This window comes from Fusobacterium sp. FSA-380-WT-3A (assembly GCF_012843705.1).
In the GTDB taxonomy this organism is placed as follows: Bacteria; Fusobacteriota; Fusobacteriia; order Fusobacteriales; family Fusobacteriaceae; genus Fusobacterium_B.
Map to the genome: position 1 here is coordinate 115,343 of NZ_JABAFQ010000002.1, position 57,671 is coordinate 173,013.

Below are 57,671 nucleotides of genomic sequence, written 5' to 3' on the forward strand. Positions count from 1 at the left end.
GCTGTTCTTGTTCCTCCATCAGCTTGAATGACATCACAATCTATTGTTATTGTTCTTTCTCCAATTTTATCTAAATCAACACAAGCTCTTAAAGCTCTTCCTATTAATCTTTGAATTTCCATAGTTCTTCCACTAAGCTTACCTTTAGAAGATTCTCTTTGAGTTCTTTCTTCAGTTGCTCTAGGTAACATTGAATATTCAGCAGTTATCCAACCTTTTCCTGTATTTCTTAAAAATGGAGGTACTTTATCAGATATTGAAGCAGTACAAATAACCTTTGTATTTCCAAATGAAATAAGGACAGAGCCCTCTGCATGCATTGTATAATTTCTTACTACTTCTACCTTTCTAATACTATCTACTTCTCTTCCATCTTCTCTTAAAACTTTACTCATTTTTCTCTCCTCTTATAATGTCGCTAGTTCCTTTTCTCTATTATATTGAATATTGTACAATTTTGAGTACAACCCTTTTTTGGCCAATAACTCTTCATGTTTTCCAACTTCTTTTATAACTCCTTTATCCATAACAATTATTTTATCAGCTGATATTATTGTTGATAATCTATGTGCAATAACAAAAGTTGTTCTTCCTTCCATTAATTTATCTAAAGCTTCTTGTACAAGTTTTTCTGATTCTGTATCTAAAGCTGAAGTAGCTTCATCTAATATCATTATAGCTGGGTCTTGAATTAAAGCTCTAGCTATAGCTATTCTTTGTTTTTGTCCTCCTGAAAGAAGAACTCCTCTTTCTCCTACTTCTGTTTCAAATCCTTTTTCTAATTCTACAATAAAATTATAAGCATTGGCCATCTTTGCTGCTTCCTCAATTTTTTCTCTTGAAATATTAGGTTTTCCAAAAGCTATATTTTCAGCTATTGTTCCACTAAATAAAAAAGTATCTTGTGGAACCATCCCTATATGTGCTCTATATTGCTTTAAAGAATATTCTCTTATATCTATATTATTTATTTTGATACTTCCACTATCTATATCATAAAATCTAGGAAGCAAATTAACTATTGTAGTCTTTCCACTTCCACTACTTCCTACAAAAGCTACTACTTCTCCTTTTTTCACTTGGAAACTTACATCCTTTAAAACTTTTGTTTCAGTATTTGGATATGTAAATTCAACATTTTCAAAAGTAATATTTTCAACATCACCACTAAATACTTTTGGTTCTTCTATAAAACAATCTCTTTCAGGTTTTATCTTAAATATTTCCATTACTCTATCACCTGAAGGAACTATTTCATAAAGCTCACTATTTCTTCTTATAAATCTTTTAAGTGGTTGTTGCATAAGTCCAGCAGCTGTTAAGAAAGAGATTAAATCTCCTGGAGTAAATGTTTTTAAATATATAATTGAATATCCTCCATAAGCAGCTACTAACACCAACATAAGAGCTGTTAAAACTTCATTTAATGGAGATATTTTAGCCTTTATTTTTGCTGCTTTATATATTTTTTTCATTTCTCCATCAGTTACAATTTCATATTTTGCTATAATGTCATCTATTTTATTAAAACCTTTTATAACCTGAACTCCTGCTAGTGATTCTTGCATAAAAGCTGTAGCATCTCCAATAGTATCTTGTCTTTCTTTACCTGTATTTCTAAGTTTTTTAGTATATTTCTTTACCATAATAAAGATAGCTGGAGCTACTACTAAAGCTATTAAAGAAAGTATTATATCTACTTGAAACATTCTAACTAAAAAAGCTGAAACTGTTATTATTTCTCTTAACATATCAAATAAAAGAAATCCTATTCTTCCTAAATTTGAAGAATCTCCAGACAACCTAGCCATTATATCCCCTAACTTATTTTGATTAAAATAAGATATTGGTAAATGTTCTAAATGTCTAAATATATCTATTTTTATCTCTCTTCTTATTTTCTCACTCAAATAAACAGAGGTTGTTTCAGCATAGTAAGCTGTTAATGATTTTATCAAAGTTGTTAAAAAAATTCCTCCACCTACTAATATCATCATCTTTCCATTTTTAGAAATTAAAACATCATCTACTAAATATTTAGACAACCAGGCTGGTACAGCTCCCATAGCTGATGATATTATAGATAAAGTAACAGTTCCTATAAGCCATATTTTATATTTAAAACTGTACTTTATGAAGCCCCCCAAAGCATCACTTTTATAAATTTTCGCCAATTTTTCTTTTAACATTTATTTTTTCCTTCCAAAATATATTTAGAATAACTTCTAATTATATCTTTCCCATAAAGTTTTTTTCTAATATTTTCTATATCACTCTGATATTTCTTTCTATTAGACATTATAAATTGAAGTTTGTCTAAAATATTCTTTTCATTATACTGATTTCCTATAAGTTCTGGATAAACTTCTTTATTTTCAGTTAAATTAGGAAGAGAGATATATTTTATTTTTAATAAATATCTTCCTATCAAAAGATTTAATAAACTAGGTTTATATACTACTATTGCTGGTAATCCCATAATAGCCAATTCTAAAGTTACTGTCCCAGAGGCAGCAATAGCCACTTGAGATTTTTTTACAGCATCTTCTAAACTTCCTTGAAAAATTTCTAAATTTTTATAAATATTTAAATCTCTATCTATCCATTTAAAAGTTTTTTTATCAGGAAGTTTTAAAATAAATTCTTTATCTTTATTTTTTTCAACTAAATTAAGCATTTCAGGTAATAAAGATGTAATTTCTTGTTTTCTACTTCCTGGAAGTAATAAAATTTTATTTCCTATTTCATCACTTAATAAAGGATATTTCTCAATAAAAGGATTCCCATAATAAACAACATCTATTCCATATTGTTTATAAAAATTAACTTCCCAAGGAAATATTACCATTATATGGTCAGCTAATCTTAAAGTTTTTATTCTTTTTTTACCCCAAATCCATAATTTTGGAGGAATATAATAAAAAACCTCCACTTGAGGCATTCTTTCTTTTAAAAGTTTTAAAAAAGCTAAATTAAATCCTCCATAATCAACTAAAATAACTTTTTCTATATTATTTTTTTCAATAAATTCCAAATATTCATAAGCTTTTTTCTTTAAAAATTTATATTTTTTTAAAGCTTCTAAAAAACCTATAATAGCTAATTCTTTTATATCTAATAGTGATTTTACTCCTAAAGATTTACAATTTTCCCCAACTATTCCGTAAAATTCAACTGTATTATCTTCTTCTAAAATATTTTTTATTAAATAAGAAAGATGTAAATCTCCAGAAACTTCTCCAGTTGAAACAAATATTTTCATAAAAACTACCTCTTATTATTTTATTCCAACAATAAAAATACCATTTTCATCAGCTAATTTTATTGCCTCATCTTGCTCTGTAAAAATCATCTTTCCAGCCTCCCCAACTACTCCTCTAGCTTTTATTTTTACTAAAGTTTTTATTGTTTCTATTCCTATTGTGGGAATATCCACTCTCATATCTTGTTGAGGTCTTGCCATTTTTACCATTATACAATTTTCTCCACCTAATTCTCCGCCTCTTAGTATAGTTTTGTCTGTTCCTTCTATACCTTCTAAAGCTATTACTGAAGAATTTTTACAAATTACTGTTTGTCCTGCGTCTACTTCACTTAATGCTTTCGCTGCTTCTTTTCCTAATTTTATAGTATATAAATCTTCTGAATTAGGTTTTATCATCGTATAACATTTATTTTCAAACATTACTTTCTTTAAAAAAAAGTTTTGGGGAATAACTTTTATTCCATTTAATTTTAAAAATGCTATGACTCCAAAAAGGAGAGTCTCATCTTTCCTATCAGGAAGATTATCAAGAAGTTCCTCTCCAAATTTATCAAATTTTACATTTTTAAAAATTAACTCTTTTTCTACTTTTCCTAACATAATAACTTTAAATATTTTATTTTTTATAAGATATTTAGTTATATTTCCTACTTCTCCTATATTAAAATTTTTAAAATTAATATGTTTTTTTACATTTTCATCTACTGTATCAAAAAGTCCAATAGGGAACATTTCTATATTATTATGATGTTCTATCTCTCTCATAATTGAAAAAGGAAGTTTTCCATTTCCAACTATTACCCCTATTCTCTCCATTATTTTGATATCCCCCGACTACTTTGTTTTATAAAATTGACCATTGTCATTACATTTTTACTTTCACTATATGTTTCTTCTAACTGACTTAGTGCTTCTTTTAAAGGTAAACCTTTTCTAAATAATATTTTATAAGCTCTTTTTAAATCCAATAGTTCCTCATCACTAAATCCTCTTCTTCTAAGACCTACTGTATTAAGACCTACTGGAATAGCTTTATTCCCATCAGCTAATATAAATGGACAAATATCTTGAGTTACAGCTGAAGCTCCTCCTACCATTGCATGATCCCCTATTTTACAAAATTGATGAACTCCTGTAAGACCTCCTACTATTGCCCAATTTCCTATTTCTACATGTCCTGCTAAAGTAGCATTATTAGAAAATATACAATTATCTCCTATTATTACATCATGAGCTACATGGACATAGGCCATTAATAAATTATTATTTCCTATTCTTGTTTCCCATTTATCATCTGTTCCTCTATGAATAGTAACAAATTCTCTAATAGTATTATTATTTCCTATTATAGTTTTTGTTGGTTCTCCCTTATATTTTAAATCTTGTGAAGCTTTTCCTATTGAAGCAAAAGAATAAATAGTATTATTTTCTCCAATTTCAGTTATTCCTTCTATTACTACATGAGATTGTATAGTTGTTCCATTTCCTATTTTTACATCTTTTCCAATTATACAAAATGGTCCTATCTTTACATTATCTCCTATAATTGCTCCATCTTCTATTATTGAAGTACTGTGTATTTCTACCACATTAATTCCCCCATTCACAATTATTTATCCATTATACTAAAAGTAAATTTAACTTCAGTTACAACTTTACCATCTACTTTTGCTACACCTTCGGCTTTTATTATATTTCTTTTTTGTTTTAATATTTTTGCCTCATATATTAATTGGTCACCAGGTCTCACTGGAGCTTTGAATTTTACCTCTTCTAAAGCTGCAAAATATGGAACTTTATTTTTTCCATCTTCTCCTGCTAACTCAAATACTAAAACTCCTAGAGCTTGAGCTATTCCCTCTACTGTTAATACTCCTGGTAATATTGGGTGTCCTGGAAAATGCCCTTGAAAACAAGCTTCATTTATTGTAACATTTTTAAGTCCTATTACTGTACTATTTTCTCTATCAATATCTATAATTCTATCCACTAATAAAAATGGATATCTATGTGGTATTCTTTCCATTATTTCTGTTACTGTTAACATCAATTTACCTCCAACTTTTTTCTTAGCTTTATTATACTATATATACTGTTTTTTTTGTATATTTTTTATTTTTTTATTTTAAATTTTTTAAAATATTAGCAAATTCAATATCTAAAGCATGACCAGCTTTTATTGCTATTATATGAGCTTTTATTGGTTTATTTAATATTTTTAAATCTCCAATAATATCTAACATTTTATGTCTTACAAATTCATCCTCATATCTTAAGCCACTTGGATTCATAACTCCATCTTTTTGAATAACAATAGCATTGTCTAAAGTTCCACCTAAAGCTAAATTATTCTTTTTCAAATATTCTATTTCATAATCAAAGCCAAAAGTTCTTGCATTTCCTATTTCTTTTTTATAATTTTCTAAATTTATTTCAGTTTCTAACATTTGAGTTTTTAAATAAGTATGATTAAATTTTATTGTATAAGTTAATTTATATCCATCATAGGGTAAAGCTACTATATGTTTATCCTCTTTTGATAAATATATAGGTTCTTTTACAATAATTTCTTCTATATCTTCTTCTAATTCTTTTATTCCGATTTTTTCAATTTCCTCAATGAAAACTCTAGCACTTCCATCACAAATTGGTAATTCATTATCACCTAACTCTACTATTAAATCTGTTATTCCTAAGACATATAGAGCTGATAAAAAATGTTCTATAGTATAAACAGCTGCTCCGTATTCATTTTTTAAATTAGTTCCTCTTGTTAAATCAAAAGTATTTTCTATATCAAGACTTATAAGATTTTTTCCCTCTTCTAAATCTGTTCTTTTAAAAACAATTCCTCCATTTTCACTAGGAATTAAATGAAGTTTTATATTTTTTCCTTTATGAAGTCCTATTCCCTCATAAAACATTTCATTTTTAAGAGTTTTTCTTTTCATTTTTCCTCCTATTTCTTTAAAAATTTACTAGCTAATATTAAAGCTATATCTTTTTCTCCATCTACAAATTGTACTGTTATTTTTTTCTCTGTAATTCTTGTTACTTTTCCTAATCCAAATTTTATATGAGTAACTTTATCACCTATATTATACGGACTATTTTTAATATTTTCTATAGATTTTTTTAATTCTTTTGTATTTTCAAAAGTATTAATTGATTTTTTACCTATTTTTTCATAAATTTTTTCATCAACACTTTTTTCCATTTTACTATGTATTTCTACTGCCCTTTCTATTAAATCTTCTGGTATTTCTTTTATAAATCTAGAAGGAGTCATAAATTGTTCTTTTCCATAATTATATCTTTGGGAAGCAAAAGATAAAAATAGTCTTTCTTCTGCTCTTGTTATTGCTACATAACAAATTCTTCTTTCTTCTTCTAATTGTTCATTATCTATTATAACTTTTGTTGTATTAGGAAATACTTCATCTTCTAATCCAACTAAAAATACCACAGGGAACTCCAATCCTTTTGAATTATGGATTGTCATTAATTTAACATACTCTTTCTCTTCATCTAAGTCATCAGTAGCACTTACAAGAGATACATTTTCTAAATATTCTCTCAGTGTTAAGTTATCAATAATTTTTTCTAATTCAAATATTGAATTTCTTAATTCTTCTATATTTTCAATTCTTGTATCATAGTCCTCGTAATTTGTTTCTAAATATTTTTTATACTCTGTTAATTGAATTAACTCATTAAATAATTCTGATACAGGAAGTTCCATACTATCTTCTATTAAAACATCTAATATCTTAGTAAACTCTTTTATTTTTTCTACAGTAGTTTTTCCTATTCCTTCTATTTTTTCTATTTCTTTTAAACTTTCAAAATAAGTTAAACTATTTTCTAAAGCATAAGTTTTTATTTTTTCTACAGTTTTATCTCCAATTTTTCTTTTAGGTACATTGATTATTCTATCTAAATTTATCCCATCCATTTGATTGTTTATTACAGATAAATATCCTAGTATGTCTTTTATCTCTGCTCTTTGATAGAATTGAATTCCTCCAAAAATTTTATAAGGTATTCCTTCTCTCAAAAATCCCTCTTCAAATAATCTTGATTGAGCATTTGTTCTATATAGAACTGTAAAATCATTATATCTTTTTCCAGATGATTTTAATTTTTTAATTTCATCCATTACAAAATTAACTTCTTGTCTACCATTTTCACAAGCTTTTAATAAAATTCTATTTCCAGTAGCTCTTTTTGTCCATAAATTTTTATTTTTAGAACTTTTATTATTTCTTATGATTGTATTTGCTGCTTCTAATATTACTTTTGTTGAACGATAATTTTCTTCTAACTTTATAACAGTAGCATCTTTATAATCTTTTTCAAAATCTAATATATTTTGAATATTTGCCCCTCTAAATCCATATATACTTTGATTTTCATCACCAACAACACAAATATTTCTATATTTTTTAGCAATTTTGTTCACTATTTGATATTGAATATTATTTGTATCTTGATATTCATCTACCATTATATACTTAAATTTATCTTGAACTTTATCTAATATCTCTGAGTTGTCTAAAAGTTTATTTGTATTTACTAATATATCTGAAAAATCCATTCCATTATTATTTTTTAATTCTTTATCATATCTATTATAAACTTCATAAATAACTTTGTAATTACTATCATAAGTATTTTCTTTTAAATATTCATCTGGATTTTTCCCATCTTCTTTTAATCTTGAAATTATTGAAGCTATTTTTCCTTCTGTCAAATCTTTATCTTCTACTACTAAAGTTTTTAATATTGATTTTATAACTCTTTTTTGGTCATCAACATCATAAATAGTAAAATTAGAATTATATCCTATTTTATTTCCATATATTCTCAAAAGTTTTAATCCAAAAGAATGAAATGTAGAAAGCATTACTTTTTTCCCATCTTCACCTATTAAACTTTCAACCCTTTCTTTCATTTCTTTAGCTGCTTTATTTGTAAATGTTACTGCTAAAATAGAATATGGAGATACTCCTTTCTCTAATATCATATAAGCTATTCTATAGGTAATTGTTCTAGTTTTTCCTGAACCTGCCCCTGCTAATATTAGCACAGGTCCATCTATTTTTTCTCCAGCTTTTTTCTGTTGTTCATTTAATGCATCTAATATACTCATTATTAACTCCTTACTCAATGAAATAATCTATATGTATCATCACTTCTTTTATTTCTTTAAAATCAGTCATCAAAGATTCCTCTAAATCATCAGAAAGATTATGTGCTTCATATACTGTCATGTTTTTATCAACTCTTATATGAAAACTTAGAAAGATTTTATCTCCTGACCTTCTCATATATATCTCATGAACATTTTTTACTTGAGTATTTGTGGAAAGATAATCTTCAATTTCTTTTATAAATTCATTTTCTTGTTTGTCTAAAATAACATCTGAAACTTCTAATATTGTACTAATTCCCTCTTTTAATATAAGAAGAGCTACTATTATACTAACTATAATATCAAATATTGGAGAAATATATATAGATAATAATATTCCTATAATTACTCCTGTTGAAGAAAATACATCACTTCTACTGTCTCTAGCATCTGCTATTAAAGCAGAATTTTTAGTTGCTTTTCCTATTTTCATTTTATAAAAATACATTCCATATTTTACAATTATTGAAATAATAGCTAAATAAATTGTAGAAAATTCAGGAATATAAGAATAATCTTTTGAAATAATTTTAAAAATAGAATCCTTTCCTATCTCTATTCCTGTTATTACTACAAATAATCCTACCATTATTCCAATTACACTTTCTATTTTTTCATGTCCATAAGGATGTTTTTCATCTTTTGGCATATTACTAAAATGTATCCCCAAAAGAATTGCCATAGAACTTATTACATCTGATAATGAATTAAATCCATCAGCTACTAAGGCATTTGATTTCCCTTTTAATCCTCCAAATATTTTAATTATCGCTAGAAAAATATTGAAAATAATAGAACCTAAAACAACTACTATTCCATCTTTTTTTCTTGAATCTTTTTTTAAATTGTAAAATAATTTTTCTCCATCATATTTAAAACCATATTTTTTTAAAAAAGATTTTATTTTAGGCTCTTCTCCTGTATATTCTATAACTTCTTTATTATTTTTTTTACTATGATTTATAAAAAAATCTATCAATTTAGTTCCACTTGATTTATATCTATCTTCTTCTCTTATAAAAATATTTTCTATTAAGTAACTTTTTTCTTTTTTCCAAGCTGATATATATCCTATTTTTTCAGATTTATCCTCTAATACAATACACTCAGCATCATTTAAATTACTTTTAAATTTTTCTAACCTTTTAAAAGTATCACTATATTTTACTATATCTTCCCCACTTAAAATTTTATACATTTTCACACCTCTAAACTTATAAAAAAAAGGAGAAGTTTCCCTCTCCTAAATATATTTCTTTAATACCGCGAAATTAACTTTGAATCCACACCCACAAAAATACCTTAGTGCTGCTTCCTTCCAGACCTGACACGATTCGATATCTTTATGCTATGAACCTCCATTAATTTTCACGGCTTAATAATTATATCATAGTTATTCTCTTCAGTCAATAAAATTTCTTTATTTTTTATTTGAGTGTTTGTTTTCATTAGCTGTTTGCAATCTTTGAATAGCTATTTCCCTAGCTTTTAAATATTGCTCTTGAGTTATACATTGTTGGGCTTCATATTGAGCTCTTATTTTATCTTTTAAAATTTCTGCTTCAATATCTCCTATTTCATCTATTAGTTTATAAACTTTATCCCAATTTTTTTCTATTCCTGTTATAAGATATTTGTTTATCTCTAACTCTTTACTTTTTTTATCTAAAATAAGATAATTATACTTGTTTCTAGAATTATTTATTATTTCTTTTGCTTTTATTATATTTTCTCTTTTTACTCCCACTTTAGCAAAGTCCTTTTCAGTAATCATTCCTAAACTTTCAAGATTATCTTCTGAAAAAACTAAAGTTCCAATTATAAAAAATAATGTCAATACACTTCTTTTTAACATTTTTTGCCTCCACTAAGATTGCATATTCACAGCAAAATACTCATCTGTTTTTAATTCTGCTCTATCTTGAATATTATTAACATTAAAATAATTATCTATAATATCATTAGTATTTCTATTTCTTATATCTAAATTTTTATATGTAGATATATTTGCATATTCTCCAATAGTATTAACACTTGTTTCTTTAGAAGGAATAAAATTATAAATAGAACCTGCAAATATTCCTATTATAAAAACTGACATAGTTAAATATGATTTTCTTTTATTTTTTTGTTGTTCTTCCTTTAATAGTGTTTTATATATATTTACTCTTACTCTCTCTTTAGGTGACATTTTATTCCTCCTCTAAATTTTTTAAAGCTTTATAATATATAGATTTTATTGTTGATATATTTCTCCCTTTAAGCTCAGATATTTCTCTTAATTTATATCCATAAACATCTTTCAATAATAATATTTCTCTCTCTTCTTTACTTAGTTTTTTTAAATTTTCTTGAATAATCATAGGGCTATTTAAATCTGTTCCATCTTCTATATTCAGTATCTCTTCATTCAACTCTAAATCTATTTTTTTCTTTCTAAAGAAATCATAAGTTTTATTAATAGCTATCCTATATATCCAAGTATAAATTTTACTGTCTGCTCTAAACTTAGATAAATTTTTATATACACTCACAAATACTTCTTGAGTTATATCTTCTGCATCTTCTGCATTTTTTACTGAGCTTAGGATTTTATAATAAATACGATCGAAATATTCATCATATATTTGATCAAAATCCATCTCTCTCCCCCTATATTCAGTTTTATTTATTTCCATCCTTTTCCTACTTGAAATTCTACTCTGCAGTTATTACCTTTAATATCTATAACTTTATCCTCTGTCATATTGATTCTTCTTACTGTCTCATAATCATTATAATATCCACCACTTCCACCATCATCATCATCTAAAGAATCTCTTGAAAATAGAAGTGATATTCTGTATTTTTCTTCTTCTGTATATCTGAACCAATATTTTCCTTCTTTTACATAATATTTTACTCCTGGTTTTATTTGAACATTATCTAAATATACATGTCTTGTATATTGTGGGTCATAATTTACTTGAAATAAATATCTATCCTCTTGCTTTTCTAATCCAATTTCTTGATTATACTCTTTTGGCAAAAATGGGTCTAGCGCCTTACAACCAGATATACTCAAACTTAATAACATAGCTGTTAATAAAATCCCTGATTTTATTTTCATTTTTTTCTCCTAAAATCAATTTTTTTTATGAATTTAATCTTTTGACTAATTTTTTTTTAATTTTGTTTAATAATTATAAAATTTCATTTAACATATTTCTTAATTCAGGAATAATATCTTCTTCTTTTACTTTTTTTATAATTTCTCCTTTTTTAAATAAAAGAGCCTCTCCTTTTCCACCAGCAACTCCTATATCTGCTTCTTTTGATTCCCCTGGTCCATTAACAATACAACCCATTACAGCAATTTTTATATTTTTTTGTATATTTCCAAATTCTTTTTCTACTTGTTTAGCAAGCCCTATTAAATCAATTTGAGTTCTTCCACATGTAGGACATGAAATTATTTCTACTCCTTTTCTCAATCCTAATACTTTTAATATTTCTTTTGCCACTTTTATTTCTTCAACAGGATTTTCTGTTAAAGATACTCTTATAGTATTTCCTATCCCATCAACTAAGAGACTTCCTATTCCAATAGCTGATTTTATACTTCCCTGAAATTCTGTTCCAGCTTCAGTAACTCCTAAATGTAATGGATAATCTACTAAATTAGAAATTTTTCTATATGCCTCTACCATCATTCCAACATTACTTGCTTTTAAAGAAATTATTATATTATGATAATCATATTTTTCTATAAGTTTTATATGATACATAGCACTTTCAACCATTCCATCAGCAGTAACTTTTCCATATTTTTCTAAAATTTTCTTTTCAATAGAGCCACTATTAACTCCTATTCTAATAGGAATATTTAGTTTTTTTGCTTTTTCTACAACTAATTTTACCTTTTCATCATCACCAATATTTCCAGGATTTATTCTTAATTTATCAATTCCATTTTCCATAGCTTTCAATGCTAATTTATAATCAAAATGTATATCTGCCACTAAAGGAATATTTATTTTTTCTTTTATAGATTTTATAGCTTCTGCTGCTTTTTCTGTATTTACAGTTATTCTTACTAATTCACATCCAGCTTTTTCTAACTCCTTTATCTGATTAATAGTTCTTTCTATATCCTCTGTCGGAGTATTAGTCATTGATTGAATTACAATAGAATTCTCTCCTCCTATATATATATTTCCTACTTTTATTTCTCTTGTTTTTTTCATTAAATATTCACCTCAAAATATTAATTAACACAAAAGTATTTTATCATATATAATTCAATATTTAAAGTTTATACTATAAATTTACCTTGACATATTTCTGACACTACATACATATATAATCAATTTATCATAATATTTTCCCAATTAATTATCATAAAAAAGAAGTTATTTTCAAAAAATGAAAACAACTTCTTTTTTATTTTAATTTTTATATTTTTTGTTTGCCATTTTTGTGACACATTGTTCTTTTATAATTAATTCATCATAATATTTTCCCCATTAGTTATAATAAAAAAGGAGCTATCCCCCAATAATAGCTTCTTTTTTTATTTATTTTTTTATTATTGACATATTTCTGACATATTACTCCTTTATAATTAATCTATCATAATATTTTCCCATTAATTTTTATGATTTGGAACCGTTTTCCCAGACGGTTCCTTTTCATTTTTTGTTATAAATTTAGTTTTAAATCTCCTTTTTTTATTAATCCTTTTTTTCTCATTACTACGGATATCATTATAGTTAAAATCGCTGGTAAAATAAAATGTAATAAAAGTATAGTCAAATATAATTTTACTCCTCCTCTTCCTATTTCTTCCATAGTACCTATTGTTGCTATTTGTCCTACAAAACCACAACTTCCCATTCCAGAACCTATAGGGCTATTCTCCATTTTAAATATTATTGTCGAAACTGGTCCTAAAATTGCTGAAGCCATTGTTGGTGGTATCCAAATTTTCCAATTTTTTATAATATTACTCATTTGTAACATTGAAGTTCCTAATCCTTGAGCTGCTAATCCACCCCAACTATTTTCTCTAAAACTCATTACAGCAAAACCAACCATTTGACAACAACATCCAATTGTTGCTGCTCCTCCAGCTAATCCACTAAGTTGTAACATCATACATATAGCAGCACTACTTATTGGTAATGTTAAAGCTATTCCAACTAAGACTGATATAAATATTCCCATATAAAATGGTTGTAATTCTGTTGCAATCATTATTAAATTTCCAAAATAAGCCATAAATTTAGAGATACTTGGCCCTATAATTTCTCCTACTAACATTCCTGATATTATTGTTATTGAGGGAGTTAATATAATATCTATTTTTGTTTCTTTTGATATTAATTTTCCTATCTCAACACCTACTATTGTTCCTATAAAAGCTCCTACTGGTCCTCCAACTTTATTTCCAAATGCCCCTACTATTGTTGAAGCAAATAATACTAAGCTAGGAGCTTTTAATCCATAAGCTATAGCTACTCCTATAGCCGCTCCTGTCATACTCATAGCTAAAGGAGCTACCTCATTAACTAGATATGATATATTAAATTTACTTCCTATTGTTTTTAAAATAGTTCCTACTAATAAAGAAGAAAAAAGCCCCATAGCCATATTACTCATAGCGCTTATTAAATATCTTTCTGTACTAAATATAACATCTTTCTTTTTGCAAAATTCCTTTAATCTCATTTCTTTCTCCTGTTTACATAATTTTATTTATATGTCTTGTCATATAAAATACAGATAATATTATATATTTTTTTTAAAATTTTTGCAAACATTTATTTAATTTTTTATGTTAATAGAAAAATATAATTTCTCAAATAAAAAAGAGGCACCTATATTCTTTGATACCTCTCTTTTATAAAATTATTTTCTTAAAAATTCCATAGGATTTAAAGTTTTTCCATTTTTTCTAACTTCAAAATGAAGATGTGGTCCTGTAACTCTTCCTGTCATTCCACTTTCCCCTATTATTTGTCCTTGCTGTATTTTTTGTCCTTTTTTTACATTTATTTTATTTAAATGAGCATATCTTGTCTCATATCCATCTGAATGCTTTATTTTTACTAAATTTCCATATCCTCCTGCTACACCAGCAAAAGTAACTTCTCCCCTTTTTGCTGCATAAACAGGAACATATCTTGCTACTAAATCTACTCCTGAATGAAGTATATATCTTTTAAGAACAGGATGAAACCTATTTCCATAAGGACTTGTAATTCCTTTATATTTTACAGGCATCACAAATTTTTCTCCTAAATTTTTTAAAGAATTTATATCTGGATTTTTTAAAAATAATTCATCCCCTATTACTAAAATATCATTTTTTAAATTATTATACTTCCTTATTGTTTCAACATTAACTTTATATTTACTAGCTAAATCATACAAAGTATCACCTGATTTAATTTTATAAAATATTCCATTTACAGTAGATAAAATTATTTTTTGTCCAACATATATTGTCGAACCAAGTTTAGGATTATTTTCTCTTATAATTGAAATACTTTGTGAAAACATTTCTGCTATTTCACTTAAATTATCTCCAGATTTAACTGTATATTCCATTTTTCCAACTATATCATTTTCTCTTTTAGTATAAAATTCATCTTTAAAACTTTTAAAAGAATCTTTTGGAATATCTTTTTTTTCTTCAATATTTTCATTTTTATCTTCTATTTGTATTTCCTCTACTTCTTTAGTTTTTAAATTATAGTTTCTTTTTATTGTAAAATAATTTCTTCCTAAAACAGAAAATACATCCTCTATATTATTATTAGATTCTTTTTGATAATATTCTGTAAATTCTGAAGTATTTACTACTTCTTTACTAAATGGCTTTAAAAATAAATTAATAATAAAAAGATTCATTAAAATAAAAAATCCTGTAACAATTAAGGCATCTTTATTTCTTAAAGTTTTTTTTGTTTTTGCTGAAGTTACTGTCTGATAAAAATTGTTATTTCTTTTAGTTCTCATTAAACCTTATTCTCCTTTTCATCAAAACTTTTTTTATACCTTTCTATCATTTCCTCATTACTTTTTGTTTTTTTTAATTCATTTATAAGGTATTTTGTTGATGATGCCTTATCTAAACTTGATAAATATCTTCTAAAATTCCAAATAACTGGTAATTTTTCTTTTTCTATTAAAAGCTCTTCTTTTCTAGTTCCTGATTTTTGTATATCAATAGCTGGATATATCCTAAGTTCTGATAAGCTTCTATCTAAATGAATTTCCATGTTTCCAGTTCCTTTAAATTCCTCATAAATTATATCATCCATTTTACTACCTGTATCAATTAAAGCAGTCGCAATTATAGTTAAACTTCCTCCATTTTTTATATTTCTAGCTGTACCAAAAAAATTTTTTGGATAATATAAAGCACTTGGGTCAATTCCTCCTGAAATTAATTTTCCGCTAGAAGGAATAACTATATTATATGCTCTTGCTAATCTAGTAAGAGAATCCATTAAAATTACAACATCCTCTCCATTTTCTACTTTTATTTTGGCTCTTTCTATAATTTCTTCAGTAACTTTTATATGATTCTTAGGATCTTCATCAAAAGTAGAATAAAATACTTCAGCCCCTTTTACATTTTCTCTTATATCAGTAACTTCTTCTGGTCTTTCATCTATCAATAAAATCCATACATCTATATCTTTATAATTTTCAATTATAGAATTTGCTATTGTACTTATAAGAATTGTTTTTCCTGCTTTTGGAGGGGCTACTATAAGTCCTCTTTGTCCCTTCCCTATTGGAGCAATTAAATCTATTATTCTTCCTGAAATATTAGAAGAGTTCGTTTCTAAAGTCAATTTTTCTGTAGGATAGTATGGTACTAATTCTTCAAAAGGAACTCTTGCTTCTGCTTTATCTGTAGATTCGTTATTAACAAATAAAACTTTTCTCAAAGCATAATTTTTTTCATCATCTTTAGGTTTTCTCACTACACCTATAATAATATCTTGTGGTCTTAATTTAAACTTTTTTATTTGTGATAACGAAATATAAATATCTTTTTTCCCTTCTACTGTTGTATCTCTTAAAAATCCATATCCATCAGCCATTATATCTAATTTTCCACTAGCTATTGTAAAATCATCTGAATTTTTAAAATACTCTTCTATTAAAGTGATTAATTCACTTTTTTTCTTTCCAGATACATTTTCTATATCTAATTGTTTACAAATTTCAAGAAGCTCTCTCAATAGAAATTTATCAAATTCCATTTTTTTCTCCTTTATTCTTGAACTAGTTCTCCATATAAAGTCCATGTTTTACATTCATTTATTTTTACATCTACAAAATGACCCTCTAAAGATTTATCTCCTTCAAATAAAACTATTTTATTTGTAGAAGTTCTACTACTTAAAACATTTTTATTTTTCTTACTTGGTCCCTCTACTAATACTCTTTCTATCTTTCCAGCATAAGTTTCACTTATCTCTTTAGAAATTTCAGTCTGAAGAGCTATTAATCTCTGAAGTCTTTCATGTTTTATATCATCACTTAAATGTCCATCCATTTCAGCTGCTTTTGTTCCTTGTCTTATAGAATACATAAACATAAAAGCTGTATCATACTTTGATTTTCTTACTACATCTAAAGTATCTAAAAAGTCTTCTTCTGTTTCTTGTGGGAATCCAACTATAATATCTGTTGTTATAGCTATATCTGGTATTCTTGTTTTTATCTTATCTATAAGTGCTAAGTATTGTTCTTTTGTATATCCTCTATTCATTAATTTTAATATTCTAGTAGAACCAGATTGTAAAGGTATATGTAAACATCTAGCTATTTTAGGATTTTTGGCAATAACGTCTATTACATCATCTGTAAAATCTCTTGGATGTGGAGAAACAAATCTTACAATAAAATCCCCCTCTATATCACAAATATTTTGTAATAAGTTTGCAAAAGTTTCCTCTTTCGATAATCCTCTTCCATAAGAATTAACATTTTGAGCCAACAACATAATCTCTTTATAACCTTTTTTTACAAACTCTTTAGTTTGCTCTACAATTTCTGCCATTGGAACATATCTTTCTCTTCCTCTTACATAAGGCACTATACAATAAGTACAGAAATTATTGCATCCATAACCAATAGATATTGAAGCTGTTATTTTATTATCAAAATCAGCATCTATTCTAGGTGGTAATTGTTCTTCATATTCTGTTAAGATTACATGTTTAACTTTTTTATTACTCTCTATTTCATCAAGAGCTTCAGGAATTCTTCCTATATTTTGATTTCCCATAATTATATCTATATATGGAAATTTTTCTAATAATTTTTTCCCTTGTTCTTGAGCAAAACAACCTGTTATTATTATTTTAGTTCCTCTTTTATCTCTAACTCTTTTTAAATCTCCTAATTTTCCATAAATTTGAGTTGCTGCTCCCTCTCTTACAGTACAAGTATTTAAAAATACTACATCTGTCCCTTCTATATCTTCAGTTATATTATAATCTAAATTTTCCATTATTTTTCTTATTTTTGCACTTTCATTTACATTCATCTGGCAACCATAAGTTATAACAGTAGCATTCTTTTTCATTAATCCTCCAAAAAATTTTTTTCAATCTCGAAAATTATATCATGATTTCTATTTTTTTTCAAATATTTCACTTTTTTATTTGAATATTTCTCCAGCCTCTAAATACCATAGAAGCAAATCAAAACTGTCCATTGGAATTCCTACTTCTTCACAATATTTTTTCATTTTTTCTTCTATTTCAAAATATAATTTTTTGGTAAGAGTTTTAGGAATTTCATTTATAACTTCTAATCTAACTAAGTTTTTTAAAATATGTCTATCTAAAATTGCCACTTCTTGTCCAAAACCTACATTTCTTAAGAAGTGTCCAGCTTCTTTCCATGACATACCTTTTATATTTTCCACTATCCAATTTCTTCTTTCAGCTACACTAGAAAAACTTTTAAAAAAATCTTTAGTTATAATTTTCCCATCTTTATTTGTCATTTGTTGTCTTAATAAAACTAAATATTTTGCTTTATTATTTTTAAATCTTACTATATTTAAATATTCAGTTAATTCTTCTGGAGTTCCTATAAATAAAACCCCATCATTTCTCATATTAGTTATAGCTTTCCAAGCATTACGAGCTTTAGATTGTGGAGTAAGTATACAAAATGATAACTCAGCATGTATATCTTCGTTAGTACCTTTTTCCCAAATTTCCTTATATTCTTTTAATCTTTTTTCTATATCTGGTTTTATTTCTTTATATTTTTTTTCTATTTCATAAAAATATTGATTTTTCATTTTTCTCCTTTTAATACCTATCTTTCATCCATTCTACTATAGTAAAAGATAATTCCCTCTCTTTTTTTATATATTTGTGACTAGCTCCGTATATTAATTTACTAGAAAAATCATTTGTTCCTATAGCTCTTTTCTTTAATTCTTCTAAATCTTTTTCTGGAGTATCTACTATTACACTATCCTTTTCTCCTAAAATTACAAGTATTGGTTTATTTATATCACTAAAAATTCCAAAGCTCTTAGGTTTCTCAACTAAAGGAAATATATCTAAAATACTTCCTTTTCTAAAAGTATAAAAAGTTCTAGAACTTATAGGAAATATATTTAACATTTTTCCTTCCATTATTTTCTTTGAATTTCCAGCTTTTATATTTTGTTCTGCCTCTAAAAACATCTTCTTACTTTCTTCTCTTCTTCCTACTAATCCTGCTGTATCTGGAGCCGAAATAAGAATTAATCCATCTATAATCTCTATTCCTTTTTTTGATAAATAATATAAATTTTTTAAACATCCAAAACTATGAGATGCTAAAATAATCTTTTTATATCCTAATTCTTTTGCTGTCTCTATCCATAAATCTACATCATAAATAGATTCACCAAATTTTTCATAGGTAGAACCAATTATCTTATTACCAGCTTTTTTTGTTACAGGGTCTCTAACTATTATACTATTAATAACTCCATAACCTCTATTATGACCAAAAATAAATCCATACCCTTCTTTTGATAAATTTTCTCCTATTAATTCTATAAAATTATTTTCAATTACATTATCAAACATTCCATGAGTAAAAACAACACAGGCTTTTTTTTCTTTAGGCTCCCAATAAGCTCCTACTAAATTTAATCCATCCTTTGTATATCTATGAAGTAATTCCATCTATTCACCTCAAAAAATTTTTTCATTATATTATATAATAAAACTTTAAAATAGTCATTTTTATTTTTCTTTATATATAGACTTTTTTTTTGCAAAAAAGTTTGACAAATAAAAAAAGAGATTAATAAAATTTTATTTTTTAAAATTTATCAATCTCTTATAAAATTTTAATATTTTTTTAAATCAACTTCTCCTTCAAAAGTAATTTCAGCTCCACCACGAAGTTTTACTCCATTTTCTAAAACTTTTATATATAAATCTCCACCTTCAGTAATTATTTTAGCTTCTTTTTCTGTGTATCCTAATTTATAAGATACTAATCCTGCTGAACAAGAACCAGTTCCACAAGCTAAAGTTCTTCCAGCTCCTCTTTCCCATGTAAATATTTTTATTGTTTTTCTATCTTTTACACAAATAAAATTTACATTTGTTTTCTTAGGAAATAAGGGATGTATTTCTATCCCTCTTCCAATTTTATTTATATCATATTGACTTTCGTTTTCCATAAATATAATTGTATGAGGAACTCCTAAAAAAATAGTAGAAAATTTTATTTTTTCTCCAAAAATTTCTATTTCTCTATTAAATACCTCTTCTCCGTCTATATTGACAGGTATATCTTTAGGATTAAAAATAGGATTTCCTATTTCTATTTCAATAGATTCTACTTTTTTGTCTCTAACTATTAAATCAGCATATTGAACTCCAGCCAAAGTTTCAATTTTTAAATTTTCTTTTTGAACAATTCCTTTTTCATATACAAATTTTACAAAACATCTTAGACCATTTCCACACATTTCTCCTTGAGAACCATCGCTATTATAGTAAAACATTTTTATATCACAAGTTTCACTAGGTAGAGCTACCATTATTCCATCTCCACCTACTCCAAATCTTCTATCACATAAATTTTTTATTTTAGGTACAATTTCTTCTAAATTATATTTAAAACCATCAATTAATAAAAAATCATTACCAGCCCCTTGCATTTTTGTAAATTTCATATATTCCTCCCTAATTTTCTTCATCTAAATGTGATGTATTTGAAAAATCTAAAATTTTAAATTTTTTATCTTTGTACTCTACTATTGTTAAACTTGTATTTTGTGGTACTTGTCTTTCAGAAAAAGTTTCAACTCCTTGATTATTTATACAAGCAAATATAGCTTCTAATGCTATCCCATGAGATACTATTAAAATTTTATCATTTTCTTTATGATTCTTCTCCAAATAATCTAATCCTTTTTTTACTCTAGTTAATACTTCTTGAAAAGTTTCTCCATTATATTTACTTGGGTCATATTCTTTTCCATTATACCATAAATTATAAAATTCTGTCGGATAAGTTTTTTCAAACTCATCTCTGGGAACACCTTCCATTTTTCCCATATCTATCTCTCTAAAATATTCTATTGTTTCTAATTTTTTTTCTTTTCTATCTTCTGTTAATATTTCTAAAGTTTCAACTGCTCTCCCAAGTGGTGATGAATAATAATGTGTAAATTGTATAGGATTTAATTTAATTTTTAATTTTCTTGCTTGTTCCTTTCCTAAACTTGTTAAAGGAGAATTTTTTACTCCTTGAAATATTTTTTTTAGATTCCACTCTGTTTCTCCATGACGAACAAAGTAAATTTCCATCTTTTCCCTCCATTTATATAAGTATTAATAATATTGGTGCTACTATGAAAGTTATTATTCCAGCTATAACTATTGATAAAGCACTCATAGCTCCTTCAACTTCTCCCATTTCAATAGCCTTTGCTGTCCCTACAGCATGACTTGAAATTCCAATTCCTAAGCCTTTTGCTACTGGATGTTCTATTCTAAAAATTTTACATACATACGGAGCCATAGCATTTCCACTTATTCCTGTTAAAATTATTGCAAAAACTGTAATAGGAGGGATTCCACCTATTAAAGCACTCAATTCCATTCCTAATGGTGTTGTTATAGATTTTGGTATAAAGGATTTTATTAAAATTTCATCAATTCCTAATAATTTACCTAAAAATATTATAGAAATTATTGCAGTAACTGCCCCTACTAAAGAACCTATTATTATAGGTAAAAAATTCTCTTTTAATTTATTTATCTGTCTATAAAGTGGCATTGATAAAGCTACTGTAGCTGGAGCTAAAAAGAAAGCTATTATATTTCCGCCTTTTTCATAATAACTCAATGGAATATTAAATAATTTTATAAATATTATTATTATGGCCCCACTTGTTACTAAAGGATTTAATAGTGGGAATTTTTTTGATTTTTCAAAAATATATAATCCAATATTAAAAGCCAATAAACTTATAATTATCCCAAAAAAAGGAGTATCTAATAATTTTATATCCATTTTATTTTCCTCCCATTTTTTTTATTAAAAATTCAACAGTTTTTCCTGTTATTCCCATAGTTAGAGCTGTAGTTACTACCAATAAAATTACTATTTTTATTATATCAGTTTTTAAATAATGATAATGTTCCATTAAATTAACTACTGCTGGTAAAAATAATAGTATCATAACTTTAATTAAATGGTCACACACATTCCCAATATTTTTTTCATTGAGAACTTTTTTATAAAGTAAAACAAATAATATTATCATACCTATAATAGTTCCAGGTAATGGTAAATTAAAAAGTTTTTGAAGTAAAATACCTAAAAAATTAATTGATAATAAAATTAAAAGTTGAATAAACATTTCTCTCCCCTTTATTTAATTTTAAGTGTATTTTAATATTATATTAGGTTATATTTTTTTAGTCAATAATATTTTTTTGTTTTGAAACATACTTATATTTCTGTACTTTTTCTGTATATTAATAACTTTATTCTTTTTATAAATATCAGTTATATTGACAAGTAAAATATAGAGAAGTATAATAATTTAAAATATTGTATGAGGTGATATTTTGGAAAAATTTTTTTATGATATTAGGTCAAAATTACATAAAATTCCTGAAATTGCATTAGAAGAATATAAAACTTCTAAATTTATTAGAGATTTTTTAAAAAATTTAAATATAGAATATATAGAAATTGGGACTAGCACCCTTGCCATTTTTTATGGTGAAGAAGATAATTGGATTGGATTTAGAGCTGATATAGATGCTTTACCTATACAAGAAGAAAATGAAAAAGAATATAAATCTAAAATAGATGGTATGATGCATGCTTGTGGACATGATGGTCATACTACTAATTTACTTTATTTTGCAAAATGGTTACAAAATGAAATTAATAATGGTAAAATTTTAAAAAAATCTATTATGTTAATCTTCCAATCTGGTGAAGAAGGAAAAGGTGGAGCTAGATTTATAGCCAATTCTGAATTTTTTAAAAATAAAACTTTTGAAGGAATTTTTGCTTTTCATGTTACTCCTGACCTAGAAGAAGGAAAAATAACTACTTGTTCTGGTCCAATGAGTTTTCAAAATATAAATTTTGATATAACTCTTACTGGAAAAGGTTGTCATGGTGCTCAACCACATAAGGGAATTGATTCCATTCTTATTGGAGCAAAACTTGTTGAAGCTTATCAATCAATAGTTTCAAGAAATATAGACCCTTTAGAACCTATAGTTTTGACTATAGGAAGTTTTAAAGCTGGAGAAGTAAGAAATGTTATCCCTGATGAAGTAAAAATTTTAGGAACAATTAGATTTTTTAATACTGAATTAATTGAATTTTTAAAAGAAAGAATTACTTCTATTAATGAGGGATTTGAAAAAGCTTTTGGAGTTAAAATCCAAATGTCATTTGTTCCCTTTTATCCTCCTGTAATAAATTCTCCTGAATTATATAGAAAATTTGAAAAGATAATTTCTAAAGAGAAATTTATAAAAAATATTAAATTATCTGGTTCTGAAGATTTTTCATTTTATCTACAAAATGGTAATAAAGGATTAATGTTTTTATTAGGAGTAAAAAATGAAAAAAAAGGGTTTATTTATCCTTTACATAGTTCAAAATTTGATTTTAATCCTAGTGTTTTAAAAGAAAGTTTTATAATTTTTAAAAATTTACTATTGGAAATGAATTCTTTTAAATAAACTTAATATAAAAAAAGGATTGATGTAATTTTTATAATAAATAGTTATTATAAAATACATTAATCCTTTTTATTTTTACTTATTAGCTTCTTCTTTTAGTCCAACTATTAAAAGTTCAGCTGTTCTTGAATTTGTAGCAACTGGTACTTTATGGACATCACAAAGACGAATAAGAGCTTGAACATCTGGTTCATGAGGCATTGCTGATAAAGGATCTCTAAAGAAAAATACAGCTAATATTTTTCCAGAAGCAATATCTGCTCCTATTTGTTGGTCTCCTCCTAAAGGACCAGACAGATATCTAGTGACCTCTAAATCTGTAGCTTGGACAATTCTTCCTCCTGTTGTTCCTGTTCCAACTAAGTTGTAATTTATAAAAAATTCTTTATGTTTTTTTACAAAATCAACTAACTCATCTTTTTTCTTATCATGAGCTATAAGAGCTATTGTTTTACTCAAGTTATTTCCTCCATTAAATCTTATAAAAATAGCTATCAATAATTGATAGCTATTTAAAAATTATTATTTGTTTAATTTATCATTGAAAGATTTTCCAGCTTTAAATTTAACAACTTTTTTTGCTGGTATTTCCATTTCTTCTCCAGTTTGAGGGTTTCTTCCTGTTCTAGCAGATCTTTCTCCAACACAGAATTTTCCAAAACCTAAGAAAGAAATTTCATCTCCAGCTAAAACAACTTCTTCTACACATTCTAAGAAAGCAGCTATTTTTCTTTCAGCTTCAGCTTTAGATGCAAATTCACCTTTTACATAATATTTTTCAACAAAATCTTTTTTTAACATAAATATATCCCTCCTTACTTGATGTAATGCTACTATCAGTACTATATCACATTTTAAAAGAATGTAAAACAAATTTTTTATCATTTTTTTTTAATTTTTTCTATTTTTTTTGTTATTCTACATAAAATGAGAAATTATAATTTAATTAATTTTTTTACTCTTTTTTTAAAAAAATAATAATTATTTCTTTTAAAAAATAATTTTTTTCTCGTACCCTTACTAGAAGCCACTCTTTAACAATTTATTAAGTTTTTTTTGATATTTTTTTTATATTATAATATAATATCATTATAGTAAAATTTATATTATTCGAAAGGAAGTGGTATCATGAAATTTTTAAGATTTACTCCTAAAGAAAAATATGAAGAATTAATTGGAGTCCTTTCTAAAGATGAAAAAGAAGTTTTTGATTTAAACTTTTTTGAATTAGGAAAAAAATATTCTTCTATGCAAGAAATTATAGAAAATTTTAATGAAGTTGAATTAAAAATTGTTAAAAATTTATTGTCTGGTAATTTAAATGGACAAGGAAAATATAAATTAGAAGAAGTAAAAATTCTTTCTCCTCTAAAAAGAACTGTTCATGACATTATTTGTTCTGGATTTAATTATGCAGACCATTTAAAAGAAATAAAGAAAGATTCATCTAACAAAGTTATGAATAGTGTTTATTTCTCTAAAAGAGCAACTAAACTTCTTGGATTAGATGATGAAATTGATGGACATTTAGATTTAGACCCTGCTCTTGATTATGAAGTTGAATTAGCTGTAATTATTGGTAAAACAGGTAAAAAAATAAAAAAAGAAGAGGTAGAAGATTATATCTTTGGTTATACAATTATGAACGATGTTTCAGCAAGAACTTTACAAGGAAAACATCGTCAATGGTATATAGGAAAAAGTTTAGATACTTTTACATGCTTAGGACCTGTTATTGTCACAAAAGATGAGCTACCTATGCCACTTAATTTAGAAATCAAAAGTATTTTAAATGGTGAACTTAGACAGCATTCTAATACAAACTTAATGATTCATGGAGTAGCAGAATTAATTAATGAAATTTCACAAGGTATAACTTTAGAACCAGGTGATATTATAGCAACAGGTACTTGTTCTGGTGTTGGTGTTGGATTTGACCCACCTAAATATATGAAATCTGGAGATATTATTGAGTGTCAAATAGAAAAAATTGGAACATTAAGAAATAAAATAAAATAATTCTTATAAAAAAGTCCTTGAGATTTCTCTTGGACTTTTTTCTATAAAAAAAGCTCAAAAGATTTTCTCTTTTAAGCTTTTAGTCTTTTTATTTCATATAATTTTAGTTAAAATATTTAGATTCCATTAAGAAACCTGGAATTTCTACATTTTGAGCCATAATTTTTTCTTTTATAGTTTCTTTGATAAGTGAGTTTAACATTTCATCTAAATCTAATAGTCTTTTCTTAGATTCATCTCTTTCTATATATATTCCATCTTCTTCATTTTTTCTTCTAGTAACATCACTATATTCTTTTCTTTCCATTAAAATCTCAACTATATCATTAGTTAATTTTTCAAATATTGAGTATTCTTCTGCATAAACTTCAGCATAAGTTTTTATTTCTAACCATGGTCCTTCTATAATCTCAATTTTATTTCTTATCATATCTAAATTTCTAGATAAAGTATATTTATCTTCTGTTAATGCTTTTATTTTCTTATCATAGTTTTTATCAAGAGATAACTCTACTGAAATAGGAGCTAAATTTCTTAAAGGTATATTAGGTAAAGTTGCTATATTTATCCCATTTCCTTTTATTATTTCTATTTTTTCTCCTTTTAAATTATTTTCAATTAAAAGTTCACTTGTTTTTACAAGCTCTAATAAAGATTCTCTATATAAACTAATTTTTTTCTTTAATTCAAAATCTCTTTCTCTTAATTCTTCCTCTTCTTTTTTTTGTAATTCATTTATATCCATTGTTAATCTTTTCATTTTTGTTTCATAAGAAGCCATTTTTAATTTTGCTTTTAATTGTGAAATCTTATCTAAACCTTCTATATTAATATCTGAAGAAGAATTAAATTCATTTTCAGTTTTTGATAATTCTTCCTTTTTAGAAGCAAATTCTGCTGAATATTTTGAAATTAATTTTTGATTTTCTACTTCTGTAAAAATTTTTATTTTATTTATTATATTTTCAATTACATCATCTACTGTAGTAAAACTAATTTCAGTTGCACTAATAAATCCTTTCTCTTCATTAATTTTTTCTTCTGTTTCTGGATTTAAAACAGCTCCATTTTTAAAAATAAACATAATTCCTCCTAACTTTACTTATCTATATATAAAATAATTACAATAATTTTCAACACTTTTTATTGTATCATAAAATAACTTTTGAGTAAAGAAAAACTATCTAACTTTTATTTTAAAACAAAAAATATGATATAATATTATAGTATACTAAATATTAAAGGAGATAATATGGCTATAAAATTAATTTTATTTGATTTAGATGGAACTCTTATGAATACTTTGGAAGATTTAACAGACAGTACAAATCACATCTTAACAATAAATAATTTTCCTACAAGAACTATTGAAGAAATCAGAACTTTTGTCGGAAATGGAATAAGAAAATTAATAGAAAGAGCAGTACCAGAAAATACCTCTGAATCTATTATAGAAAAATGTTATCAAGAAATGATTATTTATTATAAAGAACACTCTTTAATCAAAACTTCCCCTTATTCTGGAGTAAAAGAATTAATAAAATCTTTACATTCAAAAGGTATAAAAATAGGAATTATCACAAATAAAGCTCAGAATTCAGCTGATGTTATTGTTGATAAATTTTTTAAAAATTCTATTGATTTAGTTATTGGAGATAATAATAAATTTCCTTTAAAACCAAATCCAGATAGTATTAATGAAGTTATCAAATATTTTAATGTTTCAAAAAATGAAACTATTTATATTGGAGATTCTGAAGTAGATTTACTTACAGGAAAAAATGCTGATGTAAAAACTATTGCTGTTTTATGGGGATTTAGAGACAAAGAATTTTTAATAAAAAAAGGTGGAAAAATTTTTGCTAAAACTTCAAAAGAATTAGAAAAATTGTTAGAAACTTTTTAATTTAATAATTTTTAATAAATATTTTTATTAAATTCATATACTTTATTTAATAAAAAAAGAGATATTATAGTAATGTATAATATCTCTTTTTATTTTAGAAATTTATAATCTCAACTGATGCTTCGTACCAAGGACCTTCTTCATCTTCACCATACTCTATAAAAAAATTCACCTGCATTTCATCTAAAGTAAATCCTATAGCATTTTCTTCATCTACTTGAAATATCTCTATATTATTAAAATTAGTATTAGCTAAAGCTTTTGAAACACTTTCTGTTGTTTCTACTAATTCAATTAAATCCTCTGTTATTTCAAAACCTCTGTTTTTAAATTCTTCGTCTATTTTTTTTACTATTTTTTCTATTTTTTTATCCATATTTTCTCCTTTTATCTAAATAAACTTATAAATCTTTTCCATTTTTTTATAAATGATAAAATAAATTTTATTTTTTTTATTTCCCAAGGGATTTTTTTTAAAGATTTTTCCATCTGTAATTCTATTTCTCTATCAAAATTTTTGTTCATTTCCTTTTCCTTAATTAAATTTTCTATAAGTAATTAAAAGTTTTCAAAATAAATATCCATAAAAATAATGTTAATATAGATATTAATGTTGAAGATACTACTAATTCAGCAGCTAAATCTTCATCTCCTCCAATTTCTTTTACCATTATAAATGAAGATACAGCTCCTGGAGCTCCTGTAGCCCCTAATATTCCTAATAAATGCTCATTTGTAAATCCAACCTTTATTCCTATTGTCATAGCTATTAAAGGTAAAATTACTAATTTTATTGTATTTGCTATCATACTTAATCTTAAATTTTTTACTAAACTATCAAACTTCAAAGTAGCTCCTAATACAACAAATGATAATGGAGTAGCAACTTGTCCCAAACTAACTATAGGATTTTTTATAAGTTTTGGTAATTTTATATCTAAAAATACAACTATTAAAGCTAGTGTACTACAAATTATTAAAGGATTTTTAGCTATTGAAACAAGTACTTTCTTAAAATTTACCTTTTTAGTTGCGTAACCTTCTAATAAACTTACTGCCATCATATTTGTTAAAGGAATAGCAGCTGCACTAACTAAAGACATTACACCCAATCCTTTTTCTCCATATAGTGACATTGCCATAGGAATTCCAAATAAAGCTAAATTTGCTCTATAAGCCCCTTGAATCATTACAGGAATTTTATTTCTATCTGTCATTGTTCTCTCAAATAAAAAATAACAACATATAGTTATAAAAAATAATGACCCCCATATAATTCCTACTAACTTTAGATTTTTTACATCTAATACAGCTTTCACATCCATATTTGATATATTTATAAAGAGTAAAGAACTCATAAATATCCTAAAAACTAATTTATTCATAATACCTAAAGACTCGTCTGTTACCATTTTTTTCTTTCTCACATATACACCAATAGCTAACATCACAAAAATAGGAAAAACTACATTTAAAGATACTAATAAATTTTCAATCATCATAGTTATTATTAGGTATTTATTACCTTCCTCCTTATAAAAAAAGATAGTGTAATGAATTAATTACACTATCTATTATATAATATTTCTTAAATTTATGCTAGAAAAATTTAGCTATAAAACTACTCATTAGACCTGAAATTTCTAAGAATGAAAAATATGCTACTACCCAAAGGATTATATTAACTTCTTTTATTTTTCCAACAAATATTTTTATTAAAACATAAGATACAAATCCAAAAGCTAATCCTATTGAAATACTATATGATAATGGCATCATAGCTATTGTTAAAAAACAAGGTATAGCTGTTTCTAAATCTTTTAAATTTATATCAAGTAAGTTTTTAAACATAAATACTCCAACTATTATTAAAGCTGGGGCTGTAGCATATCCTGGAACTATTCCTATTACTGGTGATAAGAATAGTGTTAAAAAGAAACAAAAGGCTGTAGTTAATGATGTTAATCCTGTTCTTCCTCCAGCAGCTATTCCTGAAGCTGATTCAACAAAAGTTGTTACTGTTGAAGTTCCTAATAAAGAACCTATTATTGTAGAAGCTGCATCAACTTCTAATATTTTATCAATTTTATCTACTTTTCCATCTTTGTCTATAAGTCCAGCTTCATTAGCACAAGCTAATATAGTTCCTAATGAATCAAATAAATCTACAAATAAGAATGAAAAAATAGAACCTATTAAAGCTGGTTTCAAAGCTCCTATTATATCTAATTTAAAAGCTATTGGAGCTATACTAGGTGGCATTGATACAAATTGTTTTGGCATTTCTATTTCTCCAACCATAATACCTAAAATAGTTGTTATTAATATCCCTAAAAGAATCCCACCTTTTTTCTTTCTAACTTCTAAAAATCCCATTATGATTAAACCAATTACAGATAATGTCAAGGGCTTTGTAAATTTCCCAAGTCCAACTAAAGTAGCTGGATTATCTACGATTAATCCCATTGTTTGCATTCCTAAAAAAGCTATAAATAATCCAATTCCAGCTCCTGTTGCCAATCTTAGTTCTATAGGAATTGCTTCTATTAAAGCTTTTCTAACTCCAGTCACTGTTAATATAACAAATATTACTCCTGATAAAAATACAACTCCTAAAGCTTCTTGCCATGTTGCTCCTTGTCCAAAAACAAGTGTAAAGGCAAAGAAAGCATTTAATCCCATCCCTGGAGCCATAGCAAAAGGTGCATTTACCCAAATTCCTGTAAGTCCTGTACCAATAATTGCTGATAAACAAGTAGCTGTTATTAAAGCTCCTTGGTCCATCTTAGTAGCAGAAAGAATAGCTGGATTTACAAATACAATATAAGCCATAGTTAGAAATGTTGTGATACCAGCAATGATTTCTTGTTTTACTGTTGTGTTTTTTTCTTTAAGTTTAAAAAACTTTTCCATAAAAATCCTCCATAAAAATTAATAAAATTATAAAAAGGCCTTTTAAAAAGGCCTTTTATTAACAGAAAATAATAAAATATGTAGCTGGCCATAGTATACAATTTACGGTTGTATGTAGAAACGCCTAACCATATTATAGGCTTATATGAAATCCTTATTATTATTTTTATATCACATGATAATATATTTTGTTTTTTTTGTCAAGAAAAATAAAAACATTACATTAGTATTTTATTAAAAATAAAAAAACACCTTAATTTCTTAAGGTGTTATAGTTCAATTTTTTATTTAGATTCTTCTTCTATTAGTCTGTTGATTTCATCGATTATAATATCAGCATTTAACCCATGAGATTCAATTCCTTCTCCTAAAGTTTCTCCTGCTGCAACCATACATCCTATACATCCTAATCCATATTTTCTAAATACCATTCCTACTACTGGATATTTTCTTGCTACTTCCAATATATTACTATCTCTTGTTACCATATAAATTCACTCCTTAATTTTTATGTTATTATATTTCTTTTCAAAAAATATTATACTAAATATTTTTTGCTTTGTCAATAAATATGAAAATAAATACTTTGGTCTATAAAATTATTTTTTACACTTTATATTTTTGAAATCAAAATATTTTTTATCTTCCTACTACATTTAATAAATCATGTACTCTTACTATTCCAACTAACTCTCCATTTTTCATAACAGGTAAAACTGATATTTGATTTTCTCTATTTTCCATTAAATCTAAAGCTTCAATGGCCATTATTCCCTCATCAGCATAAGTAAAGTCTTTTGTCATAATATTTTCAGCTTTCATTTTAAAGAATTCTTCTTTTTTACTCAAAGCTCTCCTTAAATCTCCTTCTGTTATTATTCCTACCATTTTATTTTCTAAATTCATAACACAAACTGCTCCCAATCTTTTTTTAGTCATTTTTAAAATAACTTCATCAACTGACGAAGTATCATTTACTAATGGAAGATTATCTCCTGTATGCATAACATCTCTTACTTTCATTAATAATCTTCTTCCTAATGTTCCCCCTGGATGATAAACAGCAAAGTTTTCAGGTTTAAAATGTCTTCTCTCTATTAAGATAGAAGCCAAAGCATCTCCCATAACAAGAGTAGAAGTAGCAGAAGACATAGGAGCTAAATTTAATGGACATCCTTCCTTTTCTATTCCTATATTTAATATATACTTTGCTTCTCTTCCTAAAGGAGATTTTTCATTTCCTGTCATTGCTACTAAAGTGGCTCCTATTCTTTTTATTGAAGGAATTAATGATAATACTTCTTCACTATTTCCACTATTAGAAATTGCTATAACTATATCTTCTTCACATATCATACCCAAATCACCATGAAGTCCCTCTGCTGAATTCATAAATATTGCATGAGTTCCTGTAGAGGATAAGGTAGCAGCTATTTTTTTTCCTATAAGTCCTGATTTTCCTATTCCAGTTATAACAACTTTTCCTTTTGAATTTAAAATTAATTCAACAATTTTTTCTATATTATCATCTAATTTATTTCTTACTTTTGTAAGTTCTTCTATTTCTGAATCAAATAATTTCTTTGCCATTTCTATTGAATTCATGATTTCATCACATATAAATAGTTAATATTTATATATCCTCCTTTATTTTTAATATAATAATATTATAACATTTTATTAACATAAAAAAAACTATCTTTAATTTTTTTATTAAAGATAGTTTAAATTTTCTATTTTATTTCTTCAAAGTATTTATTTAATCTTTCCTTCTCTATTTCTAAATCTTTTATAAGTCCTTCTATTATTTCAACAACACTTTCTTTTTTTGTGACCATAGAAGCTACTTGTCCAGCCATTACACTTCCTTCTTTTACATCTCCATCTACAGCTGCTAATCTTAATCTTCCTGTTCCTTTTGCTTCTAAATCTTCTACTGATGCTCCATGTTTTTCCATTTCTAAAAGTTCTTTTGCAAATTTATTTTCAATCACTCTTACAGGATGACCTGTATAATTTCCTGTTGCTACAGTAGATCTATCTTTAGCTTTTATTATTGCTTCTTTATAATTCTCATGTACATTACATTCATCTGCTACTATGAATTTAGTTCCTACTTGTACTCCTTCTGCCCCTAAAGCAAAAGCTGCTAAAAATTGTTTTCCTCCTCCAACTCCTCCAGCTAAAACAACAGGAATTGAAACAGCATCTGCAATTTGTGGAGTAAGAGCCATTGTTGTTATCTCTCCTATATGCCCTCCCGCTTCTAATCCTTCAGCTACTAAAGCATCTGCTCCTATCTTCTCCATTCTTTTAGCTAAAGCCACAGAAGAAACAACAGGAATAACTTTTATTCCAGCTCCTTTTAATTTTTCCATATAAACTCCAGGATTCCCAGCTCCTGTTGTTACTACTTTTACTCCTTCTTCTATACAAATATCTATTTGTTCTGCTACATTTGGCATCATTAACATTAAATTTACTCCAAATGGATTATCAGTTATTGATTTAGCTTTTTTTATTTCTTGACGTAAAATTTCTATTGGCATTCCACCACCAGCTATTATTCCTAATCCACCAGCTTTTGAAACATGTCCTGCTAAATTTCCATCAGCTATCCAAGCCATAGCTCCTTGAAAAATTGGATATTTTATTCCTAATAATTGACATATTCTATTTTTTTTCATTCTTCCTCCTAGTAATATTATTATATTTCTCAAAAATTATATCATCTTTTTTATGTTTGTTCAATTTAATTATTTTTAATAGTTAAATCTTTTTTCTATATAATCATCAAATATTTCTTTAACTCTCAATTTTTTTCTTAATTCTAAAAAAGTATTTAATCTTTCTATAGAACTATTTATTATTAATTCTTCTGGATATTCTACCTCATTAACTATTTCCATAGCCAAATCAGTTTTTCCTATTAACCTACAATAATGAGAATCTGTATTAACAGTTAGATAACATCCATACTTTTTAGCTATTCTAGCTACTTCTCTACATCTTTCTTCAGAACCTTCTCTAGTCCCTCCTAATGAACTATTATTTATTTCAATGGCTACATTATTTTCTTTAGCTGTCTTTATAACTTTCTCAAAATCTATAGGAAATTCTTTATTTCCTGGGTGAACTAAAATATCTATTTTCTGACTTTTTATGATATTCATAACTGCCTTAGTATTTTTTTCTATTGATTGGTTTTTCCGATATTCTGGACATCCATGAAATCCACATAATACTATATCTAAATTTTTATATATTGCTTGATTTATATCTATTTCTCCATTTTCTCCTATAATATTAGCTTCTACTCCTTTTAAAACTCTTACACCTTTTATATATTCTGGTAATATTTTTATATTTAATAATTGCCACCAATGAGGAGTATCTAAAAGAGCTGGTCCATGATTGGTTATAGCTATAACTTCCATTCCATTTTCACAAGCAAAATTTACATTTTCTTCTATTGTACTGAAGGCGTGAGGGTTAGTATTACTATGTACATGTAAATCTATTTTATAGTTCATAATCTTATTTCCTCCTTATTATAAACTTTATTTTCATAAGATATTATATCATAATTTTATTTATCATTTTAATTTTTTCTTTTTTTTTTATATATAGAATGATATAATAGTATTGTATTATTTTTTATTTGGAGGTTATAATTTAATGTTAAATATATTTAATGTAAGAGTATATGGACTTGAAGAAAGTGCTAAAGCCAGTGGATATCCTATGATTAGTGGAAATATTTTCCCTTATGATGATGATATTTGCGAACTTTCTGAAAAAGATTTAAAAAGAATAGAGCACCTTGGAAATGCTATTCCAGCTAGTGGTCATGATTGTTTTTTAAAAGGGATAACCGTACAATTTGATATTACATATCCTAACTATTGGACTCCACAATTTCAAAGATACCATTTTGCTGATATAGTAAGCTCAACTTCTAAAATGCACAGAATTACTAAAATGAATCTTAAAGAAACTTGTAATAAATATGTTGATGATATTGTAATTGAAAATCTTCAAAAATGGGTAAATATTTATAATTCTTTTGAAGAAAATGAAGAGAAAAAAAATATTGAAGGAAAAATTTATTCAAAATATGAAATATTTATGAAAATTATTTCTAATGCTCCATTAGGACTTGAACAAACTATGAGAGTCACTACAAATTATTTACAATTAAAAACTATTTATAATCAAAGAAAGCATCATAAGCTTAAAGAAGATTGGGGAGTTTTCTGTGATTGGTGTCTTACTCTACCAAAATTTAAAGAACTTTGTTTAAAAAAATAATAAAATTTCTTAAAAATATATGTACTATATATTATTTATATGATAAAATATATTATAAATTATTTTATTATTAATATAGGGGGAAGAAACAATGGATTTGCATTATCTAAAAATCTTTTATGAAGTTGCTAAAGAAAAAAGTTTTACTAAAGCTGCAACTAAATTATATATTAATCAATCTGCCGTTTCTATTCAAATTAAAAAATTTGAAGAACTTTTAAATGCAAAATTATTTGATAGAAGTTCTAAAAAAATAAGACTTACTTATGCTGGTGAAGCTCTTTATAGAATGGCTGAAGATATCTTTAATAAAGTTCAAAGAGCCGAAAAAGAAATCAATAGAATTATAAAACTTGGAAAAGCCAAAATAATTATAGGTTCTACTTCTATAATTGGAGACCCGTTATTACCTAAATTAATGAAAGAGTTTAGTGAAGAATATCCTGAAATAGAATATGAAATTCAAATTGCTGATAAACCAACTCTTTTGAAAATATTAAAAGAAGGTGGTATTGATATAGCTCTTGTTGATGAAGAACATATTGTAGACCCTAATTTAGATATATTGACTGTAGAAAAAGTACCTTATTATTTAATTACTGCTGATGAAAATGTAAATATAAATAATGTAACTGAACATCCACTTATAAGTAGAAATAATGTTCCTAACAATTTAAAAGCTATTAATTTTTTAGAAGAAAAATATCAAATTAATTTTGACAATAGAATTATAGTTCAAGGAAGTTTACAAATTATTAAAGGAATGGTAAAAAATAAACTTGCCAATGTAATTTTACCTTATTACGCTATTCACAAGGAAATTATTAATGGTGAGTTTAAAGTTATTGAAGAAATTAGTGAAGTAAAAGATGGATATCAAGTTATTGTTACTAAAGATAAAAATTCTTTAGTCCCTATTATTAAGTTTTTGAATTTTATTTCTAATTACAAATTACTTAAATAATTATGGAGGGATGATGATTAATTTAATTGAATCTTATAAAGAAGAATTTGAATTACTAAAAAATTTTATTGAAAAAGAAGAAAAAGAAAAAGTTACTGAAAAAATAGCTTATGAACTAGCTAAAATATTTGAAAACGGAAATAAAGCACTTATTTGTGGAAATGGTGGAAGTAACTGTGATGCTTTACATTTTGCTGAAGAATTTACAGGAAAATTTAGAAAAGAAAGAAAAGCTCTTCCTGTTATTGCTTTATCTGAATCTTCACATATTACTTGTGTTGGAAATGATTATGGATTCAATTATATTTTTTCTAAAGGAGTTGAAGCTTTTGGAAAAGAAGGAGACATGTTCATAGGAATTTCTACTAGTGGAAATTCTGAAAATATAATAAAAGCTATTGAAGTAGCTAAAAAGCAAGGATTAAAAACTGTTGCTCTTTTAGGTAAAGATGGTGGTAAAATTAAAGGAACTTGTGATTATGAATTCATTATTCCTGGAAACACTTCTGATAGAATTCAAGAAATTCATATGATGATTCTTCATATTATTATTGAAGGTGTTGAAAGAATTATGTTTCCTGAGAATTATTAATATGTGATTTATTATGAAAAAAATTTTTATTTTAATTCTTTTTATTTTTAATAGTTTATTATCTCTTTCTCAAAAAGAGAATGAAATTGGTTATATTGCTTCATTTAATATTTTAAGATTAGGTAGTAATAAAAAAGACTATGATGAAATTGGTAAAATTTTAAATTCCTTTGATATCATAGGTCTTATCGAGGTATTTTCTAAAAATGGTGTTTTAAAAGTTGTTGATAGCCTTGAAAAATATAGTAATGAAGATTGGAATTATCATATTGCCCCATATCCTGTAGGTACTAATAAATATAAAGAATATTATGCTTTTGTATACAGAACTAAAAAAGTTGAATTTTTAAAATCAAGAAAATATTTTAAAGATACTGATAATGATTTTATTCGTGAACCATACGGAGCAGATTTTAAAATAGGAAATATGGATTTTACTTTTATTTTACTTCATTCTATTTATGGTAAGAAAAAAAGTCAAAGAGTTGCTGAAGCTATGGCTTTAGATAAAGTTTATGATTACTTTCAAAATTTAGATCCTATTGAAAATGATATAATAATAGGTGGAGACTTTAATTTATCTGTTAGAGATTATGGATTCAAAAAATTGCTTTCTCATAAAGATAATATTATTTATACTATTTCTCCCAATATTAAAACTACTATAGGTACTAAAGGATTAGCTAATCAATATGATAATATATTCATTTCTACTAAATATACTACTGAATTTACAGGAATTAGTGGTGCTTTAGATTTTACTAATGGAAATTTTTTAAAAGCTAGAAGTAATATTTCTGACCACCTTCCTATTTTTATTCAAGTTAATACTTTAATTGATGATGACTAAAAGGTTGACTTAATAAGTCAACCTTTCTTATTAATATTTAAGGAGAATTATGAAAAAAAGAGCTTTTATTTTTCTAAATGGTATAATGGATTCTAAAAATAGTTTTTATAAGGAGCTTTTGAAAGATGAAAAATATATTTATTGTGCTGATGGTGGTATTAAATATGCTTTAGATTTAGAAATAATTCCTTTAGAAGTATGGGGGGATTTTGATTCTTTAGAAAATTATAAATTAGAAAATTTAGAAAAATTAAATTGTAAAATTGTAAAATTTAATAAAGATAAAGATTTTACAGACGGGGAACTTATAATAAAATATGTTAGCAATTTAAATTTTGATGAAATTTATATTTTAGGAGGTTTAGGCGGAAGGACTGACCATTTTCTTACTAATCTAAATTTCCTTTTCAAATATAAAAATATTTTTTATATTGACGAAAAAGAATTTATTTTTAATGTAGAAAACAATCATATAATACATGATAAAAAAAATTTTACAATATCATTTATTCCAATGAGTGATGAAGTTACTAACCTTTCCCTTTCAGGATTTAAATATCCTCTTTCTAATTATAATTTAAAAAGAGGAGAAAGTCTTTGTAATAGTAATATTATTACTTCTAATTCTGCTAATATTAGTTTCTCTTCTGGTAAATTAATTGGCATTATAGAAAATATTTAATTTTTCTATTTGCTATTTTGTGTTATTTATGATAAAATTACCTCCGAAAATATTTTATTTGGAGGTTTTTTTATGAATGAAATTTCTACTAAGGGAAAATTAATTTTAGGACTTCAACATGTTTTGGCCATGTTTGGAGCAACTGTATTAGTTCCTTTTTTAACTGGACTAAATCCTTCTATAGCTCTTCTTTGTGCTGGTATTGGAACTCTTATTTTTCACTTTTGTACAAAAAAAATTGTTCCTGTTTTCTTAGGTTCTTCATTTGCTTTTATAGGAGCTATCTCTTTAGTATTAAAAGAGGAAGGTATTGCTTCTGTAAAAGGTGGTATTATTAGTGCTGGATTAATTTATATTATAATGAGTTACCTTGTTAAAATATATGGAATAGAAAAAATAAAATCTTTCTTTCCACCAATTATAGTCGGACCTATTATAGTAGTTATAGGGTTAAGACTTAGTCCTACTGCCATTGCTATGTCTGGATATTCTAATGGACACTTTGATATAAAAAGTTTTGTAGTTGCTCTTATTGTAGTTATAAGCATGGTATTCTTTTCATCTGTTGGAAAATCATTTTTTAGATTAATTCCTATTTTAATTTCTGTTACAATTGGATATATTGTTTCTATTTTTATGGGATTGGTTGATTTTACGCCTATCTTGCAAGCTAATTGGATTGGATTTTCTAATGATGCTATAACTTCAATTACAACTCTTCCTAAGTTTTCTTTAACTAGTGTTCTTGCAATTGCTCCTATAGCTCTTGTGGTATTCATAGAACATATTGGAGATATTACTACTAATGGAGCTGTGGTTGGAAAAGATTTCTTTAAAAATCCTGGAATAAGTAGAACGCTTTTAGGGGATGGTTTAGCTACTATAGCTGCTGGTTTTTTAGGAGGTCCTGCTAATACAACTTATGGAGAAAATACTGGAGTTTTAGCAGTAACAAAAGTCTATGATCCTTCTATTTTAAGAATTGCTGCTTGCTATGCTATAATTTTATCATTTATTGGTAAATTTGGTGTAATCTTACAAACAATTCCTTCACCAGTTATGGGAGGAATATCTGTAATATTATTTGGAATGATTGCATCTATTGGTATGAGAACTCTTATCGAATCTAGATTAGATTTTTCATTATCAAGAAATTTACTTATTTCATCTCTTATTTTAGTTTTAGGAATAGGAATTGATAATATTGTTATTTGGAAAACAGTTTCTCTTTCTGGACTTGCTATAGCTGCTATTATAGGAATTATTTTAAATAAAATTTTTCCTGAAGTTGATTAATTTTTAATTATAAAAAAGCTGAGTAGAATTAAAAAAATTCTTTACTCAGCTCTTTTTTTCAAGTAATTTAATTTTTAAACTTTTTATTTACTAGTTTTTTACAAAAAAAATCAATTTATAATTTTATTAGTTGTAAATAAAGTTACTTTTATTTATTTAAAAAATTAAAATCAAGCTCCCATTACCAAATTAGGTAAAAATGTTACTATTCCTGGGAAAACAGTTATAAATACTAAAGTCAAGAATATAGGAATTAAAAATGGTAAAACTCCTTTTGTTACTGTTGAAACAGGCATATTAGCTACTCTAGCTACAACAAATAATGCCATTCCCATAGGTGGAGTCAATATTCCTATCATCATATTTAAAGTTGTCATTACCCCAAAGAATATTAAATCTATACCAAATTCAGATGCTACAGGTATTAACATAGGTAATACTAAGAATTGTAAAGCTAAAGCATCTATAAACATTCCTAAGAAAAGTAATAATAAATTTATCATTATTAAAACAGTCAATGGAGATGTTGCATATTTCATAAATAATTCTGCTATTTTTAAAGCTATTTGCTCTCTAGCTATCATATCTCCAAAGAATGTAACAGTAATAACCATTAATACTGTTACTCCACTTATAGCCATAGCTTCAACACAATGATTGAAGAAACTTTTTATATCTAATTCTCTATATATAAAAGCTCCTAAAATTACTGAGTAAGCTGCTGCTACAACTGCTGCTTCTGTTGGTGTAAACGCTCCTGAGAAAATTCCACCTATAATTATAAATGGAGTTAATAGTGCCCAAAAAGATTCTTTAAAAGCTCTAGCCTGTTCTCTAAATGTTGCTTTTTTAGCTTTTCTATAACCTCTTTTTTTACAAATAAAATAGTTCATAATCATAAGGGCTATTGTAGTTAATACTCCTGGAGCAAAACCAGCTAAAAATAATTTAGCTATTGATTGATTTGCTATTACTCCATAAACAATCATTGTAATACTAGGTGGAACTAAAGGTCCTATTATACATGAAGCTGCTGTTATTCCTCCACATATATCATCATCATATCCTTCATCTCTCATTGCCTTTATTTCTAATTGTCCTAATCCACCAGCATCTGCTAAAGCTGAACCTGACATTCCTGAAAAAATAAGTGAAGCAGCAACATTTACATGTCCCATTCCTCCTGTATAATGACCTAATAAAGCTTTTGCAAAATTAAATATTCTCTCTGTTATTCCAGAACCATTCATTAATATCCCTGTTAATATAAAAAATGGTACACTTAATAAACTAAAACTATTTAAACTATCTACTAATCTAGCAGAAGCAAAATATGCAATATTCCATCTTGATATAGAGAAGAATAATATTGTTGCTATCATTAAAGACCATCCAACTGGAACACCAACAAACATTATCACTAACCAAAATAATATAGTTATAAATCCAGCTGACTCACTTAAATCTATGTATTCAGAAAGTCTAAAAATTTTAAACATACTAGGATTTACTATTATTCCTAAAACAAGGATTACTAAAATTCCTATTAAAACTTTTGTAGGAATTAATACTTTATCATTTTTATAATTTTCATTATATGCTTGGAAAAAACGAACCATCATTAAAATAGAAATTAATGGTAAAGCCATATACATCCAACCTGATGAAATATGTAAAGAAACTATTTCCATTATCCATTTTTTAGCAGTAACAATTCTTCCAAAATAACACATAAATATTATTGATAAAAAAATTAAAAGTTGACTTATAGTCAATACTAATTTTTTTATACTTGGAGAAAAATAATTAAATAAGAAATCTATAAGTACATGTTGTTGACTTCTTATCCCCATACTAATTCCCAACATTCCCACATATACAAATACAAGTCTTGCTAACTCTTCACTCCAAATTAAGGGATTCCCTAATACTTGTCTTGATATTATTTGTAAAATTAATATCCCAAACATTATAATAAATAGAGTTCCCCCAACATATTCTTCTAATTTATTAAATATTTTCATTAGTTATCACCTTTTTAAAGTTTTAGCGGTCCCATATAGAAACCGCTAGAATTTTATTTTTATTAATTATTTCCAAGTTTAGATATTTCATCTACAGCTTTCTTACCAACATCTTTGTTTTTCTTAATATATTTTTCATATACTGGCTTCATTGCTTCTCTGAATTCATCTAAATTAGGTTCTGTTATTGTAACCCCTTGAGATTTGAAAAATTCTTTTAATTCAGTTTCTTCTTTAACAAATAAATCTGTATGATAATTCGAAGCTTTTATAGCAGACTCTTTTATAATATTTTGTAAATTAGTTGGTAATGATTCCATAGTCATATTAGATACTATATATAATTGGTCATTTACTATATGATTTGTCATAGCTAAATATGGTTGTACTTCATAGAATTTTTGAGCTTTTATTGCTGATAAAGGATTTTCTTGTCCATCTACTGAATTTGTTTGTAAAGCTAAATACACTTCTGAGAAAGCCATTGGAGTAGGAGCTGCTCCACAATATTTAGCATAATCTAAATTTGAACTAGCATTTGGAACTCTTAATTTCATTCCTTTCATATCTTTTAAAGAATTTATTGGCTTATTTGATGTTGTTTCTCTTGTTCCATTGTAAGCTTGTGCTAAAACAGTTATTCCTAATTGATTATTTACTTTCTCTAATAATTGTTTTCCAAATTCACTTTCAAAAGTAGCTTTTTTTGCATGTTCATAATCTTTTATCATATATGGTAAAGAAAATATCTCTGCTTCTGGAAAAAATATTTGAAATCTTGCACTTTCTACAAATGTAAAATCCAAAACTCCACCTGATGTTTGCTCTAACATACTTCTATCATCTCCTAATTGACCATCAGCAAATAATGCTACTTTTACTTGTCCATTAGAAGCTTTTTCTACTTCATTAGCAAAATATTCAGCTGCTTTATATTCATTAGAAGCAGTTCCTGCAACTAATCCCATTTTTAATTTATATTCTTTTGCTAAAGCTTGATTTGTCATGACTCCAAATAATAATGTTCCTACTCCTAAGACTTTAACTATTTTTTTCATAATCTCTCCTTTCAACCAAACATCTTAATCTATTAAACTTTCTAAAAAAATTATTCTTGGTTTCAATACTTCCCAATTATTATCAACCATTTTATTTTTTATTAACAACTCTATAATTTTTTTTCCTGCAGTATATCCTTCTAAAAAAACTTCTTCCATAATAGTTGCTGTAACAACCTTATTTTTAAGAAGTTTTACTATTTTATTTTCCATTCCATTAGTAACTATTTTTTTATTTCTCAATAATTCTTTTGGAACTTTTTCTAAAGAATCTTGTGCATATCTATTTATATATATACCTTTTAATTCATCATCTTGAGCATATTTTTTTAATAACAAAACTGTATTTTCTATTCCTCCACCTTGAATAGGACCTATAATTGTTAAATTTGTTTCTTTTATTTTGCTTAAAAATCCATCTAAATAATTTTTAGATGAAATTTTATCATTACCATTATCTACAATTAAAATTTTTTCATCAGAACGTAAAATATTTTTCATTATCTCCCCTGCTATTCTTCCCATTTTTTTATGATTAGGACCTACATGTGGAATATTTTTATTTAATCTTATTCCTATAGATACTACTTTTAAATCTGGAAGATAGGGTTTTAATATTTTATATATTTTTTCTTTTGCTAAAGGTGTTATTATTAGTCCATCTATTTTTTCTTTTAAAATTTCTTCTAATTTAGATAACTGCACTTCTTCATTATTTATATCTGTTTGAATAATTTTAAATTTTATATTATAAGCCTTAAATTCATCTCTTGCTTCCTGAAGCCCTCTATCTATTTCTGTTGTATAATACTCATTTTTAGATTTTACAACAAGAGCATAAATAATCTTTTTATTTTTTATAGCTAGTGAACTCCCAATATAATTTTTTTCATAATTATATTCCTTCACTAGTGCCATTATTTTTTCTTTTGTCTCTTTTTTTATTGAAGGGCTTCCATTAATGGCTCTTGCAACAGTTGTTCTACTAATTCCTAATTTTTCTGCTATTTCTTTTTGAGTAATCATAGTAAGCTCCTTCTTTTTTTAATTTTTTATATCTTATTATTTTTTTAAAATTGTTCCAGTAAACATTCTATCTGTTCTTACTCCTGGTTTTATTTCTCCATTTATTGAATAAACCTTATTATTGATTATAACTAATCCTTCTCCACATGGTGCATCAAATGGTATTTCTCCTAATGTTCTCCATTGATTTTTAGTAGCATTATATACTAATATGTCTTTATTCCAGTTAAAATCTTTAGGGTCTGCTCCAAAATATCCAGCTTTATATTTTTCTAATTTTTTACCTTTTAAAGTTCCTAAATTATGATTTGCATCATCCCAAATAGTTTTATCAAATCCTCCAATAACTAACATTTCTGAATCATTTAATTTAACTGAATTTGCTCCTAATACTGATATTTCTTTTCCATCTAATTCTACAGAAGCAACTTTTGTCCATTCATTAGTTATAAAATTATATTTGTAACCATCTGTATAAGCTATTGAAGTTCCTCCACCAAATACATATAATTCTCCATTTAATATTTGTCCTACTGCTTGAGTTCTTCCATCTGCTCCTGGAATTGGTGCTAATTCTTTAACTTCTTTAGTTGTTAAATCATATGACCATAATTTATTTGTAGCTTGACCATTTTGTTTTCCAGCAAATACATATAATTTTCCATCTTTTTCAACTACTCCACCATTTTGTAGTGTAAATGGTAAATCTCCTACTTTCTCAACTTTTAATTTTCCTTCTACAACAGTTACTAATAAAATATCATTATCTCCTTCTGGATTAGTTGACCCTCCTACATAATATATTCCATCTTTTGTTGTTACAGAAGCTCCATACCCTATTTCATTTATCCAATTAATATGATCAACTGTATTTAATTTACTTCCATCAGTTTCTAATAAGTATATATCTGAATATGTTTTTTTAGCCCCACCAACAGCAACTGGTTCAAATGGAAAGTTTGCCCCTCCACCTACAACAACATATTTATTTTCAAGTGTTCCTGATAAAACTCCAGCTACTCCAATATTCTTTTCAAATCCTTTTTGTGCTGGTAAATTTCCTGCATGCTCCCAAGTTATTTTTTTCTCTACATTAGGAGCCTTTACATTTGTACATCCTGTTAAAGCTAAAATAGAAATAAGTGAAACTAAAGCAAATTTTTTCATACAATCCCTCCATAATTTTATTTTTTATAAAAACTGTTCTCGTGTTCATATTCTAAATATACATTCTTTTTTAAAAAAAGTCAATAGTTTTTTCATTTTTTATTAAAAAAAAATATTTTTAACTTTTTTAGAACATTTTTTAATTTTAACTATGATATTATATTTTTTATAAAAAAATAGCTGAGTAAAAATTTTTCTTAATTTACTCAACTATTTAAAATTATTTTTATTTATCTTGCATATTCTGTAGCTCTTGTTTCTCTTAGAATAGTAACTTTTATTTGACCAGGATATTGCATTGTATCTTCTATTTTCTTAGCCATATCTCTTGCCATGATTATAGCTTCATCATCTGAAATTGTTTCGGGATTAACTATTATCCTCATTTCTCTTCCAGCCTGAATTGCATAAGATGATTCAACTCCTTTAAATGAATTTGCTATCTCTTCTAAAGAAGCCAATCTTTTTAAATAAGCTGATAAAGTTTCTCTTCTTGAACCAGGTCTAGAAGCTGATACAGCATCTGCTGCTTGAACTAATACAGCCTCAACTGTTTTCTTTTCAACTTCGTTATGATGTGCCATTACAGCATTTATAACATCTTCTTTTTCTCCAAATTTTCTTAAAAATTCTCCACCAATAATTGCATGTGAAGATTCTGTTTCATGGTCTAAAACTTTTCCAATATCATGTAAAAGTCCTGCTCTCTTAGCTAATTTCACATTACATCCTAACTCTGCAGCCAAAACTCCACAAAGTTTTGCCACTTCTATTGAATGCACTAATACATTTTGTCCATAACTTGTTCTATACTTTAATTTTCCTAAAGTTTTTACAATTTCTGGATGAAGTCCTTGTACTCCAACTTCTAATATAGCTTGTTCTCCAGCATCTATAATATCTTTTTCAATTTCTTTTCTAGCTTTATTAACTAATTCTTCTATTTTTCCTGGATGTATTCTTCCATCAGAAATTAATTTATCAATAGCTCTTCTTGCTACTTCTCTCTTTACTCCATCATAACTTGAAAGAACTACCGCTTCTGGAGTATCATCTATAATTACATCTACCCCTGTTAAAGATTCTATAGTTCTTATATTTCTTCCTTCTCTTCCAATAATTCTTCCTTTCATTTCATCGTTTGGAAGATTTACAACTGATACTGTTGAATCTACAACATATTCAGAAGCAGCTTTTCCTATAGCTGTTGAAATTATTCTCTTAGCCATATCTTCTTTTGTTTCTTCTAATCTAGCTTCATAATCTTTTATAACCATTGCTGTTTCATGAGTTAAACTATCTTTTAATTTAGAAATAAGAAGTTCTTTAGCATCATTTTTAGAAAGTCCTGATATTTTTTCAAGCTCTTCTTCTTCTTTTAATTTTAAATTTTCTATTTCTTGTAATTTTTCTTCTAAAACTTCCTCTTGTTTTTCAAGCTCTAATGTTTTTTGTTCTATTTTTTCTAATTTATTATCAATATTTTCTTCTTTTCTTGTTATTCTTAATTCTTTTTGTAAGATTTCGTTTTTAGAAGCTTTTATTTCTTTCTCTGCTTCCTCTTTTATTTGATAAGCTATCTCTTTAGCTTTTAATTCTATATCTTTTTTTACGATTAAAGCTTCAGATTCAGCATTTTTTATTATTTCTTTAGCTTTGATTTGCCCTTTTAATTGTTCATCTTCCATATTTTTTAATTCTTCTATTTTTTTATCTATAACAGACTTTTTGTATAATAAGGCAAAAATTATACTAAGTCCGATTATTCCTAATCCTACTCCTAATATATAATTCATATTTTATCCTTTCACACACTTTATTATTTATTAAAATTTTCTAACGCTTCCTTTTCTGTTTCATATATTTCAAATAATTCATCTAATCCTATCATTTCAAATATTGATTTTATATGTTCACTTAATTTTACTAATTTTATATCTCCACCAATTTCTCTAGCTGATTTTAATTTTCCTCTTAAAATACCTAATGCTAAACTATTAATATGTTCAACTTCTTCAAAATTAATGATGAAATTTTTTCCTCCCTCTTCGATTTCATGGGAAATTTTATCTTTTAATTGAGGAGCTACTAAAGCATCTAATTCTCCAGTTATATTATATATAATAATTTCTCCCTCTCTTTTTTCTACAATACTAAATTCTGTATTCATATTATTTTTCCTCCTTTAATCTTTTTTCTACTTTAAATTTAGTTCCATTTATCTTTTTTTCAATTTTAAAATTATCTGACATTTTTTTGGCTATCATTAAACCCATTCCGCCTTCTTCTTTACTCATTTTTGAATCATCAAAGCCTACACCATTATCTTCAACAACTAATTTAATTAGATCTTTATCTTTTTCTATACAAATTATAAGCTCTCCAGGTTTATATTGATATCCATGCTCTACCACATTAGTAGCTAATTCATCAGTTATAGTTAATATTTCCATAATAGTTCTCTCATCAATTTTATAACTATTTAGATATGTCCTTATAAGTGCTCTTATAACAGATAAATTCTCTAAAGTTGATGAGATTGAAATTCTTATTTCATTTTTTTTTGAATTACTATTCTCTTCCATCCTTTACTCTTGTTATCCTCCATTCTCCATCAATAATTTCATACTCTAGTGACAGATAGATAACCTCCTCTAAAAATAAAAATGCTACTTTATTTTTTGCAGTTTTTTTATAAAATTTCGGTTTACTAAAAACTATATTTACTCCAGAAAAATTAGAATTTTTTAATATATCTATAATTTTTCTATTTGAAATATTATTTTCAAATCTATCCTCTATCTCTAAAATTTGATTATTTTTTATGGAAATTGTTAATGTCCTTAAAAAATTATCTAGTTCTTTTTTATAAAACTTTTTTTCTTCTAAACATTCTTTAAATTTTTTTTCTAAATCTTTATTTTGAATTTTTTGGAGTTCTGATTCTAATTTTTCTAATTCCCAATTATCACAATACTTTTCACATATTTTTAAATTATTTATTTTATCTGTATTTTTATTTTGAACATTGCTACAACCTATAAACAATAAAAATATAATTAAGAATGATATTTTTTTCATCTTTTTCTCCTAGAAATCTTATTCTATAATACCATAAGTATTTGATTTTATCAAGTTAATTGTTAGTTTGTAATCTGTAAAATAAGTTTTTTATCTGAATTAATATACTTTCTTCTGATTGTTCATCTAGATTAAACCAAATATAGTCATCTTGATTTCTAAACCAAGTAAGTTGTCTTTTTGCATATCTTCTTGAATTTCTTTTTATATTTGAAATAGCTTCTTCTAAAGATATTTCTCCATTAAAATAATCTATAATTTCACTATATCCTATTATATTTATTTTTTTTATTATATCTTTTCCATATTTTTCACAAATATTTTTAACTTCTTCAACAAGACCCTTTTCAATCATTATATCTACTCTTTTGTTTATTCTATTGTATAAATTTTCCCTATCTCTAGTTAGACATACTTTTAAAAATGAATAATTATTATTCTTTATATTTTTTTTAGACACTTTTGAAAATTTTTCTCCTGTTAAAAGACAAACTTCCAAGGCTCTTTCTAATCTTTTTCTATTGTTTATATGAATATTTTCAATACTTTCATAATCTAATTCTTTCAATTTTTTATATAATTCATCTACTGATAATTCTGATAATTTTTTTCTTAAATTATCATCCCCTGAAGGTAAATCAGAAAGTCCTTCTGTTATAGCTCCTATGTAAAGACCTGTTCCACCTGTCAGAATAATATTTTTATTTTCTTTTTCTGTTTCTTCCAATATCTTATCTACTTCTTTTTGATAATCTCCAACACTATATTTTGAAATAGGTTCTACAACATCTAACATAAAATGTTTTATCCCATTCATTTCTTCTTCTAAAATCTTTGCAGTTCCTATATTCATATCTTTATAAACTTGTGCTGAATCAGAAGAAATAATATAACAATCTAATTCTTTTGCTAACTTTAAAGATAAATCTGTTTTTCCAACACCTGTAGGTCCAGCTATAACTATTCCTTTCATAAAAACCTCTACTATTCTACATATTCAAATTCTACATCTATAATTCTTATTGTGTCTCCATCTATAACACCAGCTTCTCTAAGAGCTTCTTCCATTCCAAGATTTTTTAACATATGTACAAAAGTTATTACAGATTCTTCATCATAAGTTATTACATATTTTGATAATACTCCATCTACCATTGCCCCTTCTACTTGATATATTCCATCTTCATCTTTAGTAATTATAAATGGCGGTTTATCAGTTTTTTGTGCTTTTATAACTTTTAATACATCTTCCTCTTCTTCTAATGGCTCTCTTTGAATTTTTTCTAAAAGTCCATATGTATCATTTATAACCTCTTTTATTCCATCTCCTAAAATTACAGAAATAGGATAAACTTTAGCTCCTCTTTCTTCTACATACTTTTTAAACTCTTCATATTTATCCATTTCCCATAATAAATCCATTTTATTAGCTAAAACAATTTGTTTTTTATTAGCTAATTTTTCACTAAACTTTCTTAATTCTTCATTGATTTTATTATAATCATCTATTGGGTCTCTTCCTTCAATTCCAGCCACATCAACTATATGATAAATCATTTTACATCTTTCAATGTGTCTTAAGAATTTATCTCCTAATCCAACTCCTTCACTTGCTCCCTCAATTAATCCAGGAATATCAGCAATAACAAAAGATTTTTCTTCAGCCATTCTGATAACACCTAATTTTGGTTCTAAAGTAGTGAAGTGATATGCTCCAACTTTTGATTTAGCTGCAGAAACTCTATTGATAAAACTAGATTTTCCAACTGAAGGATATCCAACTAATGCTACATCAGCTAAAAGTTTTAATTCTAATTTTACTTTTACCTCTGCTCCTTCTCTTCCTTTTTCAGCCATTTTTGGAGCTTTTCTTATAGAGTTTTTAAAATGTTCATTTCCAAATCCACCTTTTCCTCCTCTTAAGAAAACTCTACTTTGATTAGGAACATTCATATCTAATAATAACTTTCCTGTTTCAAAATCTCTTACTTGAGTTCCTACAGGAACTTTTATTATTAAATCCTCTCCATTTTTACCAAAACATCTTTTTTTAGCTCCATTACCACCGTTTTCAGCAGCGAATTTCTTTTTAAATTTGAAGTCTATAAGAGTATTTATATTGGGGTCAGCTAGAAATATAACATCTCCTCCTTTTCCCCCATCTCCTCCATCTGGCCCTCCAAATTGGATATATTTTTCTCTTCTAAAAGTAGCAGCACCATCTCCACCATTTCCAGCTTTTACTGTAATAATTATTTCATCTATAAACATCTATTCTCCTTATTTCAATTTTATTTTTTACAGATTATCTCTATTTTATTATATCATTTTTTATTATAAAAAAAAAGCTCTCTAAATATTTTTTTAAATATTTGAGAACTTTTTATTTCAAATTTTATTTATCTTCTTTTAATTCTTTTGCTATTATTTCTTTTATTTTCTCAGCAAACTCTTCATGAGAAAGATTTTTATCTGGATAAACTTTATCCAAAAATTCAATACTTACTTTTCCAGAATGAGGATATTTAGAATCTGGTGGATAAACATCATAAGCACCTTTTATTACAAATGGAACTACTGGAATATTTAATTCTTGAGCTAATATAGCAAAGAATTTTTTAAATTTTCCTAATTTCCCATCTCTTGTTCTTGTTCCCTCTGGAAAAATAACAATATTGTATCCTGATTTTATTGCTTTACCTAAAAGTTGTAAAGAGTTAATAAGATTTTTATTAATATCAACTAAAATTATATTTGAATTTTCTCCCATAAATTTCATATAAGATTTTTCAAAATATTTAGACTTTGCAAAATAGCAAGTTTTGTCTAATATATCATTAGAAAAAGTTTGATTCAGCATAAAGCCGTCTAAGAAACTTTGATGATTTCCAGCAAATATAACTGGTTCATCTGTTCTTGTTTTTTCTAAACCTTTTTTATTTATTTTTATATAGAAAGTAAATACAAATATCTTTAAAAGAAGTTTTACAAATTTTCCAACTAAATTTGATTTAGGAAAACTTGTAACATTAACTTCTGCTGTTAATAAATCTTTCCATTTTACATTAGCATGATTAACTTCTTCTTTTGATGACTTTTCAACATATTCAGCTAATTTCTCTACAGTTGCATTTTCTACTAAAGTTTTTTCATCTATTTTTATTCCAAAAGTACTTTCGATAAATGTTAATAACTCAACTGTTTCCAATGAGTCTAATCCTAAATCTAATTCTAAATGGTCTTTTGGAGATATAGGTTTGTTTTTTAAAGATTTTATATATGTTGAGATTTCTTTATATTCTTCTGTATTAGGTTCTTTAATTTCTTTTTTCTCAACTTTCTTTTCAGTTAATAAATCTTTAAGCATAAATCTTCTAAGTTTTCCTATTTTTGTTTTAGGAAATTCCTCTTGAACTATTTTTACATCTAAAACTTTTTTATAGCTTGGAGCTTGTTTATTATACTCATCAATTACTCCTAATTTAAAAGTTTCTAAAATATTTGTTATTCCTTCATCATGTAATTTATAAAAATCTGGATATATCAATGCTGTTAATTTATCTTCATAATCTATAATGGCAATTTCTTTTATTAAATCAGTTTTAGCCCCTATCCATTGTTCTATCTCAATAGGATTTATATTTTTTCCATTAGATAAAACTATCATCTCTTTTTTTCTACCTGTAACATAAAGATTATTTCCAATAACATGTCCTAAATCTCCAGTATAAAACCAACCATCTTTTATAACTTCTGCAGTAGCTTCAGGTTTATTATAATAACCTTTCATTACATTTCTTCCTTTAACTAAAATTTCTCCCTCATCAGTAATTTTTACTTCAACATCATTTATTATTTCTCCAGCTGAGCCTGGTACTACTTTATTGATTGGTGTAAAACTTACCATTGGAGCTGTTTCTGTAAGTCCATATCCTTCACAAATATCAAATCCTAAAGTTAAAAAATCTTCTGATATTTGTTTATCTAATTTAGAGCCTCCTGAAACAAAGAAACGAACAGCGCCACCAAATCCCTCATGGACTTTTTTAAATATTTTTTTACTAAAAGATTTATTATTTATTTTTTTAGCAATATTAAATATTCCTCTAGTTATTACTTTTTCATTTATTTTCCCCATTATTTTTTTATGTAACATTTCCCATAATTTTGGAACTCCAATAATAATAGTAATTTTATATTTTTTTAAAGCATCTACAAGAGCTTGAGAGGAAACTTCTTTTAAAAATATCAATGTTGAATTATAAACTATTGGTAATAATCCAGAACCTAATAGAGGAAGTATGTGATGCATTGGCAATATTCCTAAAACTCTATCTTCTGAATTAAACATTTTATATTTCATCAACCCTTCTAAGTTAACTAACAAATTGTCAAAAGTAAGCATAACTCCTTTAGGATTTCCTGTAGTTCCAGAAGTATAAAGAATAAACATTATCTTATTTTTTTCTTCTTTTTCATCAATTTCTATTTTTAAATCACTTCCACTATAGTTAAGTGGGACTTCCTCTCCTATAATAATTTTTATATGAAGTCCAGATAATTCTACACCTTTTTTTGCTTCCTCATACGTTTTATGAGAACAAATAATATATTTAGGAGTACAATCTTTTAAATAATAAACTAATTCTTCTCCAGTAAAGCTACCATCTAAATTTACGGATATTCCTCTTTTATCAAAAATACCCATCAATCCATATAAAATCTCTGGTCTATTTTCCATAAAAATAACTACTCTATCATCTCTTTGAATATCTAGTTTTTCTGAAAAACTTTTAGCTCTTCTTGTTGTTTCTGTATAAGTTATTTTTTTATCATCATATACAAGTGCAACTTTTTCACTTTCTTTTAAAAATATCACAATACTTCTCCTTTTTTATATAACAGTTGTTAGAAATCTTACATTATTATATCACAGTAGTTTTTTTTTGACAATATCATAAAGGTTTTATTTTTTATTTTATTAACAAACTTTTTTCAAAATATTTTTCATCTTCTCCATAAATAAATAAAACTGTATTTTTAGGAATTCTAGTTAATATATTTTTTACTGAACTTAATGGAATAGCTGGACATCCTTCTGTTCTTCCTAAAAATCCATATTGATTTAAATAACTTTCTTCTGATTCTAAAGCTCCATGTAGTACTACTCCTCTTAAAAATGCATTTGAATTTATTTCTTTTTCTAATCCTTTTAATCTAATTGAATATCCATATTTTCCTCTATAATGATTTCTGGTTAAGAAAAATCCCATTGAACTTTTATAAGAGTTTGGTTGGTCTGAAAAACTAATAGCTTTTTCTACCCCACTATTTTTCCCATGAGCCACATAAGTTTCTGCCTCCATTTCTCCCTTTAAAAGATTTATAAGATAAAATCTTTTTTCAGAAGATTTTTTGGAAAAATCTATAATTATTAAATAATTTTTATCTTTATTTTTTATTTTATTATAACCGCCTACAGCCATTTTAAAAATCTTAAAATCTATTTTTTCTGTTAACTTACTTTTTTTATAAAATTCTTTTAATGAAATCTTGTCTAGTAAATTTTTTTCTATTTTAATATTTTCTACTTCCTGATTAATTTTCTCCATTTCCTCTTGTGAAAAACTAATAAAACTTATAACTAAAAAACTAAGCATAAAAAGAATCTTTTTCATCATACCTCTTTTCTAAATTTTCTTTGAATTTTTTTTATTTATATTGTAATATTATCATATAGTGATAAATAAATCAAAATTTATTAATTATTTTAGGAGGATATATGAAATTAAAATTAATTTCAATAAGAAATTGGCGAAAGATTAAAAAAGTTGACATTCATTTTAGAGAACTTATGCTTTTTTTAGGTCAAAGTATAGAAGGTACAAATAATATTATTTCTGCTATTTCCTTTGCTTTTAATAAAACTAAAATTGAAAAAAATGATATTCTGCCTAAAGTAGATTATGCTCAAATAAAACTTATATTATTAGAAAACTCTAAAGTTTATAAATTAAAAATTATTATAAAACCAAATTTAGAAAAAAATTTTTATTTAAAACTTGAAAATAATTGGGAAGAAATAAGTTTTGAAAAATATCTAGAGTTTATTGAAAAAATTCCTTTTATTCATATACATGGAAAAATTGAAAATGATTTTAAAGATGTCGTAGATTTTTTCTATAAACTTTTAATAAAAAATCCTGAAAAATCTCAAAAAATTGAAAATGATTTAAAAAATTTATATAATGAAATAAATTTAGGACATAAAAATAGTGAAGTTTATAGATATTTATTTTTTGAGTTTATAAAACAAATTACTTTGGAAGCTTTGGAAAAAGATACCACTCTTTTAGGAGATGCTACCATCTTATTTGAAGAACCAGAACTTTATTTAAACCCTCAAAGACAAAGAGAGTTATATAATTATTTTATAAAACTTTCAAATAGAGGAGTAAATATTTACTTAAAAACTTTTTCGAGTTGTTTCGTAGGTTTAAAGCAATACAAATCTATATGTATTATTAAAAATTTAAAAAATAGAATTTCTTTTTGGCAAACTAATAAAAATATTTTCCAAGATGATGATATTAAAGCTTTTAATATGAACTATTGGATTAACCCAGACCGTGCTGAATTATTTTTTGCTAAAAAAGTAATTTTAGTAGAAGGTCAAACAGATAAAATTGTCATATCTTTTCTTGGAAAACTTTTAAATATATTTAAATATGATTACTCCATTATAGAATGTGGTAGTAAAAGTACAATTCCTCAATTTATTACTTTATTAAATAATTTTAAAATTCCTTATATTGCTGTTTATGATAAAGATAACCATTATTGGAGAACTGAAGAGGAAATTGAAAATTCAAATAAAAAAAATAAACAAATTCAATCACTTATTGATGGAGATTTAGGATTAGCTATTGCTTTTAATAATGATATTGAAGAAGAAATATATAATATGAAAAAAGAGAGAACATCTTATAAAAATAAACCTTTTAATGCTTTAAAATATATTTCTGAAGAAAACTATAAAATGTCTAACTCTTTAGAAGAAAAAATTAGAAAAATTTATGAATAATTTCATTAATGGAAATTTTTTAATGATTTTTCTCTTGTTATATTTATTTTATATTATATAATTAAATTAGAATCAATTATTTTGGGAGGTTTAAAATGATAGTAGGAAAATTAAAAGATATTGGGTTATACAAAGGTTTATCTAAAAATCTTGATAAAGCTATTGATAGCATTTTAAAAGAAGAATATAAAAAAGGAAATGTAGGAAAAAATGAAATTGATGGTGAAAAAGTATTTTTCAATGTTCAAGAAATTGAAGCAACAAAAGATGTAGAAGAAGCTCTTTTTGAAACTCATAAAAAATATATAGATATTCAAATAGTTATAGATGGTGTTGAAAATTATGGTGTATTATTATCTGATGAGGGGTTAGAGGTTGCAGAACCATTTAATTATGAAAATGATTTTGGATTATTTAAAAAATCTCCAGAAACTATTTTCACTCTTTGTCCTGAAGATTTTATAATTTTCTTTACTGATGAACCTCATATGCCTTGTTTAAAAGTAAATGAAAAAAAATCTATAAAAAAAGTTGTTTACAAAATTGAAAAATAATAAAAATAGAGGTTATTATTCATTTAATAACCTCTAATTTTTTATTTCTTTTTATGCTCTCTTTTTATTTTTATAAAATTATATTTTCCACTTACCTTTCTTTTAAAGCTAAGCATATTATTTTTAGGGAATATTGCTATTCTTCTTATTTGAAATAAATCTTTATCAAAAGTTATATCTCCACTATCAGTAGCCACAGCAAATTCATATCCAGCTTCTTTAACTATATCCTTAACCTCTTCATTTAAATTTCCATAAGGATAAGCAAAGCAATTCATTTTTCTTCCAAGTTTTTTTTCTATTATCTCTTTAGATTCAAAAATCTCTTTTTTAACTTTTTCTAAGTCTAATTTTGCTAACATTGGATGATTTAAAGTATGACCTCCAAACTCTATTCCATACTCTTGCATTTCTAAAATTTCTTCATCATCCATAAGAATAAATTTTTTCTCTGGATTTTTAGGATTATCTACATCCCAACTATTATATTTTGCTTCACCTAAAAGATATATAGTTCCCTTAAATCCATATTTTTTTAAAATTGGAAAAGCAACTTCATAATTATCTTTATATCCGTCATCAAAAGTAATCATAATCCATTTATTTCCACGATTAAATCTTTCTCTATACTTTCCAGACTTTATATCTTCAAAAGTGATTGTTTGATATCCATTTTCTTTTAAATATTTCATTTGTTCATCAAAAACTTTATCTAATACATATATTCCATGAATACCTTTTTCATCACTTTCTCTTATTATTCTATGATACATGATAACAGGAATTTCATATTTTTTCTTTAACACATATTCTTTTGAATAAATTTTTTCTATCTTATCCACTATAATATCTATTGAAAAATTATCTTTAATAATTTCTCTCAATTTTAGAAGTTCATCTTTTTTTAAATTTATTCCCTCTTCAATATCTTTTTCTATATTGGAAATATCTACACCATTATATTCAATTACTACATCTCCAAAATTTCCACTAAGAGCTTTTTCAATATTTTTTTCTGATACAAGTCCTATATATTCTTGTTCTCCCACTGCTATTACAGGTCTTCCAGAGAGTATTCCCTCCATAGCAACTCTTCCAGCACCTATAATTATATTAGAATCTCTTATTTTTTGAGGAACATCATTTACATATCCTAAAAACTTTACTTTCTCTTGAAATTTTTTAAATCTTTCTGGAATTTCTTTTCCGCCTATTACCTGTATTTGATATTTTTTATTTTTATATAATTTTTCTAATAAATCATAACAAATTTCTCCTTTAGGACCTGATAATCTACCTATTATCGAAATAATTATTTTTTCTTTTACATTATTTTCAGAAAAATCATATTCTTCACAACTTACAGGATTTCTTAAAACACAAATTTTATTTTCTTTTACACCTAATTTATCTACAAGTTGTCTATAAATATTTTCACACACTGTAATTCCATAGTCTCCAAAACCTTTTATTAATTTTCTACTAAAGTGTATTGGTTGTCTTCCATGAGTTGTTGTGATTAAAGGAATTCCTGCTATTTTACAAGCTATTGCCGAACTCCAAGAAGATGCTCTTGAATGAGCATGAACCACTTGAATATCTTTTTCTTTTATAATTCTTAGAAGTTCTCTTACATGAGAAATTCTTTGAGATAAACTTCTTTTATTAAATTCAATTTTAAAATATTCAGCCTTAGTAGATTTTGTTAAAGTATCAGAAACTATATAAACATTATTTCCTCTTTTTATAAGTTCATCAGCTAAAGTTACTCCGTAGACTTCAGCCCCTGTAACTTCTAATTGAGAAAGAGCCATTAATATATTCATACAATACTCTCCTTAGTCTTCTAAATCTTTTATTATATTTTTATAATATTCTATACTTTTACTATATTCTTTAACTATATTTTCATTTATTCTTATAAAATTTTCATTTTTTTCGTATAATTGTCTTTCCATTAGCCTAAACTCTTTATTTAATTTTTTTAGCTGTGATTTCTTTATTGGATTTTCCAAAGTTTCATCAAAATTCATCACTAATTGGTCGTATTTTATTAAAAATTCATATTGTTCATAATATTTTATAGAAGTACAAGAACATAAAAAAATTATAGGTAATAATATTATATAATTTTTTTTCATTATTCTTCCACCTCTTTATCTATTTTTTCACTAAAATATTTAAGAAAATTTTCTATATCCTTCGATATAAAACTCCAAGTATGATATTGATTTTTATAAATATAACCTTGAAAATCTACATTATATTTTTTTAATCTTCCAACTATATCTGTCCATTGCTGTAACATTAAATAAGGTTCTTTATCCTCTTCTCCTACACTTATATAGATACTTTTTCCTTTAAATTTTTCAGGTTCCATATTTTTTATAATTGTATATGGGTCTTGCTTCAAAATTCTCCAACCCCATGG

General features: G+C 25.7%; 61 protein-coding genes, 1 other RNA gene and 1 riboswitch (2 of these 63 running past the window's edge). Of the genes, 11 read left to right on the forward strand and 51 right to left on the reverse strand.

The features are described 5' to 3' along the window. From rph to HF862_RS02520, 25 genes are all read right to left on the reverse strand, one after another. Positions 1–395, reverse strand: partial view of a ribonuclease PH gene (gene rph, locus HF862_RS02400; protein ID WP_170186334.1) — the 5' portion only. It extends 355 nt beyond the left edge of the window; 395 of the gene's 750 nt are visible here — the first part of the coding sequence; its start codon is at positions 393–395; the stop codon falls past the left edge of the window. A 12-nt stretch (positions 396–407) separates the two neighbouring features. Then, a complete protein-coding gene (locus HF862_RS02405) occupies positions 408–2,189 on the reverse strand; it encodes an ABC transporter ATP-binding protein (protein ID WP_170186335.1) in 1,782 nt (593 codons plus the stop codon). Continuing rightward, on the reverse strand, positions 2,183–3,262 hold the full coding sequence (lpxB, locus tag HF862_RS02410; RefSeq protein WP_170186336.1) for a lipid-A-disaccharide synthase: 1,080 nt from the start codon (positions 3,260–3,262) through the stop codon (positions 2,183–2,185). Before lpxB ends, HF862_RS02405 begins: the two co-directional genes overlap by 7 nt. 15 nt (positions 3,263–3,277) lie before the next feature. Further along, positions 3,278–4,081 (reverse strand): LpxI family protein, encoded by an 804-nt coding sequence (locus tag HF862_RS02415; RefSeq protein ID WP_170186337.1) that lies wholly within the window; start codon positions 4,079–4,081, stop codon positions 3,278–3,280. Next, positions 4,081–4,854, reverse strand: coding sequence for an acyl-ACP--UDP-N-acetylglucosamine O-acyltransferase (gene lpxA, locus HF862_RS02420; protein WP_170186338.1), 774 nt, complete (start codon positions 4,852–4,854; stop codon positions 4,081–4,083). Before lpxA ends, HF862_RS02415 begins: the two co-directional genes overlap by 1 nt. A 20-nt stretch (positions 4,855–4,874) precedes the next feature. Beyond that, complete coding sequence (fabZ, locus tag HF862_RS02425) at positions 4,875–5,312, reverse strand: 3-hydroxyacyl-ACP dehydratase FabZ (RefSeq protein WP_170186339.1); 438 nt, start codon at positions 5,310–5,312, stop codon at positions 4,875–4,877. 73 nt (positions 5,313–5,385) lie between these two features. Next, positions 5,386–6,216, reverse strand: a complete 831-nt coding sequence (gene lpxC / locus HF862_RS02430) for a UDP-3-O-acyl-N-acetylglucosamine deacetylase (protein ID WP_170186340.1) — start codon at positions 6,214–6,216, stop codon at positions 5,386–5,388. 8 nt (positions 6,217–6,224) lie between these two features. Continuing rightward, entirely contained in the window at positions 6,225–8,417 is a 2,193-nt protein-coding gene (locus tag HF862_RS02435) for an ATP-dependent helicase (RefSeq protein ID WP_170186341.1), read from the reverse strand. 10 nt (positions 8,418–8,427) lie between these two features. Beyond that, positions 8,428–9,657, reverse strand: coding sequence for a cation diffusion facilitator family transporter (locus HF862_RS02440; protein ID WP_170186342.1), 1,230 nt, complete (start codon positions 9,655–9,657; stop codon positions 8,428–8,430). A gap of 75 nt (positions 9,658–9,732) precedes the next feature. Then, an RNA gene (gene ffs, locus HF862_RS02445) (signal recognition particle sRNA small type) lies at positions 9,733–9,819 on the reverse strand. 60 nt (positions 9,820–9,879) lie between these two features. After that, complete coding sequence (locus HF862_RS02450) at positions 9,880–10,314, reverse strand: hypothetical protein (RefSeq protein ID WP_170186343.1); 435 nt, start codon at positions 10,312–10,314, stop codon at positions 9,880–9,882. 12 nt (positions 10,315–10,326) lie between these two features. Then, positions 10,327–10,650, reverse strand: coding sequence for a hypothetical protein (locus tag HF862_RS02455; RefSeq protein ID WP_170186344.1), 324 nt, complete (start codon positions 10,648–10,650; stop codon positions 10,327–10,329). A gap of 1 nt (position 10,651) precedes the next feature. Next, on the reverse strand, positions 10,652–11,101 hold the full coding sequence (locus HF862_RS02460; RefSeq protein ID WP_027127846.1) for an RNA polymerase sigma factor: 450 nt from the start codon (positions 11,099–11,101) through the stop codon (positions 10,652–10,654). Between the two features lie 26 nt (positions 11,102–11,127). After that, complete coding sequence (locus HF862_RS02465; protein ID WP_170186345.1) at positions 11,128–11,568, reverse strand: hypothetical protein; 441 nt, start codon at positions 11,566–11,568, stop codon at positions 11,128–11,130. A 73-nt stretch (positions 11,569–11,641) separates the two neighbouring features. After that, entirely contained in the window at positions 11,642–12,685 is a 1,044-nt protein-coding gene (gene ispG / locus HF862_RS02470) for a flavodoxin-dependent (E)-4-hydroxy-3-methylbut-2-enyl-diphosphate synthase (protein WP_170186346.1), read from the reverse strand. A 454-nt stretch (positions 12,686–13,139) separates the two neighbouring features. Then, positions 13,140–14,168 carry a PTS transporter subunit IIC gene (locus HF862_RS02475; RefSeq protein ID WP_170186347.1) on the reverse strand — a complete coding sequence of 343 codons (1,029 nt, stop codon included), beginning with the start codon at positions 14,166–14,168 and terminating at the stop codon, positions 13,140–13,142. 180 nt (positions 14,169–14,348) lie between these two features. Beyond that, positions 14,349–15,461: a peptidoglycan DD-metalloendopeptidase family protein gene (locus tag HF862_RS02480; RefSeq protein WP_170186348.1), complete on the reverse strand. Its 1,113-nt coding sequence runs from the start codon at positions 15,459–15,461 to the stop codon at positions 14,349–14,351. After that, positions 15,461–16,720: a transcription termination factor Rho gene (gene rho / locus HF862_RS02485; protein ID WP_170186349.1), complete on the reverse strand. Its 1,260-nt coding sequence runs from the start codon at positions 16,718–16,720 to the stop codon at positions 15,461–15,463. Before rho ends, HF862_RS02480 begins: the two co-directional genes overlap by 1 nt. 11 nt (positions 16,721–16,731) lie before the next feature. Further along, on the reverse strand, positions 16,732–18,051 hold the full coding sequence (gene miaB, locus HF862_RS02490; RefSeq protein ID WP_170186350.1) for a tRNA (N6-isopentenyl adenosine(37)-C2)-methylthiotransferase MiaB: 1,320 nt from the start codon (positions 18,049–18,051) through the stop codon (positions 16,732–16,734). Positions 18,052–18,126: 75 nt separating this feature from the next. Beyond that, positions 18,127–18,780: an N-glycosylase/DNA lyase gene (locus HF862_RS02495; RefSeq protein ID WP_170186351.1), complete on the reverse strand. Its 654-nt coding sequence runs from the start codon at positions 18,778–18,780 to the stop codon at positions 18,127–18,129. Positions 18,781–18,790: 10 nt separating this feature from the next. Beyond that, a complete protein-coding gene (locus tag HF862_RS02500; RefSeq protein ID WP_170186352.1) occupies positions 18,791–19,663 on the reverse strand; it encodes an alpha/beta hydrolase in 873 nt (290 codons plus the stop codon). 167 nt (positions 19,664–19,830) lie between these two features. After that, complete coding sequence (dapF, locus tag HF862_RS02505) at positions 19,831–20,667, reverse strand: diaminopimelate epimerase (RefSeq protein WP_170186353.1); 837 nt, start codon at positions 20,665–20,667, stop codon at positions 19,831–19,833. A gap of 10 nt (positions 20,668–20,677) precedes the next feature. Further along, entirely contained in the window at positions 20,678–21,304 is a 627-nt protein-coding gene (locus tag HF862_RS02510) for a histidine phosphatase family protein (protein ID WP_170186354.1), read from the reverse strand. A 13-nt stretch (positions 21,305–21,317) separates the two neighbouring features. Next, entirely contained in the window at positions 21,318–22,013 is a 696-nt protein-coding gene (locus tag HF862_RS02515; protein ID WP_170186355.1) for an LrgB family protein, read from the reverse strand. Position 22,014: 1 nt separating this feature from the next. Then, positions 22,015–22,362, reverse strand: coding sequence for a CidA/LrgA family protein (locus tag HF862_RS02520; protein ID WP_170186356.1), 348 nt, complete (start codon positions 22,360–22,362; stop codon positions 22,015–22,017). 211 nt (positions 22,363–22,573) lie between these two features. Between HF862_RS02520 and HF862_RS02525 the strand changes: the two genes are divergently transcribed. Continuing rightward, positions 22,574–23,713, forward strand: coding sequence for a M20 family metallopeptidase (locus HF862_RS02525; protein WP_170186357.1), 1,140 nt, complete (start codon positions 22,574–22,576; stop codon positions 23,711–23,713). A 75-nt stretch (positions 23,714–23,788) separates the two neighbouring features. Here the strand turns inward: HF862_RS02525 and mgsA are convergent, their stop codons facing one another. Beyond that, positions 23,789–24,172 (reverse strand): methylglyoxal synthase, encoded by a 384-nt coding sequence (gene mgsA, locus HF862_RS02530; RefSeq protein WP_170186358.1) that lies wholly within the window; start codon positions 24,170–24,172, stop codon positions 23,789–23,791. Between the two features lie 63 nt (positions 24,173–24,235). Further along, positions 24,236–24,514, reverse strand: a complete 279-nt coding sequence (locus HF862_RS02535) for an HU family DNA-binding protein (RefSeq protein ID WP_170186359.1) — start codon at positions 24,512–24,514, stop codon at positions 24,236–24,238. A 327-nt stretch (positions 24,515–24,841) separates the two neighbouring features. Here HF862_RS02535 and HF862_RS02540 point away from each other — a divergent pair, with 327 nt between their 5' ends. After that, complete coding sequence (locus HF862_RS02540; RefSeq protein ID WP_170186360.1) at positions 24,842–25,732, forward strand: fumarylacetoacetate hydrolase family protein; 891 nt, start codon at positions 24,842–24,844, stop codon at positions 25,730–25,732. A gap of 103 nt (positions 25,733–25,835) precedes the next feature. On the opposite strand, the gene HF862_RS02545 is transcribed toward HF862_RS02540, so the two are convergent. After that, complete coding sequence (locus HF862_RS02545) at positions 25,836–26,816, reverse strand: hypothetical protein (RefSeq protein WP_170186361.1); 981 nt, start codon at positions 26,814–26,816, stop codon at positions 25,836–25,838. A gap of 168 nt (positions 26,817–26,984) precedes the next feature. Between HF862_RS02545 and HF862_RS02550 the strand changes: the two genes are divergently transcribed. Continuing rightward, a complete protein-coding gene (locus HF862_RS02550; RefSeq protein WP_170186362.1) occupies positions 26,985–27,638 on the forward strand; it encodes an HAD family hydrolase in 654 nt (217 codons plus the stop codon). Positions 27,639–27,732: 94 nt separating this feature from the next. On the opposite strand, the gene HF862_RS02555 is transcribed toward HF862_RS02550, so the two are convergent. The 8 genes from HF862_RS02555 to HF862_RS02590 form a co-directional block, all read right to left on the reverse strand. Beyond that, on the reverse strand, positions 27,733–28,014 hold the full coding sequence (locus tag HF862_RS02555; protein WP_035945167.1) for a hypothetical protein: 282 nt from the start codon (positions 28,012–28,014) through the stop codon (positions 27,733–27,735). Between the two features lie 11 nt (positions 28,015–28,025). Next, the gene (locus HF862_RS02560; RefSeq protein WP_170186363.1) at positions 28,026–28,163 is read right to left on the reverse strand and encodes a hypothetical protein; all 138 of its coding nucleotides are present in this window, start codon (positions 28,161–28,163) and stop codon (positions 28,026–28,028) included. Positions 28,164–28,186: 23 nt separating this feature from the next. Next, on the reverse strand, positions 28,187–29,140 hold the full coding sequence (locus HF862_RS02565) for an AEC family transporter (protein ID WP_170186364.1): 954 nt from the start codon (positions 29,138–29,140) through the stop codon (positions 28,187–28,189). A 97-nt stretch (positions 29,141–29,237) separates the two neighbouring features. Continuing rightward, positions 29,238–30,551, reverse strand: a complete 1,314-nt coding sequence (locus tag HF862_RS02570; protein WP_170186365.1) for an NCS2 family permease — start codon at positions 30,549–30,551, stop codon at positions 29,238–29,240. A 71-nt stretch (positions 30,552–30,622) separates the two neighbouring features. Continuing rightward, positions 30,623–30,720, reverse strand: a riboswitch (purine riboswitch). 115 nt (positions 30,721–30,835) lie between these two features. After that, positions 30,836–31,039 carry a DUF1858 domain-containing protein gene (locus HF862_RS02575; protein ID WP_027127825.1) on the reverse strand — a complete coding sequence of 68 codons (204 nt, stop codon included), beginning with the start codon at positions 31,037–31,039 and terminating at the stop codon, positions 30,836–30,838. Positions 31,040–31,190: 151 nt separating this feature from the next. Beyond that, positions 31,191–32,156, reverse strand: coding sequence for an SIS domain-containing protein (locus HF862_RS02580; protein ID WP_170186366.1), 966 nt, complete (start codon positions 32,154–32,156; stop codon positions 31,191–31,193). A 128-nt stretch (positions 32,157–32,284) separates the two neighbouring features. After that, complete coding sequence (locus tag HF862_RS02585; protein WP_170186367.1) at positions 32,285–33,238, reverse strand: nitronate monooxygenase; 954 nt, start codon at positions 33,236–33,238, stop codon at positions 32,285–32,287. 75 nt (positions 33,239–33,313) lie between these two features. Then, positions 33,314–34,084 carry a phosphatase gene (locus HF862_RS02590; protein WP_170186368.1) on the reverse strand — a complete coding sequence of 257 codons (771 nt, stop codon included), beginning with the start codon at positions 34,082–34,084 and terminating at the stop codon, positions 33,314–33,316. Positions 34,085–34,229: 145 nt separating this feature from the next. Here HF862_RS02590 and HF862_RS02595 point away from each other — a divergent pair, with 145 nt between their 5' ends. The 6 genes from HF862_RS02595 to HF862_RS02620 all read left to right on the forward strand — a co-directional run bounded on the left by HF862_RS02595 (position 34,230) and on the right by HF862_RS02620 (position 39,246). After that, entirely contained in the window at positions 34,230–34,862 is a 633-nt protein-coding gene (locus tag HF862_RS02595; protein WP_170186369.1) for a hypothetical protein, read from the forward strand. A gap of 91 nt (positions 34,863–34,953) precedes the next feature. Beyond that, a complete protein-coding gene (locus HF862_RS02600; protein WP_170186370.1) occupies positions 34,954–35,826 on the forward strand; it encodes a LysR family transcriptional regulator in 873 nt (290 codons plus the stop codon). A gap of 16 nt (positions 35,827–35,842) precedes the next feature. Further along, positions 35,843–36,418 carry a D-sedoheptulose 7-phosphate isomerase gene (gene gmhA, locus HF862_RS02605; RefSeq protein ID WP_170186470.1) on the forward strand — a complete coding sequence of 192 codons (576 nt, stop codon included), beginning with the start codon at positions 35,843–35,845 and terminating at the stop codon, positions 36,416–36,418. 13 nt (positions 36,419–36,431) lie between these two features. Continuing rightward, on the forward strand, positions 36,432–37,268 hold the full coding sequence (locus HF862_RS02610; protein ID WP_170186371.1) for an endonuclease/exonuclease/phosphatase family protein: 837 nt from the start codon (positions 36,432–36,434) through the stop codon (positions 37,266–37,268). Between the two features lie 49 nt (positions 37,269–37,317). After that, entirely contained in the window at positions 37,318–37,950 is a 633-nt protein-coding gene (locus HF862_RS02615; protein ID WP_170186372.1) for a thiamine diphosphokinase, read from the forward strand. A 72-nt stretch (positions 37,951–38,022) separates the two neighbouring features. Next, a complete protein-coding gene (locus HF862_RS02620; protein WP_170186373.1) occupies positions 38,023–39,246 on the forward strand; it encodes a uracil-xanthine permease family protein in 1,224 nt (407 codons plus the stop codon). Between the two features lie 170 nt (positions 39,247–39,416). Here HF862_RS02620 and HF862_RS02625 read toward each other — a convergent pair whose 3' ends face one another. The 12 genes from HF862_RS02625 to HF862_RS02680 form a co-directional block, all read right to left on the reverse strand. Continuing rightward, on the reverse strand, positions 39,417–41,270 hold the full coding sequence (locus HF862_RS02625) for a TRAP transporter large permease subunit (RefSeq protein ID WP_170186374.1): 1,854 nt from the start codon (positions 41,268–41,270) through the stop codon (positions 39,417–39,419). A gap of 62 nt (positions 41,271–41,332) precedes the next feature. Further along, positions 41,333–42,328, reverse strand: a complete 996-nt coding sequence (locus HF862_RS02630) for a sialic acid TRAP transporter substrate-binding protein SiaP (RefSeq protein WP_170186375.1) — start codon at positions 42,326–42,328, stop codon at positions 41,333–41,335. Positions 42,329–42,352: 24 nt separating this feature from the next. Then, entirely contained in the window at positions 42,353–43,354 is a 1,002-nt protein-coding gene (locus HF862_RS02635) for a LacI family DNA-binding transcriptional regulator (RefSeq protein WP_170186376.1), read from the reverse strand. A 36-nt stretch (positions 43,355–43,390) separates the two neighbouring features. Continuing rightward, the gene (locus HF862_RS02640) at positions 43,391–44,521 is read right to left on the reverse strand and encodes a cyclically-permuted mutarotase family protein (RefSeq protein ID WP_170186377.1); all 1,131 of its coding nucleotides are present in this window, start codon (positions 44,519–44,521) and stop codon (positions 43,391–43,393) included. A gap of 230 nt (positions 44,522–44,751) precedes the next feature. Further along, the gene (gene rny, locus HF862_RS02645) at positions 44,752–46,317 is read right to left on the reverse strand and encodes a ribonuclease Y (protein WP_170186378.1); all 1,566 of its coding nucleotides are present in this window, start codon (positions 46,315–46,317) and stop codon (positions 44,752–44,754) included. Positions 46,318–46,340: 23 nt separating this feature from the next. Beyond that, a complete protein-coding gene (locus tag HF862_RS02650; protein WP_170186379.1) occupies positions 46,341–46,691 on the reverse strand; it encodes an STAS domain-containing protein in 351 nt (116 codons plus the stop codon). A gap of 1 nt (position 46,692) precedes the next feature. Further along, complete coding sequence (locus tag HF862_RS02655; protein WP_170186380.1) at positions 46,693–47,106, reverse strand: ATP-binding protein; 414 nt, start codon at positions 47,104–47,106, stop codon at positions 46,693–46,695. After that, positions 47,093–47,602, reverse strand: a complete 510-nt coding sequence (locus tag HF862_RS02660) for a hypothetical protein (RefSeq protein WP_170186381.1) — start codon at positions 47,600–47,602, stop codon at positions 47,093–47,095. Before HF862_RS02660 ends, HF862_RS02655 begins: the two co-directional genes overlap by 14 nt. A 55-nt stretch (positions 47,603–47,657) precedes the next feature. Then, complete coding sequence (gene miaA / locus HF862_RS02665) at positions 47,658–48,575, reverse strand: tRNA (adenosine(37)-N6)-dimethylallyltransferase MiaA (RefSeq protein WP_170186382.1); 918 nt, start codon at positions 48,573–48,575, stop codon at positions 47,658–47,660. Positions 48,576–48,586: 11 nt separating this feature from the next. Further along, positions 48,587–49,873, reverse strand: coding sequence for a GTPase ObgE (gene obgE / locus HF862_RS02670; protein ID WP_170186383.1), 1,287 nt, complete (start codon positions 49,871–49,873; stop codon positions 48,587–48,589). 124 nt (positions 49,874–49,997) lie between these two features. After that, entirely contained in the window at positions 49,998–52,481 is a 2,484-nt protein-coding gene (locus HF862_RS02675) for an AMP-binding protein (protein WP_170186384.1), read from the reverse strand. A gap of 94 nt (positions 52,482–52,575) precedes the next feature. Next, positions 52,576–53,280: a murein L,D-transpeptidase catalytic domain family protein gene (locus HF862_RS02680; protein ID WP_170186385.1), complete on the reverse strand. Its 705-nt coding sequence runs from the start codon at positions 53,278–53,280 to the stop codon at positions 52,576–52,578. 104 nt (positions 53,281–53,384) lie between these two features. On the opposite strand from HF862_RS02680, the gene HF862_RS02685 reads away from it, so the two are divergent. After that, positions 53,385–54,686 (forward strand): ATP-dependent endonuclease, encoded by a 1,302-nt coding sequence (locus HF862_RS02685; protein WP_170186386.1) that lies wholly within the window; start codon positions 53,385–53,387, stop codon positions 54,684–54,686. Positions 54,687–54,781: 95 nt separating this feature from the next. Then, positions 54,782–55,240 (forward strand): YhcH/YjgK/YiaL family protein, encoded by a 459-nt coding sequence (locus HF862_RS02690; protein WP_170186387.1) that lies wholly within the window; start codon positions 54,782–54,784, stop codon positions 55,238–55,240. Between the two features lie 41 nt (positions 55,241–55,281). On the opposite strand, the gene HF862_RS02695 is transcribed toward HF862_RS02690, so the two are convergent. The 3 genes in view from HF862_RS02695 to HF862_RS02705 are tightly spaced (at most 12 nt apart) and all read right to left on the reverse strand, a layout consistent with a single transcriptional unit that may run on beyond the window. After that, positions 55,282–57,066 carry a polysaccharide deacetylase family protein gene (locus tag HF862_RS02695; RefSeq protein ID WP_170186388.1) on the reverse strand — a complete coding sequence of 595 codons (1,785 nt, stop codon included), beginning with the start codon at positions 57,064–57,066 and terminating at the stop codon, positions 55,282–55,284. A 12-nt stretch (positions 57,067–57,078) separates the two neighbouring features. After that, a complete protein-coding gene (locus tag HF862_RS02700; RefSeq protein ID WP_027127803.1) occupies positions 57,079–57,381 on the reverse strand; it encodes a hypothetical protein in 303 nt (100 codons plus the stop codon). Continuing rightward, positions 57,381–57,671 carry the 3' end of an alpha/beta hydrolase family protein gene (locus HF862_RS02705; RefSeq protein WP_170186389.1) on the reverse strand. It continues 750 nt past the right edge of the window, so the window shows 291 of its 1,041 coding nt (coding positions 751–1,041); its start codon lies beyond the right edge, outside the window — the gene reads right to left on this strand; it ends in the stop codon at positions 57,381–57,383. The genes HF862_RS02700 and HF862_RS02705 overlap by 1 nt, the downstream gene beginning before the upstream one ends.

Excerpts from the sequence above, each read along its gene's own strand:
- HF862_RS02495 (WP_170186351.1), bottom strand. The coding sequence starts at position 18,780 with ATGAAAAATCAATATTTTTATGAAATAGAAAAAAAATATAAAGAAATA.
- HF862_RS02615 (WP_170186372.1), top strand. The coding sequence starts at position 37,318 with ATGAAAAAAAGAGCTTTTATTTTTCTAAATGGTATAATGGATTCTAAA.
- HF862_RS02565 (WP_170186364.1), bottom strand. The coding sequence starts at position 29,140 with ATGATGATTGAAAATTTATTAGTATCTTTAAATGTAGTTTTTCCTATT.
- HF862_RS02515 (WP_170186355.1), bottom strand. The coding sequence starts at position 22,013 with ATGGATATAAAATTATTAGATACTCCTTTTTTTGGGATAATTATAAGT.
- HF862_RS02545 (WP_170186361.1), bottom strand. The coding sequence starts at position 26,816 with ATGTTTATTTTTAAAAATGGAGCTGTTTTAAATCCAGAAACAGAAGAA.
- HF862_RS02620 (WP_170186373.1), top strand. The coding sequence starts at position 38,023 with ATGAATGAAATTTCTACTAAGGGAAAATTAATTTTAGGACTTCAACAT.
- HF862_RS02610 (WP_170186371.1), top strand. The coding sequence starts at position 36,432 with ATGAAAAAAATTTTTATTTTAATTCTTTTTATTTTTAATAGTTTATTA.
- HF862_RS02465 (WP_170186345.1), bottom strand. The coding sequence starts at position 11,568 with ATGAAAATAAAATCAGGGATTTTATTAACAGCTATGTTATTAAGTTTG.
- HF862_RS02570 (WP_170186365.1), bottom strand. The coding sequence starts at position 30,551 with ATGGAAAAGTTTTTTAAACTTAAAGAAAAAAACACAACAGTAAAACAA.
- HF862_RS02455 (WP_170186344.1), bottom strand. The coding sequence starts at position 10,650 with ATGTCACCTAAAGAGAGAGTAAGAGTAAATATATATAAAACACTATTA.
- HF862_RS02535 (WP_170186359.1), bottom strand. The coding sequence starts at position 24,514 with ATGTTAAAAAAAGATTTTGTTGAAAAATATTATGTAAAAGGTGAATTT.
- HF862_RS02635 (WP_170186376.1), bottom strand. The coding sequence starts at position 43,354 with ATGATTACTCAAAAAGAAATAGCAGAAAAATTAGGAATTAGTAGAACA.
- obgE (WP_170186383.1), bottom strand. The coding sequence starts at position 49,873 with ATGTTTATAGATGAAATAATTATTACAGTAAAAGCTGGAAATGGTGGA.
- HF862_RS02450 (WP_170186343.1), bottom strand. The coding sequence starts at position 10,314 with ATGTTAAAAAGAAGTGTATTGACATTATTTTTTATAATTGGAACTTTA.
- HF862_RS02510 (WP_170186354.1), bottom strand. The coding sequence starts at position 21,304 with ATGGAAATTTACTTTGTTCGTCATGGAGAAACAGAGTGGAATCTAAAA.
- HF862_RS02625 (WP_170186374.1), bottom strand. The coding sequence starts at position 41,270 with ATGAAAATATTTAATAAATTAGAAGAATATGTTGGGGGAACTCTATTT.
- HF862_RS02435 (WP_170186341.1), bottom strand. The coding sequence starts at position 8,417 with ATGAGTATATTAGATGCATTAAATGAACAACAGAAAAAAGCTGGAGAA.
- HF862_RS02695 (WP_170186388.1), bottom strand. The coding sequence starts at position 57,066 with ATGAATATATTAATGGCTCTTTCTCAATTAGAAGTTACAGGGGCTGAA.
- HF862_RS02685 (WP_170186386.1), top strand. The coding sequence starts at position 53,385 with ATGAAATTAAAATTAATTTCAATAAGAAATTGGCGAAAGATTAAAAAA.
- HF862_RS02650 (WP_170186379.1), bottom strand. The coding sequence starts at position 46,691 with ATGAATACAGAATTTAGTATTGTAGAAAAAAGAGAGGGAGAAATTATT.
- HF862_RS02640 (WP_170186377.1), bottom strand. The coding sequence starts at position 44,521 with ATGAAAAAATTTGCTTTAGTTTCACTTATTTCTATTTTAGCTTTAACA.
- fabZ (WP_170186339.1), bottom strand. The coding sequence starts at position 5,312 with ATGTTAACAGTAACAGAAATAATGGAAAGAATACCACATAGATATCCA.
- lpxC (WP_170186340.1), bottom strand. The coding sequence starts at position 6,216 with ATGAAAAGAAAAACTCTTAAAAATGAAATGTTTTATGAGGGAATAGGA.
- HF862_RS02595 (WP_170186369.1), top strand. The coding sequence starts at position 34,230 with ATGTTAAATATATTTAATGTAAGAGTATATGGACTTGAAGAAAGTGCT.
- HF862_RS02405 (WP_170186335.1), bottom strand. The coding sequence starts at position 2,189 with ATGTTAAAAGAAAAATTGGCGAAAATTTATAAAAGTGATGCTTTGGGG.
- HF862_RS02460 (WP_027127846.1), bottom strand. The coding sequence starts at position 11,101 with ATGGATTTTGATCAAATATATGATGAATATTTCGATCGTATTTATTAT.
- HF862_RS02690 (WP_170186387.1), top strand. The coding sequence starts at position 54,782 with ATGATAGTAGGAAAATTAAAAGATATTGGGTTATACAAAGGTTTATCT.
- HF862_RS02480 (WP_170186348.1), bottom strand. The coding sequence starts at position 15,461 with ATGAGAACTAAAAGAAATAACAATTTTTATCAGACAGTAACTTCAGCA.
- HF862_RS02585 (WP_170186367.1), bottom strand. The coding sequence starts at position 33,238 with ATGAAAAAAAATAGAATATGTCAATTATTAGGAATAAAATATCCAATT.
- HF862_RS02660 (WP_170186381.1), bottom strand. The coding sequence starts at position 47,602 with ATGAAAAAAATATCATTCTTAATTATATTTTTATTGTTTATAGGTTGT.
- miaA (WP_170186382.1), bottom strand. The coding sequence starts at position 48,575 with ATGAAAGGAATAGTTATAGCTGGACCTACAGGTGTTGGAAAAACAGAT.
- HF862_RS02590 (WP_170186368.1), bottom strand. The coding sequence starts at position 34,084 with ATGAACTATAAAATAGATTTACATGTACATAGTAATACTAACCCTCAC.
- HF862_RS02540 (WP_170186360.1), top strand. The coding sequence starts at position 24,842 with ATGAAATTTTTAAGATTTACTCCTAAAGAAAAATATGAAGAATTAATT.
- HF862_RS02520 (WP_170186356.1), bottom strand. The coding sequence starts at position 22,362 with ATGTTTATTCAACTTTTAATTTTATTATCAATTAATTTTTTAGGTATT.
- HF862_RS02680 (WP_170186385.1), bottom strand. The coding sequence starts at position 53,280 with ATGAAAAAGATTCTTTTTATGCTTAGTTTTTTAGTTATAAGTTTTATT.
- HF862_RS02580 (WP_170186366.1), bottom strand. The coding sequence starts at position 32,156 with ATGAATTCAATAGAAATGGCAAAGAAATTATTTGATTCAGAAATAGAA.
- rny (WP_170186378.1), bottom strand. The coding sequence starts at position 46,317 with ATGAATTATATATTAGGAGTAGGATTAGGAATAATCGGACTTAGTATA.
- HF862_RS02550 (WP_170186362.1), top strand. The coding sequence starts at position 26,985 with ATGGCTATAAAATTAATTTTATTTGATTTAGATGGAACTCTTATGAAT.
- HF862_RS02655 (WP_170186380.1), bottom strand. The coding sequence starts at position 47,106 with ATGGAAGAGAATAGTAATTCAAAAAAAAATGAAATAAGAATTTCAATC.
- HF862_RS02700 (WP_027127803.1), bottom strand. The coding sequence starts at position 57,381 with ATGAAAAAAAATTATATAATATTATTACCTATAATTTTTTTATGTTCT.
- ispG (WP_170186346.1), bottom strand. The coding sequence starts at position 12,685 with ATGAAAAAAACAAGAGAAATAAAAGTAGGAAATATATATATAGGAGGA.
- HF862_RS02575 (WP_027127825.1), bottom strand. The coding sequence starts at position 31,039 with ATGGTAACAAGAGATAGTAATATATTGGAAGTAGCAAGAAAATATCCA.
- HF862_RS02475 (WP_170186347.1), bottom strand. The coding sequence starts at position 14,168 with ATGAGATTAAAGGAATTTTGCAAAAAGAAAGATGTTATATTTAGTACA.
- HF862_RS02560 (WP_170186363.1), bottom strand. The coding sequence starts at position 28,163 with ATGAACAAAAATTTTGATAGAGAAATAGAATTACAGATGGAAAAATCT.
- HF862_RS02555 (WP_035945167.1), bottom strand. The coding sequence starts at position 28,014 with ATGGATAAAAAAATAGAAAAAATAGTAAAAAAAATAGACGAAGAATTT.
- HF862_RS02440 (WP_170186342.1), bottom strand. The coding sequence starts at position 9,657 with ATGTATAAAATTTTAAGTGGGGAAGATATAGTAAAATATAGTGATACT.
- lpxB (WP_170186336.1), bottom strand. The coding sequence starts at position 3,262 with ATGAAAATATTTGTTTCAACTGGAGAAGTTTCTGGAGATTTACATCTT.
- HF862_RS02630 (WP_170186375.1), bottom strand. The coding sequence starts at position 42,328 with ATGAAAAAAATAGTTAAAGTCTTAGGAGTAGGAACATTATTATTTGGA.
- dapF (WP_170186353.1), bottom strand. The coding sequence starts at position 20,667 with ATGAAATTTACAAAAATGCAAGGGGCTGGTAATGATTTTTTATTAATT.
- HF862_RS02600 (WP_170186370.1), top strand. The coding sequence starts at position 34,954 with ATGGATTTGCATTATCTAAAAATCTTTTATGAAGTTGCTAAAGAAAAA.
- HF862_RS02415 (WP_170186337.1), bottom strand. The coding sequence starts at position 4,081 with ATGGAGAGAATAGGGGTAATAGTTGGAAATGGAAAACTTCCTTTTTCA.
- HF862_RS02500 (WP_170186352.1), bottom strand. The coding sequence starts at position 19,663 with ATGGAATTACTTCATAGATATACAAAGGATGGATTAAATTTAGTAGGA.
- rho (WP_170186349.1), bottom strand. The coding sequence starts at position 16,720 with ATGGAATTTGATAAATTTCTATTGAGAGAGCTTCTTGAAATTTGTAAA.
- miaB (WP_170186350.1), bottom strand. The coding sequence starts at position 18,051 with ATGAAAAAGAATGCTACTGTTATAACTTATGGTTGCCAGATGAATGTA.